The 56,915-nt window shown below is 72.7% G+C and carries 48 protein-coding genes and 3 tRNA genes (1 of these 51 running past the window's edge); 27 read left to right on the forward strand and 24 right to left on the reverse strand.

What is annotated here, in order from left to right:
• Positions 1-48 precede the first annotated feature (48 nt).
• The 4 genes from ACFVHI_RS19240 to ACFVHI_RS19255 are packed head-to-tail and all read right to left on the reverse strand — an operon-like array spanning position 49 to position 3,223.
• A complete protein-coding gene (locus ACFVHI_RS19240) occupies positions 49-459 on the reverse strand; it encodes a Fur family transcriptional regulator (RefSeq protein WP_063347508.1) in 411 nt (136 codons plus the stop codon).
• Positions 460-494: 35 nt separating this feature from the next.
• Entirely contained in the window at positions 495-1,454 is a 960-nt protein-coding gene (locus ACFVHI_RS19245) for a metal ABC transporter permease (protein ID WP_380340927.1), read from the reverse strand.
• Positions 1,451-2,215, reverse strand: a complete 765-nt coding sequence (locus ACFVHI_RS19250) for a metal ABC transporter ATP-binding protein (protein ID WP_063347507.1) — start codon at positions 2,213-2,215, stop codon at positions 1,451-1,453. The genes ACFVHI_RS19245 and ACFVHI_RS19250 overlap by 4 nt, the downstream gene beginning before the upstream one ends.
• A gap of 15 nt (positions 2,216-2,230) precedes the next feature.
• Positions 2,231-3,223, reverse strand: coding sequence for a metal ABC transporter substrate-binding protein (locus ACFVHI_RS19255; RefSeq protein ID WP_380340931.1), 993 nt, complete (start codon positions 3,221-3,223; stop codon positions 2,231-2,233).
• A gap of 191 nt (positions 3,224-3,414) precedes the next feature.
• On the opposite strand from ACFVHI_RS19255, the gene ACFVHI_RS19260 reads away from it, so the two are divergent.
• A complete protein-coding gene (locus ACFVHI_RS19260; RefSeq protein WP_063347506.1) occupies positions 3,415-4,797 on the forward strand; it encodes a glycine--tRNA ligase in 1,383 nt (460 codons plus the stop codon).
• An 82-nt stretch (positions 4,798-4,879) separates the two neighbouring features.
• Here ACFVHI_RS19260 and ACFVHI_RS19265 read toward each other — a convergent pair whose 3' ends face one another.
• From ACFVHI_RS19265 to ACFVHI_RS19290, 6 genes are all read right to left on the reverse strand, one after another.
• Complete coding sequence (locus ACFVHI_RS19265; RefSeq protein WP_380340933.1) at positions 4,880-5,977, reverse strand: hypothetical protein; 1,098 nt, start codon at positions 5,975-5,977, stop codon at positions 4,880-4,882.
• A 68-nt stretch (positions 5,978-6,045) separates the two neighbouring features.
• Positions 6,046-7,155 carry a hypothetical protein gene (locus ACFVHI_RS19270; RefSeq protein WP_380340935.1) on the reverse strand — a complete coding sequence of 370 codons (1,110 nt, stop codon included), beginning with the start codon at positions 7,153-7,155 and terminating at the stop codon, positions 6,046-6,048.
• Entirely contained in the window at positions 7,152-7,730 is a 579-nt protein-coding gene (locus tag ACFVHI_RS19275) for an NADAR family protein (RefSeq protein WP_380340937.1), read from the reverse strand. The genes ACFVHI_RS19270 and ACFVHI_RS19275 overlap by 4 nt, the downstream gene beginning before the upstream one ends.
• 59 nt (positions 7,731-7,789) lie before the next feature.
• Entirely contained in the window at positions 7,790-8,491 is a 702-nt protein-coding gene (locus ACFVHI_RS19280; protein WP_380340939.1) for a hypothetical protein, read from the reverse strand.
• 107 nt (positions 8,492-8,598) lie between these two features.
• Positions 8,599-9,672, reverse strand: coding sequence for a methyltransferase (locus ACFVHI_RS19285; RefSeq protein ID WP_380340940.1), 1,074 nt, complete (start codon positions 9,670-9,672; stop codon positions 8,599-8,601).
• 121 nt (positions 9,673-9,793) lie between these two features.
• The gene (locus tag ACFVHI_RS19290; protein ID WP_063347501.1) at positions 9,794-10,027 is read right to left on the reverse strand and encodes a hypothetical protein; all 234 of its coding nucleotides are present in this window, start codon (positions 10,025-10,027) and stop codon (positions 9,794-9,796) included.
• Positions 10,028-10,233: 206 nt separating this feature from the next.
• Here ACFVHI_RS19290 and ACFVHI_RS19295 point away from each other — a divergent pair, with 206 nt between their 5' ends.
• Positions 10,234-11,166: a phosphatidylinositol-specific phospholipase C gene (locus ACFVHI_RS19295; RefSeq protein WP_380340943.1), complete on the forward strand. Its 933-nt coding sequence runs from the start codon at positions 10,234-10,236 to the stop codon at positions 11,164-11,166.
• Positions 11,167-11,303: 137 nt separating this feature from the next.
• Here ACFVHI_RS19295 and ACFVHI_RS19300 read toward each other — a convergent pair whose 3' ends face one another.
• Complete coding sequence (locus tag ACFVHI_RS19300) at positions 11,304-12,773, reverse strand: MFS transporter (RefSeq protein WP_079135574.1); 1,470 nt, start codon at positions 12,771-12,773, stop codon at positions 11,304-11,306.
• 102 nt (positions 12,774-12,875) lie between these two features.
• On the opposite strand from ACFVHI_RS19300, the gene ACFVHI_RS19305 reads away from it, so the two are divergent.
• Positions 12,876-13,787, forward strand: coding sequence for a helix-turn-helix transcriptional regulator (locus ACFVHI_RS19305; RefSeq protein WP_380340946.1), 912 nt, complete (start codon positions 12,876-12,878; stop codon positions 13,785-13,787).
• A gap of 15 nt (positions 13,788-13,802) precedes the next feature.
• Here ACFVHI_RS19305 and ACFVHI_RS19310 read toward each other — a convergent pair whose 3' ends face one another.
• On the reverse strand, positions 13,803-14,189 hold the full coding sequence (locus ACFVHI_RS19310; protein WP_380340948.1) for a hypothetical protein: 387 nt from the start codon (positions 14,187-14,189) through the stop codon (positions 13,803-13,805).
• Positions 14,186-14,902: a hypothetical protein gene (locus ACFVHI_RS19315; protein WP_380340950.1), complete on the reverse strand. Its 717-nt coding sequence runs from the start codon at positions 14,900-14,902 to the stop codon at positions 14,186-14,188. Before ACFVHI_RS19315 ends, ACFVHI_RS19310 begins: the two co-directional genes overlap by 4 nt.
• Before the next feature lie 135 nt (positions 14,903-15,037).
• Here ACFVHI_RS19315 and ACFVHI_RS19320 point away from each other — a divergent pair, with 135 nt between their 5' ends.
• From ACFVHI_RS19320 to ACFVHI_RS19345, 6 genes are all read left to right on the forward strand, one after another.
• Positions 15,038-16,264: a sensor histidine kinase gene (locus ACFVHI_RS19320; RefSeq protein ID WP_063347495.1), complete on the forward strand. Its 1,227-nt coding sequence runs from the start codon at positions 15,038-15,040 to the stop codon at positions 16,262-16,264.
• Complete coding sequence (locus ACFVHI_RS19325) at positions 16,252-16,896, forward strand: response regulator transcription factor (protein WP_063347494.1); 645 nt, start codon at positions 16,252-16,254, stop codon at positions 16,894-16,896. The genes ACFVHI_RS19320 and ACFVHI_RS19325 overlap by 13 nt, the downstream gene beginning before the upstream one ends.
• 2 nt (positions 16,897-16,898) lie before the next feature.
• Positions 16,899-17,687 carry a DUF4097 family beta strand repeat-containing protein gene (locus tag ACFVHI_RS19330; protein WP_063347493.1) on the forward strand — a complete coding sequence of 263 codons (789 nt, stop codon included), beginning with the start codon at positions 16,899-16,901 and terminating at the stop codon, positions 17,685-17,687.
• Positions 17,688-17,815: 128 nt separating this feature from the next.
• Positions 17,816-18,985 carry a tRNA dihydrouridine synthase DusB gene (dusB, locus tag ACFVHI_RS19335; RefSeq protein WP_363369980.1) on the forward strand — a complete coding sequence of 390 codons (1,170 nt, stop codon included), beginning with the start codon at positions 17,816-17,818 and terminating at the stop codon, positions 18,983-18,985.
• 564 nt (positions 18,986-19,549) lie between these two features.
• Positions 19,550-22,258 carry a pyruvate, phosphate dikinase gene (gene ppdK, locus ACFVHI_RS19340; protein ID WP_063347491.1) on the forward strand — a complete coding sequence of 903 codons (2,709 nt, stop codon included), beginning with the start codon at positions 19,550-19,552 and terminating at the stop codon, positions 22,256-22,258.
• A 247-nt stretch (positions 22,259-22,505) separates the two neighbouring features.
• Positions 22,506-23,021 carry a ribonuclease gene (locus tag ACFVHI_RS19345; protein WP_380340956.1) on the forward strand — a complete coding sequence of 172 codons (516 nt, stop codon included), beginning with the start codon at positions 22,506-22,508 and terminating at the stop codon, positions 23,019-23,021.
• Between the two features lie 76 nt (positions 23,022-23,097).
• On the opposite strand, the gene ACFVHI_RS19350 is transcribed toward ACFVHI_RS19345, so the two are convergent.
• Both ACFVHI_RS19350 and ACFVHI_RS19355 read right to left on the reverse strand, forming a co-directional pair.
• Positions 23,098-24,093: a hypothetical protein gene (locus ACFVHI_RS19350; protein ID WP_380340959.1), complete on the reverse strand. Its 996-nt coding sequence runs from the start codon at positions 24,091-24,093 to the stop codon at positions 23,098-23,100.
• A gap of 244 nt (positions 24,094-24,337) precedes the next feature.
• The gene (locus tag ACFVHI_RS19355) at positions 24,338-25,066 is read right to left on the reverse strand and encodes a GNAT family N-acetyltransferase (protein WP_380340962.1); all 729 of its coding nucleotides are present in this window, start codon (positions 25,064-25,066) and stop codon (positions 24,338-24,340) included.
• A gap of 645 nt (positions 25,067-25,711) precedes the next feature.
• On the opposite strand from ACFVHI_RS19355, the gene ACFVHI_RS19360 reads away from it, so the two are divergent.
• From ACFVHI_RS19360 to ACFVHI_RS19380, 5 genes are all read left to right on the forward strand, one after another.
• Positions 25,712-26,656 (forward strand): PAC2 family protein, encoded by a 945-nt coding sequence (locus tag ACFVHI_RS19360; RefSeq protein WP_063347486.1) that lies wholly within the window; start codon positions 25,712-25,714, stop codon positions 26,654-26,656.
• Positions 26,657-26,863: 207 nt separating this feature from the next.
• Positions 26,864-27,829: an SGNH/GDSL hydrolase family protein gene (locus tag ACFVHI_RS19365; RefSeq protein ID WP_159398421.1), complete on the forward strand. Its 966-nt coding sequence runs from the start codon at positions 26,864-26,866 to the stop codon at positions 27,827-27,829.
• Positions 27,830-28,004: 175 nt separating this feature from the next.
• A complete protein-coding gene (locus ACFVHI_RS19370; RefSeq protein WP_063347484.1) occupies positions 28,005-29,318 on the forward strand; it encodes a deoxyguanosinetriphosphate triphosphohydrolase in 1,314 nt (437 codons plus the stop codon).
• Between the two features lie 168 nt (positions 29,319-29,486).
• Positions 29,487-31,391, forward strand: coding sequence for a DNA primase (gene dnaG, locus ACFVHI_RS19375; protein ID WP_063347483.1), 1,905 nt, complete (start codon positions 29,487-29,489; stop codon positions 31,389-31,391).
• Positions 31,392-31,528: 137 nt separating this feature from the next.
• On the forward strand, positions 31,529-32,767 hold the full coding sequence (locus ACFVHI_RS19380; protein ID WP_380340966.1) for a sigma-70 family RNA polymerase sigma factor: 1,239 nt from the start codon (positions 31,529-31,531) through the stop codon (positions 32,765-32,767).
• Between the two features lie 38 nt (positions 32,768-32,805).
• Here ACFVHI_RS19380 and ACFVHI_RS19385 read toward each other — a convergent pair whose 3' ends face one another.
• The 4 genes from ACFVHI_RS19385 to ACFVHI_RS19400 form a co-directional block, all read right to left on the reverse strand.
• A complete protein-coding gene (locus ACFVHI_RS19385; RefSeq protein ID WP_380340968.1) occupies positions 32,806-33,906 on the reverse strand; it encodes a DUF2690 domain-containing protein in 1,101 nt (366 codons plus the stop codon).
• A gap of 421 nt (positions 33,907-34,327) precedes the next feature.
• Complete coding sequence (locus tag ACFVHI_RS19390; protein WP_380340971.1) at positions 34,328-35,731, reverse strand: glutamate decarboxylase; 1,404 nt, start codon at positions 35,729-35,731, stop codon at positions 34,328-34,330.
• A gap of 163 nt (positions 35,732-35,894) precedes the next feature.
• The gene (locus ACFVHI_RS19395; RefSeq protein WP_063347479.1) at positions 35,895-37,328 is read right to left on the reverse strand and encodes an FGGY family carbohydrate kinase; all 1,434 of its coding nucleotides are present in this window, start codon (positions 37,326-37,328) and stop codon (positions 35,895-35,897) included.
• 107 nt (positions 37,329-37,435) lie between these two features.
• A complete protein-coding gene (locus tag ACFVHI_RS19400; protein WP_380340974.1) occupies positions 37,436-37,741 on the reverse strand; it encodes a hypothetical protein in 306 nt (101 codons plus the stop codon).
• 245 nt (positions 37,742-37,986) lie between these two features.
• Between ACFVHI_RS19400 and ACFVHI_RS19405 the strand changes: the two genes are divergently transcribed.
• Positions 37,987-38,059 (forward strand) — tRNA-Asn (locus ACFVHI_RS19405).
• A 61-nt stretch (positions 38,060-38,120) separates the two neighbouring features.
• A tRNA-Asn gene (locus tag ACFVHI_RS19410) sits at positions 38,121-38,193 on the forward strand.
• Between the two features lie 178 nt (positions 38,194-38,371).
• Here the strand turns inward: ACFVHI_RS19410 and ACFVHI_RS19415 are convergent.
• Together ACFVHI_RS19415 and ACFVHI_RS19420 are read right to left on the reverse strand one after the other, a co-directional pair.
• Positions 38,372-39,124, reverse strand: a complete 753-nt coding sequence (locus ACFVHI_RS19415) for a serine protease (protein ID WP_063347478.1) — start codon at positions 39,122-39,124, stop codon at positions 38,372-38,374.
• A gap of 107 nt (positions 39,125-39,231) precedes the next feature.
• Positions 39,232-40,122 (reverse strand): trypsin-like serine peptidase, encoded by an 891-nt coding sequence (locus ACFVHI_RS19420; RefSeq protein WP_380340977.1) that lies wholly within the window; start codon positions 40,120-40,122, stop codon positions 39,232-39,234.
• Positions 40,123-40,311: 189 nt separating this feature from the next.
• On the opposite strand from ACFVHI_RS19420, the gene ACFVHI_RS19425 reads away from it, so the two are divergent.
• Positions 40,312-40,385 (forward strand) — tRNA-Ile (locus tag ACFVHI_RS19425).
• A gap of 908 nt (positions 40,386-41,293) precedes the next feature.
• Entirely contained in the window at positions 41,294-41,995 is a 702-nt protein-coding gene (locus ACFVHI_RS19430) for a BTAD domain-containing putative transcriptional regulator (RefSeq protein WP_380340980.1), read from the forward strand.
• A gap of 17 nt (positions 41,996-42,012) precedes the next feature.
• Here ACFVHI_RS19430 and ACFVHI_RS19435 read toward each other — a convergent pair whose 3' ends face one another.
• Entirely contained in the window at positions 42,013-43,899 is a 1,887-nt protein-coding gene (locus ACFVHI_RS19435; RefSeq protein WP_079135571.1) for a phosphatidylglycerol lysyltransferase domain-containing protein, read from the reverse strand.
• A gap of 334 nt (positions 43,900-44,233) precedes the next feature.
• On the opposite strand from ACFVHI_RS19435, the gene ACFVHI_RS19440 reads away from it, so the two are divergent.
• The 4 genes from ACFVHI_RS19440 to ACFVHI_RS19455 all read left to right on the forward strand — a co-directional run bounded on the left by ACFVHI_RS19440 (position 44,234) and on the right by ACFVHI_RS19455 (position 51,141).
• The gene (locus tag ACFVHI_RS19440) at positions 44,234-48,115 is read left to right on the forward strand and encodes an amino acid adenylation domain-containing protein (protein WP_380340983.1); all 3,882 of its coding nucleotides are present in this window, start codon (positions 44,234-44,236) and stop codon (positions 48,113-48,115) included.
• Between the two features lie 72 nt (positions 48,116-48,187).
• A complete protein-coding gene (locus tag ACFVHI_RS19445) occupies positions 48,188-49,165 on the forward strand; it encodes a TauD/TfdA dioxygenase family protein (protein ID WP_380340986.1) in 978 nt (325 codons plus the stop codon).
• 60 nt (positions 49,166-49,225) lie between these two features.
• Positions 49,226-50,038, forward strand: a complete 813-nt coding sequence (locus tag ACFVHI_RS19450) for a phytanoyl-CoA dioxygenase family protein (RefSeq protein ID WP_380340989.1) — start codon at positions 49,226-49,228, stop codon at positions 50,036-50,038.
• Positions 50,038-51,141 carry a zinc-binding dehydrogenase gene (locus ACFVHI_RS19455; protein WP_063347474.1) on the forward strand — a complete coding sequence of 368 codons (1,104 nt, stop codon included), beginning with the start codon at positions 50,038-50,040 and terminating at the stop codon, positions 51,139-51,141. The genes ACFVHI_RS19450 and ACFVHI_RS19455 overlap by 1 nt, the downstream gene beginning before the upstream one ends.
• 245 nt (positions 51,142-51,386) lie before the next feature.
• Here the strand turns inward: ACFVHI_RS19455 and ACFVHI_RS19460 are convergent, their stop codons facing one another.
• Positions 51,387-52,892, reverse strand: a complete 1,506-nt coding sequence (locus tag ACFVHI_RS19460) for an MFS transporter (RefSeq protein ID WP_380340992.1) — start codon at positions 52,890-52,892, stop codon at positions 51,387-51,389.
• A 43-nt stretch (positions 52,893-52,935) separates the two neighbouring features.
• Complete coding sequence (locus ACFVHI_RS19465) at positions 52,936-53,562, reverse strand: TetR/AcrR family transcriptional regulator (protein ID WP_159398419.1); 627 nt, start codon at positions 53,560-53,562, stop codon at positions 52,936-52,938.
• A gap of 200 nt (positions 53,563-53,762) precedes the next feature.
• On the opposite strand from ACFVHI_RS19465, the gene ACFVHI_RS19470 reads away from it, so the two are divergent.
• The 5 genes from ACFVHI_RS19470 to ACFVHI_RS19490 all read left to right on the forward strand — a co-directional run.
• Positions 53,763-54,716: an SPFH domain-containing protein gene (locus ACFVHI_RS19470; protein ID WP_380340995.1), complete on the forward strand. Its 954-nt coding sequence runs from the start codon at positions 53,763-53,765 to the stop codon at positions 54,714-54,716.
• A gap of 9 nt (positions 54,717-54,725) precedes the next feature.
• Positions 54,726-54,953, forward strand: coding sequence for a hypothetical protein (locus ACFVHI_RS19475; protein ID WP_380340998.1), 228 nt, complete (start codon positions 54,726-54,728; stop codon positions 54,951-54,953).
• 37 nt (positions 54,954-54,990) lie between these two features.
• Positions 54,991-55,635 (forward strand): GPP34 family phosphoprotein, encoded by a 645-nt coding sequence (locus ACFVHI_RS19480; protein WP_380341001.1) that lies wholly within the window; start codon positions 54,991-54,993, stop codon positions 55,633-55,635.
• 233 nt (positions 55,636-55,868) lie between these two features.
• Positions 55,869-56,771 (forward strand): ABC transporter ATP-binding protein, encoded by a 903-nt coding sequence (locus ACFVHI_RS19485; protein ID WP_380341003.1) that lies wholly within the window; start codon positions 55,869-55,871, stop codon positions 56,769-56,771.
• A 45-nt stretch (positions 56,772-56,816) separates the two neighbouring features.
• Positions 56,817-56,915, forward strand: the start of a protein-coding gene (locus ACFVHI_RS19490) for an ABC transporter permease (RefSeq protein ID WP_380341006.1). It continues 663 nt past the right edge of the window; 99 of the gene's 762 nt are visible here — the first part of the coding sequence; the start codon lies at positions 56,817-56,819; its stop codon lies beyond the right edge, outside the window.

A 56,915-nucleotide genomic window follows, 5' to 3' on the forward strand; every position in this document is an offset into this window, starting at 1 on the left:
CGTGGGAATCGCTCCCACGGGCCCTTCGCCGTACCGGTGCTCCGCTGGTCAGACCTTCTTGGCGCACTCCGCGCAGGTGCCGAAGATCTCCAGGGTGTGCGCGATGTCGCTGAACCCGTGCTCCGCGGCGACCGCGTTGGCCCAGCGCTCCACCGCCGGGCCCTCCACCTCGACGGTGGCGCCGCAGTGCCGGCACACCAGGTGGTGGTGGTGTCCGCTGCTGCACCGGCGGTAGACGGCCTCGCCGTCGGCGGTGCGCAGCACGTCCACCTCGCCGGCGTCGGCGAGCGACTGGAGGGTGCGGTAGACCGTGGTCAGACCGACGGAGTCCCCGCGGTGCTTGAGCATGTCGTGGAGCTCCTGCGCGCTGCGGAAGTCCTCGATCTCGTCCAGGGCCGCCGAGACGGCGGCACGTTGCCGGGTCGAGCGGGCGCGCGGCGACGGGCCTGCGGTGGTCACCGTGGGTCCTCCTGGGGTGGTGGGCGTCTCGCACCTCATTGTGCCAGCCCCGCACCCCGCTCCGGAGTGATCGCGTCGGAGGAACCGCGGCCCGGGAGTTGCCCCGGGATCTGTCCCGGGACGGGTTCCGGCAGGGCGACGTCGCAGACCTTCGGTCCGGGGTCCGCGACGCCCCTGCGGTGGCGCCGCCGGGCGAGCGGCGCGGCGAGCAGGCTGAACACCGCGAAGACCGCGATGGCGAGCAGCACGATGGCCGGGCCGGAGGGCACGTTGAGGTGGTAGGAGCCGGTGACGCCGGCCAGAGAGACCACCACGCCGAGCGCGATCGAGGCCGCCTGGGTGGCGGCGAACGACCGGGTGAGCTGCTGGGCGGCGACCACCGGGACCACCATCAGGGCGCTGACCAGCAGCAGCCCGACCACCCGCATCGCGACGGTGACGGTGACGGCGGCCATCACCGCGAGCAGCAGGTTGAGCGTGCGCACCGGCAGGCCGGTGACCCGGGCGAAGTCCTCGTCCTGGCAGATCGCGAAGAGCTGCCGGCGCAGGCCGACGGTGACCGCGACGACCACCGCGCCGAGCACCGCGATGGTGATCAGATCGGCCGGGGCGACGGTGAGGATGGAGCCCCACAGGTAGCTCTCCAGCGAGCCGGCGCCGGCCTGGGCGGAGAGCGAGACGAGCAGCTTGCCGCAGGCCATGCCGCCGTAGAAGAGCATCGCCAGCGCGATGTCGCCGCGCTGGTTGCCGCGCGAGCGGACCAGTTCCATCGTGACGGCGCCGAGCACGCAGACCAGCACGGCCATCCAGACCGGGCTGGTCTGGAAGATGAAGCCGAGGCCGACGCCGGTCATCGCGACGTGCCCCATGCCGTCGCCCATCAGGGCCTGCCGGCGCTGCACCAGGTAGATGCCGACGGCCGGGGCGGTGATCCCGACCAGGACGGCGGCGAGCAGGGCGCGCTGCATGAAGTCGTAGGAGAGCATCTCGGTCATGCCAGCAGCCTCGGCGGGGTGTGGTCGGCGTGCGGGTGGACGTGGTCGTGGCCGGGCAGCGCGTGCAGTCCGGTGTTGGGCACGGGCGGGCCGTCGTGTGCGACGCAGCCGTCCCGCAGCACCACGGCGCGGTCGATCAGCGGCTCCAGCGGCCCGAGTTCGTGCAGCACGAGGAGGACGGCGGCGCCGCGGGAGACCTCGGCGCGCAGGGTGTCGGCGAGCACCTGCTGACTGGCGGCGTCCACGCCGGCCATCGGCTCGTCCATGATCAGCAGGTCGGGGGTGCCGACCAGGGCGCGGGCGATCAGCACCCGCTGCTGCTGGCCGCCGGACAGGTCGGCGACGCCGTCCCCGGCCCGTTCCAGCATGCCGACGGCGGCGAGCGCGCGGTCCACCGCCGCGCGGTCCCGGCGGCGGAACGGCAGCAGCCGGTGCTGCGGCAGCCGCCCGGTGGAGACCACTTCGCGCACGGTGGCCGGCACGCCGGAGGCGGCGGTGGTGCGCTGCGGGACGTACCCGATCCGGTGCCAGGCGCGGAAGCCGGCGTACGGGATGCCGAACAGCTCCAGCGTGCCCTGCCCCAGCGGGACGGAGCCGATGACGGCCTTGACGGTGGTGGACTTGCCGGAGCCGTTGGCGCCGAGCAGGGCGACCACCTCGCCGGGCTGGACGGTGAGGTCGACGCCGCGCAGCACCGGCCGACCGCCGCGGGAGGCGACGGCGTCGCGGAGGCGGACGGCCGGGGGTATCGGGTGGGTCATGGTGCTGTCGTCCCGTCAGCTGGTGGGGGTGCCGGTCGCGGTGGGAGTGGTGCCGGTCGCGGCGGGGGTGGCGCCGAGGGCGGTCTGGAGGTTGGCCAGGTTCTGCTTCATGACCGAGAGGTAGTCATCCTTGCCCGGGTCCTTGACGCCCTCCAGCGGGTCCAGCACGGCGGTCTTGAGGCCGAGGTCCTTGGCGACGGTGTCGGCGAGCTTGGGGCTGACCAGGGTCTCGAAGAAGATCGTGGTGACGCCGTTGTCCTTGGCGGCCTTCTGCACGTCGGCGAGGCGGGCCGGGGTGGGCTCGGACTCGGGGTCGACGCCGTTGATGGCGACCTGGGTGAGGCCGTAGTGGTCGGCGAGGTAGCCGAAGGCGGCGTGGCTGGTGACGAAGGTCCTGGACTTGGCGTCCTTCAGGCCGTCCCGGAACTCCTGGTCCAGCGTGGTCAGCCGGCCGACCAGGTCGTCGGTGTTCTTGCGGTAGTCGTCGGCGTGGGCCGGGTCGGCCTTGGCGAACCCGTCGCCGACGCTCTTGGCGATCGCCGCGTAGCGGGTCGGGTCGAGCCAGATGTGCGGGTCGCCGGCCGGGCCGTCGTGCTGGTGGCCGTCGGCCTCGGTGCCCTCGTCTAGGTGGTGGTCGACCAGCGGGCTGGCGGCGGTGGCGTCGATCTTGTACTTGGCCGAGGACTGGCCGACGGCCTGGTCGACGGTGGGCTGCAGGCCCTTGAGGTAGATGATCGCGTCGGACTTCTGGACGGTGGCGACCTGCTTGGCGGTGAGCTCCAGGTCGTGCGGCTCGACGCCGGCCGCGGTGAGGTCGGTGACCGCGACGTGGTCCTTGCCGATCTGCTGGGCCAGGTACTCCATCGGGTAGAAGGAGGCGACGACCTTCAGCTTGCCGTCGGCGCTCTGGGCGCTGCTGCTGCCACCGCAGGCGGTCAGGACGAGGGAGGCGGTGAGGGCGGTGGCGGCGATGGCTATCGAGCTGCGGGTACGTCGTCCGATCATCATGACAATCATTCTCATCTTATCTGGAAATGATTGTCAACTCACTCGGACGGGTGAACGGCAGGTGGCCGTGACTGCGACGGGCCGGACGATACCGATTTGAACCCCGTACCCGTATGGCCGGTAACCTGAGGTATTCGGGTACGCGCAACCAGCCGTGCCCTGACCGTGCCGTACGTACTGAAGAGAGCACTGTGGCCGCCGACAAGATCGACACGATCGTCAGCCTGAGCAAGCGCCGTGGCTTCGTCTACCCCTGCAGCGAGATCTACGGCGGCACGCGTGCCGCCTGGGACTACGGGCCGCTGGGCGTCGAACTCAAGGAGAACATCAAGCGCCAGTGGTGGCGCGCGATGGTCCAGGCCCGTGAGGACGTCGTGGGACTCGACTCGTCGGTGATCCTCGCGCGCGAGGTGTGGGAGGCCTCCGGCCACGTCGCCACCTTCAACGACCCGCTGACCGAGTGCCTCTCCTGCCACAAGCGCCACCGGGCCGACCACCTGGAGGAGAAGTACGAGGCCAAGCACGGCTTCCCGCCGCCGAACGGCCTCAAGGACGTCAACTGCCCCGACTGCGGCACCAAGGGCCAGTTCACCGAGCCCAAGGACTTCTCGGGCATGCTGAAGACCCACCTCGGCGTCACCGAGGAGGCCAGCGGCCTGGCCTTCCTGCGGCCCGAGACCGCCCAGGGCATCTTCACCAACTTCAAGGCCGTCCAGACCACGTCGCGCAAGAAGCCGCCGTTCGGCATCGCCCAGACCGGCAAGAGCTTCCGCAACGAGATCACCCCCGGCAACTTCATCTTCCGCACCCGCGAGTTCGAGCAGATGGAGATGGAGTTCTTCGTCAAGCCGGGCGAGGACGAGCAGTGGCACGAGTACTGGCTCCAGCAGCGCTGGGACTGGTACGTCGACCTCGGCCTGCGCACCGAGAACATGCGCTTCTTCGAGCACCCGAAGGAGAAGCTCTCCCACTACGCCAAGCGCACGGTGGACATCGAGTACCGCTTCAACTTCGGCGGCAGCGAGTACTCCGAGCTGGAGGGCGTCGCCAACCGCACCGACTACGACCTGCGGGTGCACAGCGAGGCGTCCGGCCAGGACCTCAAGTACTTCGACCAGGAGAGCGGCGAGCGGTACTTCCCGTACGTCATCGAGCCGGCGGCCGGCCTCAACCGCGCCATGCTGGCCTTCCTGATCGACGCCTACTTCGAGGACGAGGCGCCCAACGCCAAGGGCGTCATGGAGAAGCGCGTCGGCATGCGGCTCGACCCGCGCCTGGCCCCGGTCAAGGTCGCCGTCCTGCCGCTGTCGCGCAACGCCGACCTCTCCCCGAAGGCCCGCGGCCTCGCCGCCGACCTGCGCACCGCGTGGAACGTCGAGTTCGACGACGCCGGCGCCATCGGCAAGCGCTACCGCCGCCAGGACGAGATCGGCACGCCGTTCTGCGTCACCGTCGACTTCGACACCCTTGAGGACAACGCGGTGACCGTCCGCGACCGCGACACCATGTCGCAGGAGCGCGTCTCGCTCGACCAGGTCAAGGCGTACCTGGGTGCGCGACTGATCGGCTGCTGAGCCCGCTCAGCCCGTCTGGAGCCCCCGTTCGCCCCGGTCCGTCCGGGGCGGGCGGGGGCTCCTGCGTGTTCCCGCCCTCTGCTTACCGTCTGCCCCAGCGGGAACGGGGGGCCGCAGCCGGTTCGGTCGGCAGGCCGGCGCTGCGCAGGGCGGCCAGCGTCGTCCGGTGCCGGGCGCCGTCGGCGAGCAGCGCGGCGAGTAGCCGCCCGTACAGCTCCGGGCTGGTGTCCAGCGCGGCCGCCAGCTTGACCAGCTCCACCGGCGGGCGCAGCGCCGCCAGCTCGTACAGCAGGACGGTCGCGAGCTCGGCCGGCAGCTCCGTCGCCAGCGCGGCCAGCTCCGCCGTCGGCCGGCCGGCCGCCTGGCGCAGCAGCGTCCGCACGTCGGCGTGCCGGCCCGTACGGCGGAGGCCGGTCGCCAGCGCCGTCAACTCCGGCGTCGGCGCCGAACCCCACTCCCACAGCAGCGTCGCGCCGTCCGCGCCCTGCCCGGCCCGCTCCAGCGCGGCCAGCAGGGCGGGCAGCGCCGACGCCGGATAGCCCCAGAACGCGTGGAACAGCTCGGCCGCCTCCTCCGCCAGCCCCAGCTCGCGCAACTCCGCCAGCATCGCCACCGCCTGCTCGGGGGCGCACTGCGCGGCGCTCCTGGCCAGGTGCAAGGACGCGCCCGTCGGACCGCGCCGGGAGAGCATGCCGACCAGCAGCGCGGCGTCCGCCGGATCGAGGCCGGTGGCCGCCCGGGACAGCAGCTCCGTCGCCTCGGCGAAGGCGCCGGCACGGTGCAGGGCCGCCACCCGCTCGGCGAGGGCGCCGATGTCGGGGCGGGCGGGCCGGTCGGATCGCTCGGGTCGGTCCTGGGGCGGCGGGGCCTGGGCCGGTTGCGGCTCCGGCTGCCGGCTCCTCAGCCGGTTCTCCAACGCCTCCAGCCGATCGCTCAGTTGGAGGCAGCGGGCGCCCAGGCCCTCGCGCAGGGTGCGCGCCTGGGCCAGCTGCCGCAGCAGGTCCCCGTCCGGCCGCTGGCGGCCCGGCGACGCCCGGATCGCCTCGTTCAACCGCCGCTCCCGCTGGCTCGCGTAGCGGCTCGCGCGGAGTAACTCGTCCAGTTCCGCCCGGAGTTCGTACGCCTGCTGCTCGCCCTCCGGGTCCTGGCCCGCGGATTGTGCCGTCGGCCGCATGCGCATGATCGCCCCACCCCGTCCATCTCTCCCCTGACTGCGGGACATCCTGGCGTCGCTATATGGCGGGGGAGTTAAGGGAGCACGTCCAGTCGTGCGCGACTGGTGTCAAGGAGCGCGCAGACGGCGGTCGTTGCAAGAAGTGCGCCGGTCGCGCTCCGCAGCAGCGTCGCCTCGTAGTACGAGCCGGGTGCGACCACGGCGACGGCGCAGCCGACGGCCGCCCCGACCAGGGCGGCGGGGATCAGACGGACCGTCCGCACCGCCGGCAGGAGCACCACGAGCCCCGCGACGGCCGCCAGTTCGGGGGTTCCGAAGGAGACGCCGTAGCGGACGGCCAGCGCGGGGACGAAGAACAGGACGAGGGCCCGCCCGAGCGTGCCGGTCAACGCGGTGGTGTGCGGGCCGGCCGGACCGCCGCTCCACGGCACGAACCGGGTGGCGGCCAGGACCGCCAACGCGGCCAGCGCGCCGGCGAGATGGTCGCCGAGTCGGGCCAGGTTGTACAGCAGCGCGGTGTCGTACAGCGTCAGCATCAGCGTGCCGAACGCCCACAGGTCGAGCGTGAACAGCACCGGGCCGCGGGGTGGCCGGGCCCGTTCGCGGGAGGCCAGCCAGACGAGCAGCGGCGGTGTGACGAGCGCGGACACCGTCCGCAGCACGATGTCGTCCACCGTGTACGGATTCCGCAGGTCCCACTCCACCGCGCAGAACGCCACCGTATACGAGGCGGCCGCGAGCCCGGTCAGCGGCGAGCGCATCGCCTGGACGTAGAGGCCGTGGTCCAGGCGTCGCAGCACGGCGGCGAACGCCAGGAGCACCAGCGGGAGTTCGAGGAACGCCTGGACGCGGAGCACGGTGGGCGCGAGCAGCTCGGGCGCGGGGAAGTGCGCCGCCAGCCAGTCGATCGCCGGGTTGCCGCGCGGCACGTCGAACCACCCGGGCGGCAGGTAGCGGGCGACGAACGCCGTACTCCCGCCCCGCACCCGCTGCACGTACACGGCGAACAGCACCTGGTTCAGATAGACGAGTGCCACGACCAGCGCCAGTGCCACCTCCGGGCCGAAGCGCCCCCCGCGCCCCGGCCGGACCTCGCGCCGCCGCCACGCCCTGGGCGCCAGGGCCAGCGCGGCGGCGGCCGACACCACCACCGTGCCGTCCAGCACCGGGCCGACCGCCCTCATGCGGCGAGCCGTGCCCGCGCCTCCATCAGGGCGAAGCCGAGCAGGTTCAACCCCCGCCACTCGTCGGGCCGTTCCGCGCGGATGTCGTCGGCAGCGAGCCCGATGCCCCAGATCCGGTCCACCGGGCTGGCCTCGACCAGGACGCGGTCGCCGGTGCCCAGCAGGTAGGCGCGCAGCGCCTCGTCCTGCCCGAACTTCGCGACGTTCCCCTCGACGACCAGCTCGAACCGGCTGGCCGTCCAGGCCCCGTCGTCGAAACCCCTGACCAGCCGCCCCAGCTTCTTCGCCTCGGCCGGCGTGTGGGCCGCCAGCACCCGCTGCTCTATGGCCTCGTCCCCGAACATCCGGGCCTTGCCCGCCATCATCCAGTGCTCGGCGGACGCGTACGTCACCCCGTCGACGGTGAACTGCCCGGGCCACCACTGGCTCAGGCACTCCCGCCGCGTCCCCCCGCCCTTCCGCTCGGTGTGCCCCCAGAACATCAGCCATTTCGGCCGCACCCCGGCGGCCGTCAGCGCCGCCAGCTCCACCCGGCTACGGACATCGGCAGGGCTCCCCACGCGCATCTCGCTCATATCGTCATTCTGACGCAAAGGGAGCCGTCGGGCCAGCGGGTTTTCGGTGGCAGGTCGGGTCAGTTGGCGGGCAGTGCGTTCGCCATGTCCCGGAAGCGGGGCGACACCCGCATCATGCCGTCCGAGCCGACGTTGAGGTTCTCGATCCAGCCGTCCCGGTACCAGAAGAGCGACGGGGTCAGCGGGGCCGGGTCGCCGGCCGCGAGCTCCTTCGACAGGTCGATCAGGAAGCGGATGGCGTTCAGCGACAGGCTGGTGCGGATCGGCACCGCGCAGAGTGTGTTGTTCGTCGGCAGGGCGACCAGGGCGCCGTTGGGCAGCTCGATGCCGCCTCCCAGGGCGTTCTCCAGGCGCAGCGCGTGGGCGGCTCCGGGCCAGGCTCCCATGCCGTTGACGGTGTGGATGGTGTCGCCGTTGGACGCGTCGAAGACCTGCCGGTTGAGCTGCTCGGTGGCCAGGTTCGCGAAGGCCCGCTCCCACAGCTCGGCCCGGCTGATGCTCCACTGGTCGGCGGCGTGTTCGGCTATCGACAGGGCCTCGGTCTTGCCGGCCCGCTTGCCGGCGTCCACGCAGAGGACGACCGACAGCTCGTCGTCGATCTGCCGCGCCATCGGATCGGGCCCCAGGCCGCGGCTCCTGGTGATCAGGAGCCGCAGTCGGTCCCGGACCTCGAAGACCGAGATCCTCGCCAGCGCCTGGCACGGGCCGTGCTCGTCGCACAGCGGCCTCGGAAGGTTCTTGCGGCTGCCGAACAGCGGCATGGGTGACTCCCCGGGTGGTTGCGATGGTCGGACTGGGCCACAGCATTCCATCGGTCGGCCTCGCCGTCCCGAGATCACCCCATTCCCGGAGGTGTTCTGTCGATCTGTCAGATGGCGGCGTGCTCCCAGCGGAGGGCGGGGTGGCCGTCGATCCAGTAGTGGGTCGCCCGGTCGGTGATCCGCAGGCGGACGGCGGTGAGGTCGGGGCGTCCGGCCTCCTGCCAGGCGGTGAGGATGCGCTCGACCTCGTCCCAGAGCGGGACCGGGCCGCTCTGGTGGACCGTCCAGCCGTAGGTGTCGTCGGCGACCTCGGCGGCGGATCCGGGGGTGGCCAGGTAGTGGATCGACTCCAGGTCCTCCCCGATCGATACGGTGAACTTGGCGCTGGGAAAGGCGAGTTGGGCGAGGATGGCCGGCGTCGGTTCGTTGAGGAGGGTGGGGGAGACGTGCGCCAGCCGCCTCGGTGCGGCCGCCTCCGCCCGGGCCGCGAGGCCCCCGGCCCGGGCCGCCAGGGGCTCGGGGCGGACGGGAGGGAGGGTGGAACGGTCGATGAACCGGCCGTCGGCGGTGCCGTCGGCGGCGACGGTGACCCTGGCCAGGCCGGCGCCCTCGGGCCAGGTGCCGACCGTGGCCAGGATCGTGCCGCCGGGCTTGGTCCGCTGCACCCAGGCGTAGGGGATGCGGCGCACCGCGTGGGTGGCGATCACCCGGTCGTACGTGACTTTCGGGTCGGCCTCGACGGTGCCGACGTTGCGCTCGCCGAGGAGGTGGCGGAGCAGGGCCGTCGAGTAGCCCGTGCCGGTGCCGATCTCCAACACGGTGTGCCCGTCTTCGGCGCCCAGGGCGTCGATCATGCGGACGGTGGCGGCCGGGGCGGTGGTGGAGGCGGTGGGGAAGCCCCGGACGGGCGCGGAGGCCTGGTCGGCGGTCAGATGGCCGTTGAGCTGGGTGACCAACGACCGGTTGCTGTAAGCGAGTTCGACCCACTCCGTCGGATCGGCGCCGCGCTCGGTCACCGGCCGCCAGCGGCGCCTGCCGGTGGACACGAACACCCCGGGGCGCAGGAACGGCTCCCGGGGAACGGCCTCCACGGCCGCCCGCAGCGCCGGGCTGCTCAGGGCGCCGCCCGCCTCAAGCCGGTCGGCGAGCGTACGGCGGGCTGCTGCGGTGTCCGGGGTCATGGTTCTCCTTCCTGGGGCGGGTGTGTGCGTCTGTGCTGGATCGCCTTGCTGAGTGCGGAGTTGACCAGCACGGTGACAATGCAGAGTACGAGGAGGAAGGAGGGGTTCGCCAAGGGAGCCCCTAGGAGTAGTGCTTGTGCAGGTCGTCGGTGATCAGCCCGGTGCCGTGGTGGACGGCCAGGCTGGAGTAGGTCCCGCGCAGTTGGGCGGCGTGCGCGGTTCGCTGGTGTTCGATCAGCAGCCCTTCGGTGTCGTCCGAGTGGCCGCTGCGGGCGCGCTCTCGGCGACTCAGGAAGACGGTCGTGCCGATGATGGTGGCCACGAGTGCGACCAGGAACGCGATGACGAAGGTCATGAGGTCTCACCTTTCCCCCGGGCCTGGATCGTCCCATGACGAACCATCTCCACGGAAGGGTCAATTCCACCCGACCCGCCGCACGAAAAGTCGACCAGGCCGACTTCCTGTGCCGCGTGTCACGGGTTTCGGGGCCCGTCCCATCGAGCAGATCCGGGAGGGGGCATGACAATTCCCCCTCCCAGAGGTCGATGTGAGGAGCCCGCATGAGCCCCACCCGTCGTGACGTCCTGCGCTGGGGAGCCGGTGCCGGTGGCGCCCTCCTGGCCGCCGCCGCGTTCAGCCCGGACGCAGCGGCAGCCGCAGCCGTCAGCCCGTCCGCCTGGATGAGCGCCCTGGACGACGCCACGCCGCTGACCGCCCTGACGATCCCCGGCACCCACGACTCCTGCTGCACCGACCCGCTGCACGGCACCGAGTGGTCCCACACCCAGAACTGGGGCCTGCCCGAGCAGCTCCAGCGCGGCATCCGCTTCCTCGACATCCGCTGCAACGGGCTCGCGGGGACGGCCGACGAACTCGGCATCTACCACAGCGACAACTACCAGTACGTCCGCCTCCAGGACGTCCTCGACCAGTGCCGCGCCTTCCTCGCCGCCAACCCGGGCGAGGGCCTCGTCATGCGCGTCAGGAACGAGTACGCGGGCGGGAACCGGCTCGACGACACCGAGTTCCAGCGCCGGATCAACCACTACCTGGACGGCCTCGGCTACCGGGGCCTGTTCTGGACGAACCCCTGGTGGCCCACCCTCGGCCAGGCCCGCGGCCGCGTCGTCCTCGCCGCCGACTTCGCCAACCCCTGGTCCGTCATCCAGTGGTCGAGCGCCACCAACACCTGGTTCGCCACCCAGGACACCTTCCAGGGCATCAGCCTCGCCGCCAAGTCCAAGGCCGTCACCGACTGGTTCGACCGCGCCTTCCTCGACCAGGGCTCCCCGCGGATGTACGTGAACTTCACCAGCTACGCCAACGGCGGCTGGCCCAAGGTCAACGCGGCCGCCATCGTGCCTCCCGTCCGCGACTACCTGAACGCCCGCCGCCAGCAGCCCGCCCACTTCGGCATCGTCCCGATGGACTTCCCCGACTTCCACACCGACGTCCTGCAACTGCTCATCGACAAGAACTTCATCGGCCGCTGACCGGCCCGCTGACCGGTCCCCGGACCGGCCCGCCGACTCGCCGTTGCTCACGCTCCGCGACGTGCCGGCGGCCCCGCGATCGGGTTTCGATCGCGGGGCCGTTGCCGTTGCCCGTGGCCCGGGGCCGGGGGGGGGGCTCAGCCGATGGAGCGGGGGAGGCGGGTGGTCAGGTACAGGATGACGAAGGAGCCGATGAGCTGAAGGCCCAGGCAGAGGGCGAGGGCGCGGTCCATGCCGAGGCTGGGGGAGAGCGACAGGTAGAGGGTGCCGAGGGTGGCGACGCCGAGGGCGAGGCTGGACTGCTGGCCGGTGGCCAGGACGCCGCTGCCGACGCCGGCCCGGGCGGCGGGCACCTTGGCGAGGACGACGCGGAACAGCGGGGTGCCGATCAGGCCTTGTCCGATGCCGGCGAGGGCGACGCCGGGCGCCATCCGCAGCGGGGAGAAGTGCGACCAGTCGGCGAGGACGGTGACGGCGAGGGTGGCCAGGCCGGCGGCCTGGATGACGGCGCCCGCGCTCAGTACCCGGCTGCCGTAGCGGCCGATCAGGCGGGGGCCGGAGAGCGAGGCGGTGAAGTAGCCGACGGCCATCGGGACGAGCGCCCAGCCGGCCGCGACCGGGCCGAGGTGCAGGCCCTGCTGGAGGGCGACGGCGATGACGAACATGAAGCCGCCGAAGCCGGCGAAGTAGGGCAGGGCGATGCCGAGGCCGCGCCGCATCTCGGGGATGCGCAGCAGGGACGGCGGCACCAGCGGGGTGGCGCCGCGCTGCTCCGCCCGGCGTTCGACCAGGACGAAGGCGGCGGCGAGGACGGGGAACAGCGCGAGCAGCACCCAGGACCAGAGCGGCCAGCCGGCGGCGCGGCCCTCCATCAGCGGGACGAGCAGGGCGAGCAGCGAGGCGGTGAGCAGGACGGTGCCGGGCACGTCGACGCGGGCGGCCTGGGTGGCCCGGCTCTCCGGGACGTAGCGGACGGCGAGGACCAGGGCGAGCAGCGCGAACGGCACGTTGAGCAGGAAGACGGAGCGCCAGCCGGTGCCGAACAGGTCGGCGGCGACGAGCATGCCGCCGAGCACCTGCCCGATGACCACGGAGATGCCGCCGACGGCGCCGTAGATGCTGAGGGCGCGGCCGCGCCGGGCGCCGTCGGTGGCGGCGGTGATGGTGCCGAGGACCTGCGGGATCAGCAGCGCGGCCGAGGCGCCCTGGGCGGCGCGGGCGGCGACCAGGGTCCAGGCGCCGGGGGCGAGGCCGCAGGCGAGCGAGGTGAGGGCGAAGGTGGCGGCGCCGACGACGAAGAGCCGGCGGCGGCCGAAGATGTCGCCGAGGCGCCCGCCGAGGACGAGCAGGACGGCGAAGGCGATGCCGTAGCCGGCGGCGACGAGTTCGAGGACGGCGGGCCCGGCGGCCAGGTCGTGGTCGATGGTGGGCAGGGCGACGTTCACGATGAAGAAGTCGAGCATCGGCAGGAAGGCCCCGAGCAGGACGGTGACCAGCCCGGCGGTGCCGAGGGAGGGGACGGCGGTGCGGGCGGCGGCCGCGGTCGCGGTGCCGGGGGTGGTGGCGGCGCGGACCGGGTCGGGGGCGACGGCGAGTTGTTGGGTCACGGGTCCTACGATCCGCCTGGCCGTACCCTGGTACCAGAGTGTGGTTATCCAGGTATAAGAAGTACCTGGCAACAGGCTCCGGGCTGGCGCATGCTAGGAACCATGAGCCTCACCACCCCGGCCGCGCAAGCCCGGTCCGCCTCGGTCGCGCAAGCCCGGACCACGCCGGCGACGCAAGCCCGGACCGCCCCCGACGACGCCCGCCGGCACGACCTGGCGGCCTTCCTGCGAAGCCGCCGCGAACGGATCGCACCCGACCAGGTGGGCCTGCCCCCGACCGGCCGCCGCCGCACGCCGGGGCTGCGCCGCGAGGAGGTCGCGCAGCTCGCCGCCGTCGGGGTGACCTGGTACACGTGGTTGGAGCAGGGGCGTGACATCCAGGTGTCCACCCAGGTGCTGGACGCGGTCTCCCGCGCCCTGCTGCTGGACCCGAGCGAGCGCGCGCACCTGTTCACCCTGGCCGGCGCGGAGGATCCGGCGCCGGTGAAGGAGTGCCCCTCGGTCACCCCGAGCGTGCGGCTGGTGCTGGAGCAGATGGCGCCGTACCCGGCCGTGGCGGTCAACACCCGCTACGACGTGCTCGCGTACAACGCCCAGTACACCGCGATCGTCGGCGATCTCAGCGAACTTCCGCCCGAGGACCGCAACTTGATGTGGCTGGCGTTCGCCCCCTCGCGGTTCCGCGAGGTGCTGATCGACTACCGGACCGAACGCCTCGGCATGGTGGCCCGCTTCCGCGCCGCGATGGCCGACCACAGCGCGGAGCCCGCCTGGAAGGCACTGCTGGCCCGGCTGCTCAAGACCTCGCCGGACTTCGCGGAGGTCTGGCAGCGGCACGAGGTGATGGGGCCGAGCAACGGGATCAAGCGGTTCCAGGTGCCGGGCGTCGGGCTGCTGCGCTGCGAGTACACCAGCTTCTGGCTCGGCCCCCGACTCGGGACGCGGATGATCACGTACACCCCGCTGGACGAGGACACCCGCGCGCTGATGAACGAGCTGCCCGGCAGCTTCTAGCCCGCCCGACGGCTTCTAGCGGGGGGCGAGGACGGCACGCCCGAGCAGCACGCACACCACCGCGAGCGGCAGTTCGACGCCGAGCGCCATCACCAGGGCGGCGAGCACCGCGTGGCCCGGGCCGGCGCAGGCGATGTCGGCCAGTGCGTCCCCCGCGAGCAGCAGGGCCACCGCTCCGCCGGCCCAGCCGGCGGCGGCGTTGCGCCGGCGCAGCAGGGCGTCGAGCGAGAGCAGCGCGGAGAACTCCAGCAGGTCGAGCACGACCCACGGGGTCTCGTGGCAGGCGGCGAGCACCGCGAGCCAGGGCAGCAGAGCGACGGCGGCCATGACGGGCACCCGCTCGAAGCGGGCGGGCAGGACGAGGGCGGCGGCCGGGCGGCCGGCGAGGACGGCGGTGCTCATGCGGCCCCTCCGGCGACCGAGGCCCCTCCGGCGACCGGGGCCTCGCCCGCGATCGCGGCCTCGCCCCGGCGTCGCACCCGCTCCAGCGGCTGCCGCTCGGTGGTGTCCCCGCCGGGGTGCCGGACCAGCACCCCGGTGTACGGGCCCTCGGCCCAGGCGAGCCAGAACCGCCCGGCGACCGCGACCACCTCGGCGCCGACGGCCGGCCGCTCGAACCGGAACGGCCCGGCCGACCAGAGCGACCGCACGGACCAGAGCGACCGCCCGGACCGGAACGACCGTCCGGACCCGAGCGGCCACGCGAACCCGAACGGCCGCACGGACCGGAACGACCGCCCGGACCGGAACGGCCCGGCCAGCCGTCCGGCGGTGAACGCCACCGCGGGCACGCTGCCGTCGGCCGCCAGCCGCCCCCAGGCGAGCACGTGGCGCGCCCGCCCGCCGGCCGGGCTGCGACGAGCACCGCGCAGCAGCTGCGGGGTGAGCCGGGCGGCGACCAGGACATCGGCCAACTCGCCGTCCTGGTACACCTCCAGCGCGGCCCGGCCGCGGCGGCCGACCAGGCTGCGGACCGACCAGGGCCCGGCCCCGACCGGCAGCGTCCCCTCCGGCCCCGCCGTCCGGCGGAGCGCGTCCCCGGGAACACCCCCGTGGCTCCCGGGGACGGGCCGCCGGTGCGGCGGGGTGGCGGAGTGCGATGCGGTGCTCGTCATGCCGTCCAGCTTCCCGTCGATCATGGGTCGCTGTCGGTGGTGCCGTGCTCCGAATCCGGGGTGTACCTAGATACACCCCGACCGTGAGCCCCCCTTCATGGCGGCCGTTGATCATCGCGCCCTACGCTGTCGGTCATGCCCTCCACCACGTTGCGCCGAGCGCTCGTCAGGAGCCTTCGGCGCCCCCCGTGGTCGCCCGAGGCCTGGCGGGACACCCGTTTCATAGCCGCCGGCCTCCCGCTGGCCCTGCCGGTCTGGCTGGCCGTCACCGAGTCCAAGCTGCTCTTCCCGATGACGGCCCTGGTCCTCATCTGCACCCGCCCGCTCACCGCCGCCCAGCGCGGCCGGCTGCGCGCCCTGCGGGGGGTGGAGGTGTCGCCGCCGCGTCCGGGCGAGCCGTGGGCCTGGCTGCCGGGTCGGCTGCTGCTGGGGCTGACCTGGCGCCAGGCCGTCCACCACCTGCTGGCCGGTCCGCTGCTGGCGGCGGGCGCGCTGGTGGTGCTGTACGCCTGGGGCGCCGGCGTGGTGATGGCCAGCGTGTACGGCTGGGTCTGGCTGATGCCCGTCGGCAGCCTGCTGCGCTCGGAGCTGGCCGGGCTGGACGTGGTGATCACGGTCGCCGGGGTGCTGCTGCTGGCCGTGATGCCCTGGCTGGCGGCGCTGGCGGCCTGGCTGGAGGTGCGCACGGCCCAGCTGCTGCTCGGCCCCAACCGGGCGGAGGCGCTGGAGCGGCGGGTCGAGGAGATCGCCGAGAGCCGGGCCGGGCTGGTCGACGTGGTGGACGCCGAGCGCCGCCGGATCGAGCGGGACCTGCACGACGGCGCCCAGCAGCGTCTGACCTCCCTCGCGATGAACCTGGGCCTGGCCCGGCGCACCCTCAAGGACGTCCCGCCCGAGGTCATGCAGGTGATCGTGGACGCGCACGAGGAGGCGCAGGCGGCCATCGACGAGCTGCGCGACCTGGTCCGCGGCCTGCACCCGGCGGTCCTGGAGGACCGCGGCCTGGACGCGGCGCTGTCCGGCATCGCGGCCCGCGCCCCGCTGCCGGTGCGCCTGGACGTGCACCTCGCCGAGCCGGTCGCCCCGACCGTCGAGGCGGTCGCCTACTTCACCGTCTCCGAGGCCCTGACCAACGTGGCCAAGCACGCCCGCGCCCAGCGGGTCGACCTCTCGGTGCGGACGGTCGGCGGCCGGCTGCGCCTGGTCATCAGCGACGACGGCGTGGGCGGCGCGGACGCCTCGCGCGGCACCGGGCTGACCGGCCTGCGCAAGCGCGCCGCCTCCGTCGACGGCACACTGTCCGTTCTCAGCCCCCTCGGGGGCCCCACCACCATCACCGTGGAGTTGCCGTGCGCGCTGTGATCGCCGAGGACTCGGTCCTGCTGAGGGTCGGCCTGGTCAAGGTCCTGGAGGCGGTGGGCTTCGAGGTCGCCGCTGCCGTCGGGGACGCCACCGAGTTGCTGGCGGCCGTCGAGGAGCACCGCCCGAAGGTGGTGGTGGCGGACGTCCGGATGCCTCCGGGCTTCCACGACGAGGGCGTGAAGGCCGCCATGGTGATCCGCCAGCAGTGGCCGGACGTCGCCGTGCTGCTGCTCTCCCAGTTCGTGGAGGAGCGCTACGCCGCCGACCTGCTGGCCACCAACACCAGCGGCGTCGGGTACCTGCTCAAGCAGCGGGTGGCCAACGTGGACGACTTCGTGGAGGCGCTGCAGCGGGTCGCCGCGGGCGGCACCGCGCTGGACCCGGAGGTGGTGGCCCAGCTGCTGCTGCGCCGCCACCGGGACCCGCTGGAGAAGCTGACCCCGCGCGAGCGGGACGTGCTCGGCCTGATGGCGGAGGGCCGCTCCAACGCCGCGATCGCGGCCGCCCTGGTGGTCAGCGACAGCGCGGTGGCCAAGCACATCAACTCGATCTTCACCAAGCTCGACCTGCCGCCGGCCGACGACAGCCACCGCCGGGTGCTGGCGGTGCTGCGGTTCCTGGAGGTCGGGTAGCCGTGGGCGGACCGACGAAGGCGTGGGGGCGGAAGGCCTGGCGCACCACCGGGACGCTCGCGATCGCGGTCGTCATGATCGGCGCCGGGATGCAGACCTGGGCGATGGTGGTGCAGCAGCAGACGACCTCGATGCAGCCGTACAACGTTGTCATCCACAAGCTCCGGCTGGACACCGGCAGCGCCTCGGTGCGGATCAGGGCGGGCCGGGACGGCCGGGTGGTGGTCCGGCAGAACCTGGACTGGACGGTGCGCAAGCCGTCGGTGTCGACCACCTTCGACGGTGACGTGCTCACGGTCGGCATGGAGTGCCGGAAGGTCCTGCCGTTCGCCGACTTCGGCTGCGGTGCCCAGATCGAGCTGGAGGTGCCGGCCGGTACCGACGTGTCGGGGCAGGTGAGCTCGGGCAGCGTCGAGGTGGACGGCCTGAGCGGCGGCGTCCGGATGGACCTCACCTCGGGCGAGCTGAAACTGATCGGCACGTCCGGGCAGGTGTACGCGCACGCCACCTCCGGGATGGTGCAGGGCACCGACCTGAGCTCGGAGCAGGTGTACGCGGAGACCACCTCGGGGGCGGTCGACCTGGCCTTCTCCAAGGCGCCGCGGTCGGTGGACACCAAGAGCACGTCCGGCTCGGTGAAGCTGACCCTGCCGCAGGACTCCCACTACGCCTTCAGCGGCGAGGTCGGCAGCGGCAGCCGCCACATCGACCCGAGCCTGGCGGACCCGGCCAGCCCGAACCGGATCCACGGCTCGGTCGCCTCGGGCTCGATCACGATCGACCCGGCCTAGAGAAGGCCTGGAGGGGCCTGGGGCGGCCTGGAGCGGTCCGGGGAGGCCCGGAGCGGCCCGGAAACAGGGGCTGACCCGGGTGGGGGACAATGGAGAGTCCCGTTCCCCTGCCCCGAGGTCAGCCGCGCATGACAGCCACGCCCGCACCCACCGCGCCCGACGCCGAGTTCGCGCCGCTGGACATCGGCCCGATCCGGGTGTGGCCGCCCGTCGTGCTGGCGCCGATGGCCGGCATCACCAACGCGCCGTTCCGCACCCTCTGCCGCGAGCAGAGCGGCGGAAAAGGTCTGTACGTCTCCGAGATGATCACCACCCGGGCCCTGGTCGAGCGCAACGCCAAGACCATGCAGCTGATCAAGTTCGACGCCAGCGAGAAGCCGCGCTCGATCCAGCTGTACGGCGTGGACCCGGTGACGGTCGGCAAGGCCGCCCGGATGATCGCGGACGAGGGCCTGGCCGACCACATCGACCTCAACTTCGGCTGCCCCGTCCCCAAGGTGACCCGCAAGGGCGGCGGCTCGGCGCTGCCGTACAAGCGCAACCTGCTGCGCGAGATCCTGCGCGAGGCCGTGGCCAACGCGGGCGACCTGCCGGTCACCATGAAGATGCGCAAGGGCATCGACGACGACCACCTCACCTACCTGGACGCCGGCCGGATCGGCGCCGAGGAGGGCGTGGCCGCGATCGCCCTGCACGGGCGCACCGCCGCCCAGCACTACGGCGGGACGGCCGACTGGTCGGCGATCGCCCGGCTGCGCGAGTCCGTTCCGGCGCACGTCCCGGTGCTGGGCAACGGGGACATCTGGTCGGCGGACGACGCGCTGCGGATGATGCGGGAGACGGGTTGCGACGGTGTCGTGGTGGGCCGCGGCTGCCTGGGCCGGCCGTGGCTGTTCCGGGACCTGGTCTCGATCTTCGAGGGCGAGGTCGACTACGCCCGTCCGGACTTCGGCTACGTGGCGCGGGCGATGGTGCGGCACGCGCAGCTGCTCGGCGAGTGGATCGGGGACGAGGCGCGCGGCGTGATCGACTTCCGCAAGCACGTCGCCTGGTACACCAAGGGCTTCTCGGTCGGCTCGGAGCTGCGGGTGAAGCTCGCCAACTCCTCCTCCCTGGCCGAACTGGCCGAAACCCTCGCCCTGGTGGAGCAGTCCCAGGCCTGGCCGGCCGGTGCGGACGGCCCGCGCGGGCGTACCGCCGGCAACAACCGGGTGGTGCTGCCCGAGGGCTGGTTGGACGATCCGTACGACTGCGCCCGACCGGGCGCGGACGCCGAATCGGACACCTCTGGCGGATGATATGTCCGTAGTGGCGAAATCAGCCCTCCGGGGCCCACTGCCACTCGGTCCCAGCCCTCTTGTCCAATCTGGACAGGAGGGCTCCTTTTCGGCGGTCCGATGTCACGGAACGGGCACGTTTCTGGACGGAGTGCGACGATCGGCGGAGGTGGACTACGTTCGACCGGTGAGATGCGCTGGTGACGCTTGCCACATGCGGTGGCGCCTGACGGCGGGTCAGTGGACGAAATGGACAGGTCGACTGTGAATCGCTTCCCGAAGCCGGTGGGCCGGTGATCGGCCGATCCGAGTGCAGGAAATCAAGCCGGGGCAACGCGGGCGACCCGCGACCGCTACCCAGCGTCCGAATCGTGCGATCTTCATGTTTCTCTTCGTTCAAGACTTGAAGGCGGGCTAGCGTCATCCGGACGATTTCACCAACAGAGGTGAACGCCTTTATGTGCATTCGATCTATCGGGTTACCCCCGGGTACCGGCCTCGTACGGCCTATTCGGGGCAGAGAAGAACCTTCGAAATGGGTATGTTCTCCGGCGTCAGGGCAACCGCGTACGAGGAGACCGACCCGTGCCGTCCCAGCAGAAGTTTGTTTACTCCTTCACTGAAGGAAACAAGGACCTCAAGGACCTTCTCGGCGGCAAGGGCGCGAACCTGGCCGAGATGACCAACCTTGGCCTCCCCGTCCCTCCGGGGTTCACCATCACCACCGAGGCCTGCAAGGTCTTCCTGGAGACCGGCAGCGAGCCCTCCTCGCTCCACCAGGAGATCAGCGCCCACCTGGACGCGCTCGAGCAGGAGATGGGCAAGAAGCTCGGCCAGCCCGACAACCCGCTGCTGGTGTCGGTGCGCTCGGGCGCGAAGTTCTCCATGCCCGGCATGATGGACACCGTCCTGAACATCGGCCTCTCGGACGCCTCGGTGGTCGGTCTCGTCGCCCAGTCCGGCAACGAGCGCTTCGCCTGGGACTCCTACCGCCGCCTGGTCCAGATGTTCGGCAAGACCGTGCTGGGCGTCGACGGCGAGCTGTTCGAGGAGGCCCTCGACGAGGCCAAGCACGCCAAGGGCACCGTCAACGACCTGGACCTGGACGCTGCCGACCTCCGGGAACTCGTCGAGGTGTTCAAGGGCATCGTCGAGCGCGAGACCGGCCGGGCCTTCCCGCAGGACCCGCGCGAGCAGATGGACCTCGCCATCCACGCCGTCTTCCACTCCTGGAACGGCGACCGCGCCCGCCTGTACCGCCGGCAGGAGCGCATCCCGAACGACCTCGGCACCGCGGTCAACGTCTGCAGCATGGTCTTCGGCAACCTCGGCGAGGACTCCGGCACCGGTGTCGCCTTCACCCGCGACCCCTCCACCGGTGCCCAGGGCGTCTACGGCGACTACCTGTCCAACGCCCAGGGCGAGGACGTCGTCGCCGGCATCCGCAACACCCTGCCGCTGGCCGAGCTGGAGAAGCTCGACAAGAAGTCGTACGACGAGCTGATGACGATCATGCAGACGCTCGAGAACCACTACCGCGACCTCTGCGACATCGAGTTCACCATCGAGCGCGGCAAGCTCTGGATGCTGCAGACCCGCGTCGGCAAGCGCACCGCCGCCGCGGCCTTCCGGATCGCCGTCCAGCTGGTCGACCAGGGCCTGATCGACCTGGACGAGGCCCTCATGCGGGTCACCGGCGGCCAGCTCTCGCAGCTGATGTTCCCGCGCTTCGCCCCGAACGCCGAGTCCCAGCAGATCGCCTGGGGCCTCGCCGCCTCGCCCGGCGCCGCCATCGGCAAGATCGTGTTCGACTCCTACACCGCCGTCAAGTGGTCCCGTTCCGGCGAGAAGGTCATCCTGGTCCGCCGCGAGACCAACCCGGACGACCTGGACGGCATGATCGCCGCCGAGGGCATCCTCACCTCGCGCGGCGGCAAGACCTCGCACGCCGCCGTCGTCGCCCGCGGCATGGGCAAGACCTGTGTCTGCGGCGCCGAGGAGCTGGAGGTCGACACCAAGCGCCGCCGGATGACCACCGCCGCCGGCCTGGTGCTGGAGGAGGGCGACGTCGTCTCCATCGACGGCGCCACCGGCAAGGTCTACCTCGGCGAGGTCCCCGTCCTGCCGTCCCCCGTCGTCGAGTACTTCGAGGGCACCCTGCACGCCGGCGCCGACGTCCAGGGCGGACTCGTCCAGGCCGTCCACCGGCTGATGGCGCACGCCGACGTCCGCCGCCGGCTCGCCGTGCGCGCCAACGCCGACAACGCCGAGGACGGCGGGCGCGCCCGCCGCTACGGCGCCCAGGGCATCGGCCTGTGCCGCACCGAGCACATGTTCCTCGGCGAGGAGCGCCGCAAGGAGGTCGAGCACCTGATCCTGGCGGACAACGACAAGGACCGCGAGCTCGCCCTCTCCACCCTGCTGCCGCTGCAGAAGGGCGACTTCCTGGAGCTCTTCCAGGCCATGGACGGCCTGCCGGTCACCGTCCGCCTGCTCGACCCGCCGCTGCACGAGTTCCTGCCGGACATCACCGAGCTGTCGGTGCGCGTCGCCCTCGCCGAGGCCCGAAAGGACCCGAACGAGAACGACCTGCGCCTGCTCCAGGCGGTGCACAAGCTGCACGAGCAGAACCCGATGCTGGGCCTGCGCGGCGTCCGCCTCGGCCTGGTCATCCCCGGCCTGTTCGGCATGCAGGTCCGCGCCATCGCCGAGGCCGCCGCCGAGCGCCGGCTGGCCGGCGCGGACCCGCGCCCCGAGGTGATGATCCCGCTGGTCGGCACCGTCCAGGAGCTGGAGCTGGTCCGCGACGAGTGCGAGCGCGTGCTCGCCGAGGTCGCCCAGTCCACCGGCGTGCAGCTGGACATCAAGCTCGGCACCATGATCGAGCTGCCGCGCGCCGCCGTCACCGCCGGTCAGATCGCCGAGGCCGCCGAGTTCTTCTCCTTCGGCACCAACGACCTCACCCAGACCGTGTGGGGCTTCTCCCGGGACGACGTGGAGGCCTCGTTCTTCACCGCCTACCTGGAGAAGGGCATCTTCGGGGTCTCCCCGTTCGAGACCATCGACCGCGACGGCGTCGGCGCGCTCGTCAAGCACGCCGTCGAGGCCGGCCGGGCCACCCGCCCCGACCTCAAGCTCGGCGTCTGCGGCGAGCACGGCGGCGACCCGGACTCGGTCCACTTCTTCCACGAGGTGGGGCTGGACTACGTCTCCTGCTCCCCCTTCCGGATCCCGGTGGCGCGCCTGGAGGCAGGCCGCGCCGCCATCGAGACGGCGGGCAGCGACCCGCGCTGAGAGAGGGTAGGCATCCCCTCCTCGGCCGCGGGCCGGACTGACCGCTTCCCTCCCCACCGGGAGGGCGTACACCGGAGCTCGGCGCAGGAGAACCGGCGTACGTAACAACGGCCGGGCGGTCCTTCCCCGGCCGTCCGCCTGTGCCCGGCCGCGCTTCCCAGCCGGCCTTCCCCGTCCGGCCGGATGTGGCGGCGGCCACGTGTGTAGCTGGCCGGGCGGCGCCCGCGCGCCTGCCAAGCTGGGGCGCATGACCAGACGTAAAAGCCCGCTCGTCGTCGTGGCCGTCCTGATCCTGGCCCTCGTCGCCGGGATCGGGTACCTGCTCGCCAGCAAGGGCGGCAGCAGCCACCCCAAGGCCGCCGCGAGCTCCACCGCCACCTCGGCGGGCGCCTCGGCCCCCAAGTCCTCGGCCCCCAAGCCGTCCCCGCCCGCCGGCGGCACCCCCGCCCCGAGCGGCACCTGGGTGCCCGCCGACCCGGCGCTCGCCGACGTCTGCCGCAGCAAGCTCCCCAGCCAGGCCCAGGACACCCTCGGCCTGATCGCCAAGAACGGCCCGTACCCGTACAACCGCGACGGCATCGTCTTCGAGAACCGCGAGAGCCGCCTGCCGAAGAAGTCCGGCGGCTACTACCACGAGTTCACCGTGGTCACCCCGGGCTCCAACGACCGCGGCACCCGCCGCGTGGTCACCGGCGGCTCCGGCGAGCAGTACTGGTCGCCGGACCACTACGCGACCTTCCAGGAGATCGACCCGCGCTGCTGACACCCCGCACCGTGTGATGCCCCGCACCGCGCCCGCGGCCCGCACCGAGCACCCGACCGCACCGCGCCCGCGGCCCTCACCGGGCCCGGCGCCAGCTGACCCGGCGGTGGGGGCCGTGCGGGCCGGTGGTGAGGAGGGCGGTCAGCTCGTGGAACACCGGGACGGGGTCGCGCCGGAGCTGGACCGGGGTGGTGCGGACCACGGGGAGCCCGACGGCGGTCAGCCGGTTGGCACGGGCCAGGCCGCGTTCGTGGTCGGCGGGGCGCAGGTGCCAGGCGCGGGAGTCGATCTCCAACGCCACGCAGGCGTGCGGCCAGTAGGCGTCCGGGACGGCGAGGAAGCGGCCGTCCAGGAAGAGCACCGGGTTCCACAACGGCTCGGGCAGGCCCGCGTGCGCCAGGAGTTCGCGGGCCTCGCCCTCCACCACCGACCGCACTCCGACAGTGAGGTCCTCCACCACCCGGGCCACCTGCGGCAGCCCGAGCGCGCCCGGCCGGGCCAGCAAGTGGTCCAGCAGCTCGCCGAGTTCGCAGTGCCGCCGCTGGACGGCCTCCGCGCACAGCGCCCGGAACCGGCGCTGCCCGGTCTCGCCCGGCGCGAGGTCGGCCAGCGCCCGGGCGACGGTGGTGCTCCACAGCCCGTCGTCCCGCTCGAAGCCGCCCGGCAGCGGCCCGGCCGACCGGTGGATCCGGACGAACTCGCGGTCGACGACACGGCGTTGGGCGGGGATCAGGACGTCGATCCGGGCCAGGTCCGCCGGGTGCCCGGCGCTCGGCAGCCCCGCGTCGGCCAGCACCGCGTCCCCGGTCAGCAGTACCTCCCCGGCCTGCGGCGCCCGCCCCTTGGGGCTCGCGTACGCCAGCGCGGCGCGCAGCCGCTGGTGCGCTGTCAATCGGCCGGACTGCAGGCAGATCACCCGGGGCAGCACCTGCTGCCACGGCCCGTCGGGGCGCAGCCGGTGGGCGATGGTGCCGGACGGCACGCCGAGCCGGCGCAGTTGCGCCCGGGTGACGATGTGCTGCTGGTCGGCGCCGAGCAGCACGACGGGGTCGAGCGGGTTCACGCGGGTCATGCCCGGGGTGCTGCCCACCAGGGTCGGATGTATGCGAAACATCGCTCGTCGGGGGAGCCTGTGAGAATGAGGTTGACGGAGCACCGGCCGAACCGCTGAGCTGGGGACCATATGACGACTCCACCCACCGGCCCACCCACCGGCCCCGCGCCGAGCCGCCCCGGAGAGCGAGGTCCTCGGCTTGGCCGCCGGGGGCTACGGGTGGCGGCCGTAGCCCCCTTCGGGCCGTGAGCAGGCGTCCGGGTCAGGCGGTGATCAGATGCCCGGGGCCGCCGCCGTGTCTAAGGCACTCCTGGTTGATCGCCGGATCCGGGGCGCTGGGCGAGGTGGCGGCGGCGATCCGCAGCTCGATGATGTCCCGCACCGCGGGCCACTCGTCGTCGAGGATCGAGTAGAACGCGGTCGAGCGCACCACCCCGTCGAGCCCGCGCGAGTGGGCCCGGCGGACGCCCTCGGAGGTGGCGCCGAGCCGCTCGATGGCGGTGCGCGAGCGCTGGTTGCGGGCGTCGGCGCGCAGCGAGATCCGCTGCACCCCCCAGGTCTCGAAGGCGTGGCGCAGCATCAGCAGCTTGGCCTCGGCGTTGATGCCGGTGCCCTGGGCACGCGGCGAGAGCCAGGTGTTGCCGATCTCGGCGGCGTCCGGGACGGCCGTGGCCGGGTCGCCGAACGGGACCCCGGGCACCGGCGGCCAGACCATCGGCCCCTGCCAGTAGTCGAGTTCCAGGAATCGGGTGGAGCCGACGACCCGGCCGGTTGCCACGTTCACCGTCGCGAACGGCAGCGACCGGCCCGCGGCCTGGTCGGCGAGGGCGCGCGCGATGTAGTCGCGGGCCGCTTCGAGGCCGTGCGGGACGGGCGTGAAGGCGTAGGTCGTACGGTCTTCGGCGCCGGCCTCGGCGATGGCCGAGGCGTGGTGCGCGGCGAGGGGCTCCAGCCGCACGGTGCGGCCGGTGAGGATGACAGGTACGGGCACGGAACCTTCGGTCCTTCATCGGTCGGAGGGTGCCTACCGTGCCGGGGTACGGCTCGGGAGGCAGGGACAGTCGCCCCGGCCCCGGAGCACGCCCGCCGGTACCCGCGCACGCCGGAGAGCCGGTCGGGCGGGGCGGGGGCGGCGGCCCGGAGGCGGGCAGCGCGGTGCCGGAACGGACTCGGGTCCACGGACCGGTCCGGCGGGGATGAGCGAGGGGACAGTGTGCGTCCGCGAGATGGCCGATGAGGAAACGGGAGCGCGAAGGAAACAGGCGGCCAGATGAAGGCAAGATGCGTCGTGTGGGCTGGCCGAACACCGGTCCGGGACGTGGCCGACGGCGTTACGGGACGACGTGACGACGACGCGACGATGCGAGGCAGCGAGAGGACGATACCCGTCAGAAGGCGGTGCGTCACTTCGCGGCACGCGAATGGCGGTGCGGGCCGCTGCGACCCGCCCCCGGACGGGCCGTTGAACACCCGTGACCAGGGGCTTTCCACCCGGGTGCGATCATGGTCCGGAGCGGTCCGGGGAGGCCGCCGACCCCGCCGACGGGCGGGTCGGGAATTCCGGCGGCGCCCGGCACGCTGGAGAGGACGAGAAGCCGGTACGTCGTGACGAGTAGAGAACGGGGTTGGGTGCGCGGTGCGTGACTTCCAGGCGTTGTACGAGCTGGATCAGCAGGGCGTGGCCGCGGTGGCCGCGGCCACCGCGGAGCTGCGCGACACCGGTGCGGGCCTCGTGCTGCTCCAGCACTTCGAGGGCTTCATGGACGCCGGCGAGGCCGGCGGCCAGGTGGTGGCCCACCTCCTGGAGACGGGCTCGCCGCAGGTGGTGGCCCGCTTCGACCACGACCGCCTGGTCGACTACCGGGCGCGCCGCCCCGCGATGGTCTTCGACCGGGACCAGTGGGCGTCCTACGAGCCGCCGGAGATCCTGCTCCAGCTCGTCCGCGACGGCGCGGGCGCGCCGTTCCTGCTGCTCACCGGCCCCGAGCCGGACGTCGAGTGGGAGCGTTTCGCCGGTGCCGTCCGCGAGCTGGTGGAGCGCTTCGAGGTCCGGCTGGCGGTGGACTTCCACGGCATCCCGATGGGCGTGCCGCACACCCGCCCGGTCGGCCTGACCCCGCACGGCAACCGGCTCGACCTGGCGGCCGGCTACCCGCAGTGGTTCGAGCAGGCGCAGGTCCCGGGCAGCGCCCAGGCGCTGCTGGAGTACCGCCTGGCCGAGGCCGGGCATGACGTGCTGGGCTTCGCCGTGCACGTCCCGCACTACGTGGCGCGCTCGGAGTACCCGGCGGCCGCCGTGCTGATCCTGGAGGCGGTGCAGTCCGCCACCGGCCTGGTGCTGCCCGGCACCCGGCTGCGCGAGCGGGTCGGCGAGGTGTACGCCGACATCGAGGAGCAGCTGGCGCACGGGGACGGCGAGTTGCGCTCGGCGATCCGCGGCATGGAGGGCCAGTACGACGCGGTGGCGGGGGCGGAGAGCCGGGAGAGCCTGCTGGCCGAACCGGTGGACCTGCCGTCGGCGGACGAGTTGGGGCGGCGCTTCGAGCAGTTCCTGGCCGAGCACGAGCGCGGCGCGGAGTAGGTACGGCGCGGAGTGGGCCCGGGCGGGGAGTAGGACCGGCACGGAATCGGCCCCGCAGGGGCGGGAACCGGCCGGGTCGGCGGCGGCCGGGAGTCACGGGAGTCATTCGCGGGCCCCGTTCGTTGGTGCTGGCGGCGTCGGGGGACGCGCCGCCGTACGGAGCTGCCTGTGACGCCTATCCCCCGGGGGGATGCCATGCCCACGACCATGTCCAGGACCATCCGCCCGGCCGTCGCCCTGACGGCCGGGCTCGCCGCGCTGCTGCTCGCCGGGTGCACCCCCGCGGACGGCGGGACGGACGGTTTCGCGGGCGCGCTGCCCGGCAAGAACGCCAAGTCCACGCCGCCGCCGAACGGCCCGTACGTGGCCCTCGGCGACTCGTACACCGCCGGCCTGAAGATCGCCCCGCAGGTGGGCGAGCCGAAGGGCTGCTCCCGCTCGGGGGTCAACTACCCGTCCCTGGTGGCGAAGGGGCTCGGGCTGCCGGCCGGCCAGTTCCAGGACGTCAGTTGCAGCGGCGCCCGCACCGGGGACCTGACCGGCGCCCAGGAGACCGACCACGGCACCAACCCGCCCCAACTGGACGCGCTGACCCCGGCCACCCGCGTGGTGACGGTCGGCATCGGCGGCAACGACGCGGGCTTCATGGAGGTCGTCAAGGAGTGCGCCAAGGAGAACCTGGTGGACGCGGTGAAGGGCATCGTCGGCGCCACCCGCGCGCCCTCGCCCTGCCGCGAGCACTACGCCTCCGGCGGGACCGACGAGGTGCAGCGCAAGGTCGACGCGGCCGGTGAGCAACTCGGCCGGATCCTGCAGGACATCAAGCACCGCTCCCCGCAGGCCCGGGTGTACGTGATCGGGTACCCGACGCTGCTCCCGTCCGACCCGGCCGGCTGCCGACAGGTGTTGGGCAAGGCGGTCGCGGCCGGGGACCTGGGCTTCCTCTCGGAGAAGGAGCAGCAGCTCAACGGCATGCTCAAGCGGCGGGCGGAGGGCGCCGGCGCGGTGTTCGTGGACGCGGCCGCCCCCTCGGCCGGGCACGACATGTGCGCGGGCGAGGCCACCCGCTGGGTCGAACCGCCGTTCCCGGCCCCGGGCCTGGCGGCGATCCACCCCAACGCCAAGGGGCAGGAGGCGGTGGCCGCCGCCGTCCTCAAGGCCGTCCGCGGCTGAGGCCGGAGGCCGGGGGCCGGGGCCGGACCGCAGGCGGCGAGCCGGGGCGGCCACCGGCGCGCAACCCGGGCCGGGGCGGACACCAGCGCGTACCGCAGGATTCACGCTCCGGCCCACACTCCTTCGTGCGCGGCACACCCTGGCTGTCGGGGGCTCGGCGTACCGTGAGGGGCATATGGATGACACCGCGCACCGCCTCGCCGCCGCCCCGCTCCCGTACGATCACGCCGCCGAGGCCCGCTGGGTCCCCGAACCGGACAAGCGCCCCGGCCGCACGGCGTTCCAGCGCGACCGGGCCCGGGTGCTGCACTCGGCGGCGCTGCGGCGGCTGGCCGGCACCACCCAGGTGGTCGCCCCGATGCGCAGCGACTTCCCCCGCACCCGGCTCACCCACTCCCTCGAATGCGCCCAGGTGGGGCGGGAGTTGGGCGCCGCCCTGGGCTGCGACCCGGACCTCGTGGAGGCCGGCTGCCTGGCCCACGACATCGGCCACCCGCCGTTCGGCCACACCGGCGAGGAGGCGCTCGACCAGGCCGCCGAGGCCTGCGGCGGCTTCGAGGGCAACGCGCAGTCGCTGCGCATCCTCACCCGGCTCGAACCCAAGCGCTTCGCCCCGGATGGCGAGCACCCCGCCGCCCGGCTCGCCCCCTGGCCCGGCCGCAGCGTCGGCCTCAACCTGACCCGCGCCGCCCTCGACGCCGCCACCAAGTACCCGTGGACGCGCGGCGCCCACCCCACCGACCCGGCCTCGCCCAAGTACGGCGTCTACGCCGACGACCTGCCGGTGTTCCGCTGGCTGCGGGCCGGCTCCCCGGCCGGGCGCAAGTGCTTCGAGGCCACCGTCATGGACTGGTCCGACGACGTCGCGTACTCGACCCACGACGTCGAGGACGGCCTCCAGGCCGGACACATCGACCCGGCCGCGCTGCGCGCGCCGAGCGAGCGGGCCGAACTCTTCAAGGTCGCCGAGCGCTACGCCCCGGACGCCGAGCCGGAGGAGCTGGCCGCCGCCCTCGACCGGTTGCTCGGCCAGGACCGGTGGCCCCAGGAGTACGACGGCACGGCCCGCGCCCGGGCCGGGCTGAAGGACCTCACCAGCCAGCTGATCGGCCGCTTCTGCCTGGCCGCCGAGCAGGCCACCCGGGCCCGCTACGGCCCCGGCCGGCTCACCCGGTACACGGCCGAGCTGGTGGTGCCGCGGGGCGTCCGGCTGGAGGTCGCGGTGCTCAAGGCGGTCGCCGTCCGCTTCGTGATGCAGCGCGACGAGCAGGCCCAGCTGCGGGCCCGCCAGCGGATCGTGATCGCCGAGCTGGCGTACGTGCTCACCCAGCGCGCCCCCGAGGGCCTGGACCCGGTGTTCGGCGCGCTCTACCGCGAGGCCGAGGACGACCGGGCCGCCCTGCGCGCGGTCATCGACCAGATCGCCACCCTCACCGACGCCTCCGCCCTCGCCCTGCACGCCAGGCTCGTCGGCGCCGCCTGGGCCTGACCGCCCGCGGGCCCCGGCGCCCGGTGTCCGACTGCTCGGGCGCAACCGCCCGGCGCCCGGCGTCCGACCGCTCAAGCGCAACCGCCCGGCGCCCGACCGCGCGCAGTGCAACCGGCCCGGCACGACCGGCCCGCCGGGAAACCCCGGCCACCCCAGTAGACTTCCGGGGTGGCCGGGCGGATCAGGGACGAAGACGTACAAGCGGTGCGCAGCGCACTGCCGATCGACGCCGTGGTCGGCGACTACGTTCAGCTCACCAACGGTGGCGGCGGCGAGTACAAGGGCGTCTGCCCCTTCCACGACGAGAAGTCCGCCTCGTTCTACGTGAACCCCGCCAAGGGCGTCTTCCACTGCTTCGGCTGCCAGGAGAACGGCGACACCATCGCCTTCCTGATGAAGATCGAGCACTTCACCTTCGCCGAGGCCGTCGAGCGGATGGCCGCCCAGGCCGGCATCACCCTGCGTTACGAGGAGGGCGGCTACAGCCCCCGCCACCAGCAGGGCGAGCGGACCCGCCTGGTCGAGGCGCACAAGGTGGCCGCCGCCTACTACCGGGAGCAGCTGGCCTCGGCGGAGGCGGAGATCGGCCGCCGCTTCCTGGCCGAGCGCGGCTTCGACGAGGAGGCCGCGAAGACCTTCGGCGTCGGCTACGCCCCGGTGGGCTGGGAGCACCTGGTCCGCTACCTGCGCGGCAAGGGCTTCACCGACAAGGAGATCCTGCTCGGCGGCCTGGCCTCGCAGGGCCAGCGCGGCGGCCTGATCGACCGCTTCCGGGGCCGGCTGGTCTGGCCGATCCGGGACATCGCGGGCGAGGTGGTCGGCTTCGGCGCCCGCCGCCTGCGCGAGGACGACAACGGCCCGAAGTACCTGAACACCCCCGAGACGCCGATCTACAAGAAGTCGCACGTGCTGTACGGCATCGACCTGGCGAAGAAGGAGATCGCCAAGTCGGGCCGCGCGGTCGTGGTCGAGGGCTACACCGATGTGATGGCCTGCCACCTGGCGGGGGTCACCTCGGCGGTGGCCACCTGCGGTACGGCCTTCGCCGAGGACCACATCAAGATCATCCGCCGGCTGCTGATGGACACCTCGCAGTACCGCGGCGAGACGGTCTTCACCTTCGACGGCGACGCGGCCGGCCAGAAGGCCGCCCTGCGGGCCTTCGAGGACGACCAGAAGTTCGCCGCCAAGACCTCCATCGCGGTCAGCCCGGGCGGCATGGACCCGTGCGAACTGCGCCTGGCCCAGGGCGACGAAGCGGTCAAGCAGCTGATCGACAACCCCGTCCCGCTGTTCGAGTTCGCGCTGGTCTCGGCGGTGTCCAAGCACCGGGTGGAGACGCCGGAGGGGCGGTCGGCGGCCCTGGAGGAGGCGGCCCCGATCGTCGCCAAGATCAAGGACCGCTCGATCCAGCACGAGTACGCCGTCCGCCTGGCCGGCATGCTCGGCATCCTGGACGAGCCCTTCGTCGTCCGCCGGGTCTCCCAGCTGGCCCGCTGGGACCGCGAGCGCCAGCAGAACCCCCGGGGCGCCGACCGCGGCCGCCGCGCCGAGCCCGCGCCGGTGCGCCCGGCGCAGCCCGCCTTCCGGCTCAACCCGCGCGACCCGGCCCAGTTCGTCGAGCGGGAGCTGCTCAAGCTGGCGCTCCAGCACCCGGACCTGGTCAGCCCGGCCTTCGACCACTACGGCGAGGACGAGTTCCCCACCCTGCCGTACACGGCCGTCCGGCAGGCCATCGCCAAGGCCGGCGGTGCCGCGTACGGGGCGACGCTGCCCGACTTCACCAGCGTGGTGCGCGAGGCGGCCCCGGACGACCAGGTGCGCTCGCTCGTCACCGAGCTGACCGTCGAGCCGGTGCGCTCCCGCCGGAAGGTGGACGCGGTCTACGCCGGGGAGTTCCTGGTGAAGCTGCGCCTGCTGGCGGTGGACCGGCGGATCGCCGAGGTCCGCGGCTACCTGCAGCGGCTCGGCCACCGGGCCGATGCCGAGCAGCAGCACGCGGTGCAGACCGAGCTGTGGCAGCTCCAGCAGTACGGCCAGCAGCTCCGCAGCCAGGGCGCGGCGGCGCTGTAGGAGCGCGGCGGGGCCGTGGGAGCGGCCCAGAAAAGTCGACGCACGAGTCTCGGCCACGGAGTGTGGCGTACCGCACACTGGAGGGCGTCCCACCTCCGTTCAGCGCGGGTCCGCCAGAGTCGCGCCCGCCCCGAGGGATGCCCGTGGACCGAGGCTTTGCCGCGACCTCCAGCCCGACTTCCAGCCCGACCGCCGCACCGACCGCCGCACCGACCGGCGCGCTGACCGCCGCACCGCCCGGCGCCGGCACCGGACCGCACCCCGCCGGCCCGGCCGGGGACCGGGAGACGGACCACGGCCGGGCCGGGGCCGCGCCCCCGGACGGCGCCCGCGGCGTGCCGCAGGGCCACCCCGAGGCCCCGGAGACGGACCCCGACGCCGAGGACCCGGAGCCTGACGCCGAGAACCCGGAGCCCGGCGACGGGGACGAGGAGGAGCCCCGCCCGCAGGCCGAGGGCGACGCCGGCCCGGCGCCGGACCTGCTCCGCCAGTACCTGCGCGAGATCGGCCGGGTCCGCCTGCTCACCGCCGCCGAGGAGGTGGAGCTGGCCCGCCGGGTCGAGGCCGGCCTGTTCGCCGAGGAGCGGCTGAACGGCGACCCCCCGCCGTCCGACCCGCCGGCCCGCGAACTGGACACCCTGGTGGTGCGCGGCCGGATCGCCAAACGCCGGCTGATCGAGGCGAACCTGCGGCTCGTGGTGTCCGTCGCCAAACGCTACGTCGGCCGCGGACTGACCCTGCTGGACCTGATCCAGGAGGGCAACCTGGGCCTGATCCGGGCGGTGGAGAAGTTCGACTACGCCCGCGGCTACAAGTTCTCCACGTACGCGACCTGGTGGATCCGGCAGGCGATGAGCCGGGCGCTGGCCGACCAGGCCCGGACGATCCGGGTGCCGGTGCACGTGGTCGAGCTGATCAACCGGGTGATCCGGGTGCAGCGCGCCCTGCTGCAGGAGCGCGGGCTGGAACCGACCCCGGCCGGGATCGCCGCCGCCCTGGAGCTGACCGAGGAGCGGGTGCGCGAACTGCTCCGGCTGGCCCAGGAGCCGATCTCGCTGCACACCCCGGTCGGCGAGGAGGACGACGTCGCGCTCGGCGACCTGATCGAGGACGCCGACGCCGCCTCACCTGCGGAGTCCGCCACCTTCCTGCTGCTGCGCCAGCACCTGGACGCCGTCCTGGCCACCCTGGGCGAGCGGGAGCGCCAGGTCGTCCAGCTCCGCTACGGGCTGGACGACGGCCGCCCGCGCACGCTGGAGGAGATCGGCACGGTGTTCGGCGTGACCCGGGAGCGGATCCGCCAGATCGAGTCGAAGACGCTGATCAAGCTCCGCGACCACGCCTTCGCGGCGCAGCTGCGCGGGTATCTCGACTGAGCGGCCCGCCGGTCCCCGGCCGGGACCAGCTGGGGACCCTAGGACCGGCCTGGGGAGGGCTGCGCGGTGGCGGGCTGTGTGTCGGTCGGCTGTGCCGGGGAGGGCGGGTCGGTGGCCGCCGCGTCCGGGCCGGTGCCCGGGGGCGGCGAGGCGGGGCCGATCGGGATCGGGGTGGAGGCCACCACGGCGGCCAGGCCGGAGACGGGCGAGGTGCAGACGTGCCCGGCCGGCTGGTACCCGCAGACCTGGAAGGTGACGGCCGGGTCGGCCGCGTCCAGCATCGACGAGTAGTTGTCGTAGCCCCAGTGGATGAGCGCCGTCTCGCTCTGGCCGGAGTCGTCGGTGATGGTCGCGTAGTCGTTCGGCTCGCCCTCGGTGATCGCCGCCCAGGCCGCCTGGCAGGTCTGGCTGTACCGGAGGTAGACGACGACCTTGCCGATGACGTCGGTCTGCAGGGTCCGGGCGTCCTTGCCGCAGCCGGTGGCCTTGGGGTCCTTGTGCGCGCAGCCGACGGCCTGGCAGACGGGAGCGCCCGGGACGGGCTTGGCCGCGGTGGCGGTCGGGACGGGCTCGGCGACGGTCTGGGGCTGCTCCTGGTGCCGGGTGGCCCGCAGGCCGACCAGCACCAGCAGGGACACCAGCAGGGCGGCGCCGGTCAGCAGCGTCGCCGGGCGCCGCCACCACGTCACGGGTGCCGTCACGGCGCCGCCGGGCTCGCTGGGTGCGACGGTCACATCGGTCACATCGGGTACGTCGGAGGCAGCGGGTGTGGCGGGCGCGCCGGTCCGGTCCGTCGGGGGCTGCGCCGCCCGGGGCTGCTCGGGGGCCGCCTGCGCGGCGGGTTCCTCCGGGGCGCCGGGCCCGCCGTCCTCCTCGGGCCCCGCCACGGCCTGCTCCCGCAGCGCCCGCAGGGCCGGCCCGTCGCAGTCCACCGCCCTGGTCAGCGCCTCCAGTGCCTGCCCGGTGATGACCCGCTTGCCGTTCAGCCAGCGCTCCCAGGAGGCCCGGCTGTAGTGCGTCCGGGCGGCGAGCTCGGACAGCGAGAGTCCGGCGGCGTCCTTGATGGCCCGGAGCTCCTCGGCCAGGAGCCGGGCGGGTCCGGACAGCTCTTCGGGCAGGTTCTTCCAGGCGGAACCCATGGGGCCTTCCAACGATGCGAGACGGGAACGGGGGGACGGGGAGAGCGGAACGGGCTCCGGCCCGGGCCGTTCGGGTGTCTCCGCTTCTCCAAACTCACCGGTCCGGCGTCCCAAACCCCAGGTCATGGCGCTGAGACGGACGGAAGTGTCTCACAACCCCCGGGAACGCTCGCATGTGCACGTGTCCGTCGTGCACAGTTCTCTGGTCGGCGCGGTTCGCCGCCCGACGGCGTCGTTCGGACGCGGACCGGTCACCGGTCCCCGCTCCGGCAGCACGTCCCGATTCCCCCACCGGCCGGGGCAGCCTCGCGGGGGGAGGCTGCCCCGGTTCGTCCGGGACGCACGGTGGGGAGGGCGCTTCGCAGCGCTCTCCCCACCGTGATCACGCCCCGCCGTGTTCACGCCCCGGCGGCCCCAGGCCCTAGTGGTGGAAGCCCGACCGGGTCGGCACCCCGAGTTCCTTGAGCGGGCCGGGCTGGCGCCGCAGCTCCGGCAGCAGCCGGGAGAGGTCGGCCAGCAGCAGGTCGGCGAGGTCCAGCGAGAAGCCGTTGCGGCAGACCACCCGGAGCACCGACAGGTCCGTCCGGTTCTCGGGGAACGTGTACGCGGGCACCTGCCAGCCGCGCTCGCGCAGCCGCCGCGAGACGTCGAACACGTCGAACGGCTCGTCGTCGGCGGTGGTGAAGGCGAAGACCGGCAACTGGTCGCCGCGGGTCAGCAGCCGGAAGCCGCCCATGTGCTCGATCGCCCCGGACAGGTGGGTGGCGACCTCGCGGCAGGCGCCCTGGACGGCCCGGAGGCCGTCCCGGCCGAGCCGCAGGAAGATGTAGTACTGCGCGACGACCTCGGCGCCGGGGCGGGAGAAGTTGAGCGCGAAGGTCGGCATCTCGCCGCCGAGGTAGTTGACCCGGAAGACCAGTTCCTCCGGCAGCGCCTCCTGGTCGCGCCACAGGGCCCAGCCGACGCCGGGGTAGACCAGGCCGTACTTGTGCCCGGAGCTGTTGATCGAGGCGACCCGGGGGAGCCGGAAGTCCCAGACCACCTCGGGGTCGAGGAAGGGCGCCACCATGCCGCCGGAGGCGCCGTCCACGTGCACCGGGACGTCGAGGCCGGTGCGCTGCTGGAGGTCGTCCAGGGCCGCGCAGATCTCCGCGATCGGCTCGTAGGAGCCGTCGAAGGTGGAACCGAGGATGCCGACCACGCCGATGGTGTCCTCGTCGCACAGCGCGACCGCGTGCTCGGCGTCGAGGTGGAAGCGCCCGCCCTCCATGGGCGCGGTGCGGGCCTCGACCTCCCAGAAGGTGCAGAACTTCTCCCAGCACACCTGCACGTTGACGCCCATCACCAGGTTGGGCCGGGCCCCGGCCGCGTAGCGCTCGGCGTTGCGGTGCATCCAGCGGCGCTTGAGCGCCATGCCGGCCAGCATGCAGGCCTCGCTGGAGCCGGTGGTGGAGCAGCCGACCGTGGCGTCCGGGTCGGGGGCGTGCCAGAGGTCGGCGAGGATCGCCACGCAGCGCCGCTCCAGTTCGGCGGTCTGCGGGTACTCGTCCTTGTCGATCATGTTCTTGTCCAGGCACTCGGTCATCAGCCGGGCGGCCTGCGCCTCCATCGAGGTGGTGACGAAGGTCGCCAGGTTGAGCCGGGCGTTGCCGTCCAGCATCAGCTCGTCGTGGATCAGCTGGTACGCGGTGTCGGCCGTGACGGGCCCCTCGCCGAGCCGGTGCAGCGGCGGTGCCAGCTTCATCGAGCCCAGCGGGTCGGCGGCGCCCACGAGCGGCCCGATGCTCAGCCGGCGGTCGTTGCGGGCCCCCTTGTGCAGCGCCATGGAGTCCTGCCGCCCTTCATGTCGGTGGCCGTGTCCCGTCCCACGCTGCCACCGGCCGCCGGGTGACGCATCTTCACCGGCCGGGGTCGGGGTCGGGGTCGGGCGCTGCCGTCCCCGGCCGGTGAGGCCGCCGCGGGCCGCCTCCAGGCCGCCGCAGCCGGGTTCAGGCCGCCGTCTCCGGGTGGATCTGTTCGCGGGCGGCGCGGTACTGCTGGCGCACTGCCGAGCCGATCGCCAGGTCCTGCTCCCCGTCCGGCTCGACGGTCTCGGCGTCCGGCAGCTCCCACTCCGGCGGCTCCGGGGTGCCGGCCAGCGCCCAGGCGGCCTGCCGGGCGGCCCCGCGGGCGGCGTGGGCGCCCGGCGGCGGCACCACGACCGGGACGCCGAACAGCGGCGGGGCGATGTGCCGGACGGCGGGCAGCCGCCCGGCCGCGCCGAGCAGGAACACCCGCCGCACCGCGACGCCCTGGGCGCGCAGCACGTCGAGGGCGTCCGCGATGTTGCACAGCATGCCCTCGACGGCGGCCCGGGCCAGGTGCTGCGGCGTCATCGACTCGGCCCGCAGGCCGGTCAGGGTGCCGGCCGCGTGCGGGAGGGCCGGCGTCCGCTCGCCGTCCAGGTAGGGGAGGAGCACCAGCCCGTACGCGCCGGGGGAGGAGTGCAGGGCGAGGTCGCTCAGGCCGTCCAGGTCCCGGCCGAGCATGGCGGCGGTGGCGCGGAGCACCTGGGCGGCGTTGAGGGTGGCGACCATCGGGAGGTGGCGGCCGGCGGCGTCGGCGAAGGAGGAGATCAGCCCGGTGGCGTCCACCACGGCCTGGTCGTGCACGGCGAAGATCGTTCCGGCGCTGCCGAGTGAGACCACCGCGTCGCCGGGGCGCAGCCCGAGGCCGAGCGCGGCGGCCATGTTGTCGCCGGTGCCGGCCGAGATCAGCAGGCCTTCGGGGGTGTGCCCGGCGGGTTCGGCGGGGCCGAGCACCTCGGGCAGCCGCAGCTCGTGGCCGAGTGCCAGCTCGACCAGGTCCTGCCGGTACTCGCCGGTGATCGGGGACCAGTAGCCGGTGCCGGAGGCGTCGCCCCGGTCGGTGGTGCGGCGCCTGGGGTGGCCGAGGAGCTGCCAGACCAGCCAGTCGTGCGGCAGCAGGACCTCGGCCACCCGGCGGGCGTTGGCCGGCTCGAACTCGGCCAGCCAGCGCAGCTTGGCGATGGTGTAGGTCGGGCTGGGGACGGCGCCGATCGCGGCGGTCCAGGCGGCCGGGCCGCCGAGCGCGTCCAGCAGCTTGGCGGCGGCGCCGCTGGAGCGCGGGTCGTTCCAGAGGATCGCCGGCCGGACCAGCACGCCGCCCGCGTCCAGGCCGATCATGCCGTGCTGCTGTGCGCTGACGCCGATGGCCCGGACGCCCTCCAGCAGGCCGCCGGCGGCGGCGTCGCCGAGCGAGTGCAGCCAGAGCTGCGGGTCGGCCTCGCCGGGGCGGGTGTCCGGGTCCTCGGGGACGGGGTGCGGTGCCTTGCCGGAGCGCAGGACGGCGCCGGTGTCGGCGTCGCACGCGACGATCCGGGTGCGGTTGGTCGAGCTGTCTATCCCCGCGACGATGGCCATGTCGAGATCATGCCTCAGCCCGGCCCGGGACGCGTCCGGGCCGGGTGAGGTGTTGCCCGTTCGGGACCGGACGCAGGGCCCTGGTACACCCTGGCGTCACCGTCCCGTCACGGGCGGAAGGTACCCCAGCCGTCGTCCTCGGCCCGGGAACGGTTGAAGTACGGCACCCGGTCGGTGACGGCGTTCGGCAGCCGGTCGCCGACCTTGTCCGCGACGGCGCCGGCGGCCTTCCCGGCGACCGCGCCGGCCTGCTGCCGGGCTCGGTCGGCCGCGCCCTGCACCGTGGGGTTCTGGGCGATCTTCCGGGTGACCTTCGTGATCTGGTCGTAGCGCCGGCGCCCGGCCCGGGAGCCCAGGACGTAGCCGGCCGCGAACCCCGCGGCCAACGACAGCTTCCACATGATCGGATCCACCCTCTCCTGGCGGCCTTCTGCCGCATTGCCCTACCCGTCCGTCGGGACGGCGAACCGTCCGTGCCCCCCAGCATCCCCGGGGGCCGTGCCGGGCGCGCGCCGGGCACGCCGGGCGGGAGCCCGGGGGCGGTCCGGGGAGCGGTCCGGCGAAAGCGATTGGCGGACCACCCCCCCGAGTGCGCTAATGTATGTCCCGCAGCGAGCGCCGAGGAGCCCGGGGAACCGGGGGCCGAGGCGGAAGCCGATCCCCCATAGCTCAATTGGCAGAGCAGCCGACTGTTAATCGGCAGGTTATTGGTTCGAGTCCAATTGGGGGAGCTCGGGAGAGGTCTTGCAAGAGGCCTCCTCCCGTCCGTGGTACGGAAGTTCGGTACCGCGATCCCGCATAGCTCAATTGGCAGAGCAGCCGGCTGTTAACCGGCAGGTTTTTGGTTCGAGTCCAAATGCGGGAGCTTCATCGGGTCCGCCCGGTGACTGCTCAGAGCGAAGGCCCCTCGGATGACCGGGGGGCCTTCGTGTTGCCTTCGTCACGTCGCGCCGTTCGTCACCTCGCGACGGCCGGGCGGCTCGGGTGGTCGCCTCTGGGGCTCAGACGGTCGCCGCCCGGGTTCGGGTGGTCGCCTCCCGGGCTCAGGCGGTCGCTTCCCGGTAGAGCGCGGAGACCCGCTGGTCGAAGGTGACGCTGTAGGAGGTGCCGGCCGTCTCGCCGCCCTCCTGGTAGCCGCCGATCACGCCGACGACCGTGCCGCTGTCCGTCACCCACGGGCTGCCGCTGGTGCCGTCGGTGTAGCCGTCGCAGTCGAAGCGCTCCTGGGTCGGGCTCTGCGAGCGGGTCCTGGCCGCGCAGGTGATCGGCTCGTCGCGCTCGTTCGGGTAGCCGGTCACCGAGACGGCCAGCCCGAAGCCCTGGCCGGTGGCGATCGGGTTGCCGCCGACGGAGTCCTCGACCTGCTTCCCGCCGACCGTGCCCACGGTGACGAAGGCCACGTCGTACTCGGGGTCGTCGTCGTCCGCCCAGCGCGGGTCGACGGTGATCGACTTCACCGGCCAACTGCCGTACGGGATGAAGCCGTTGCGGTAGCCGGGGGTGAACACCAGGCCGTCCAGCAGGCCGATCCGGCGGTTCTGCACGCAGTGCGCCGCGGTGACCAGCAGGTTGTGCCTGGGGCTGCGGACGACGCTCGCCGTGCAGGCCCGGGGGCCCTGCGCCGTCCGGACCGAGAGGGTGCCGATCCGGTCGCGGGTGCTGCTCTGCTGCGCGACCTCGGCGGCGGGCGCCTGGTCCTGCTCGCCGCCGTCGCACGCGGTTCCGGCGGCGAGCAGCAGGGCCGCCAGCGCGACCGTCCGTGCGGCGCGCGGGGGCCGTGCCGGGCGGGGGGCCATCGGGGCTCCGTCTCGTTCCTCGGGGCGGGCACCGGGTTCGTGCGTTCCGCCGTTCGAGAGGAAGATCTATCAGGCCGTGCCCGGCGGCGCCACTGCCGCCCCTCCGGTCAGCCGGTGGCCCGGTCGTAGAGCGCCTGGACGCGGTCGCCGAAGTAGCTGCTGTACGAGGTGTCCGGGCTGTCGCCGCCCTGCTGGTAGCCGCCGATCACGCCGACCACGGTGCCGGTCCTGGTGCTCGGGTCGAAGTCGGTCACCCAGGGGCTGCCGCTGGTGCCGCCGGTGTAGTCGGGGCAGTCGATCCGCAGCTGGGTGGAGCTCTGCTCGGTGGTGTTGTTGGCGCAGGTGATCGGGACGTCGCTGGTGCCGGGGTAGCCGGTGATCCGCACGGGCAGCTGGTAGCCGAGGCCGACGCCCAGCTTGTTGGCGCCGAGCACCTGCTGCACCTGCTGCCCGTTCTGGGCCTGGACGACCGCGAAGGCGACGTCCACGTCCGGGTCGGCGTGGTCCTTCCAGCCGTCGTCGACGGTGACGGCGATCAGCGGCCAGACGCCGCTGGGGGTGTCGCCGTTGCGGTAGCCGGGGACGAAGACGAGGTCGCTGCGCTGGCCGAGTTGGGGGTCCCAGACGCAGTGCGCGGCGGTGACGATGAGGTTGAGCCCGGCGCTGTCGACGACGCTGGCGGTGCAGAAGTGGTCGCCGTCCGCGTTGCGGGTGAAGACGGCGCCGACCAGGCCGTTGAGCACGGTGGGCCTGGCGGTGCGGGTGACCCCGGTGTGCCTGGCGACGGCTCCCCTGAGCCGCTGCCGGCTCCAGCCGTGGCCGCCGCCGGAGGCTGAGGCGGATCCGGAGGGGCGGGTGGAGGGGCGGGTGGAGGGGGTGGCCGGAGCCGAGCTGACCGTCGGCGCGCCCCCGCCGGGCCCGGCCGAGGTGGTGCAGCCCGCCGCGGCCAGCAGCACCGCGAGCGCCCCGGCGGCGGCTCCCGTCCCACGTGTCGTCATCCGTCCAGGCTGCCCGTGGGGCCGTCCGGGCGCCACCCGAACTGCGCAACCAGGACAGGCGCACGCCTGTGCGCACCCGTGCGCGCCCCCGGCGCGCACCACGGGTGATCGACCGGCTATGCTGCCCGGGACGTCCTTTCGGGGCCGTCTGCTGCTGCCGTGGTCGACGACCGGCGCACGCGGCGAACCGGGGCGGTAGCTCAGCCGGTTAGAGCAGGGGACTCATAATCCCTTGGTCGTGGGTTCGAGTCCCACCCGCCCCACCTCAGCCACTGATCGATCGTTGGATCGATCATCAGACAAAACAGTGGCTTGATCTGGCAGAACGGCTCCAGTTCCGGTCGGAACTGTAGAGCATCGGCCAGCCGCTCAGGGCTCGGCGCGCCGGGATTCACCCGCCAGTGGACACGGCTAGGGGTTCGCCCCCGGGCTGTCGGCAGCGTCCCGGCCGAGTGGTGCCGTCCGTCCACCGGGCGCAGCCAAGCCGCGCCGTTGCCCGCCTGTGGAGGGGGCTGTGATGGATGGGCGCGATCAGGACCGTCTTGAGTTTCCGTCGGGGGAGCCGGCCGGCTCCAGGTCCGGGCGTGGACTCTCAGGTGAACCTCGAATCCATGGAATTCCTTTATTTATGAGCGCCATCCTGAAATCTGGCAGTATGTCTGATTCTTCGATCCGAGAGGGCTTCCGACCAGTGGGTCTTAGCCGGGCGAGGGTGGTTCGACTATTGCCCGAAAATCGCCCGGCGGTCATAGATTCAAGCGGAATCTTTGCATCCGAACCGGTGGTCCGGAGTTCCTCCCGCAGGGGCGGGGGTTGCCCATCCGGCGCGTGATAGGGTCCTGAATTCGTGACCCGGCGCATACCAGGCCGGGCCGGCTTGGGGGGAATCCAGGTGGCCCGGTGTCGTCGGGTCGCCATCGCAATTCGGGCGCGCCGGCGAGGGACGCATGCGTGAAGGTGTGCAGTCGCCAACCCGTGCCAGGGGCTGTCGGCGCGACTTGTGCTTTCTTCACACACCATGCCCGGACTCACCGGACCATCGGTTCTGAGGATTCCGGGTCTTCTGACCGGGGGGATGAGAAGAACCGTGTACTTTCGCGTTCTCGGAGCACTTGCAGTGGAGACGGACGGTGGGACGCCGCGCACCCCGCGGGCGTTGAAGCTCCGGGCCTTGCTGGCGCTGTTGTGCCTGAACGACGGCCGCCCACTGTCCGCGCCGCAGCTCATCGACGCCCTATGGTCGGGGACGCCGCCGCGCACCGCGTCCACCGCCCTGCAGGTGTACGTCTCCCGGCTCCGCAAGCATCTGGTGGGTGCGGGCTTCGACGTGTCCGGGCTGCTGACCAGGCCGCCCGGCTACATGATGGAACTCGCCCCGCTCACCCTGGACCTGCACAGCTTCGAATCGCTGTGCCTGCGTGCCGGGGAGCTGCGGGCGGCGGGCCGGCTGGAGGAGGCCTCGCTGCTGCTCTCCCAGGCGCTCGGGCTGTGGACCGGCCCGGCGCTGGCGGACCTGTCCACGGTTCCGGCACTGCAGAGCCTGGGTCACCAGCTGGACGAGAAGCGGTCGGCCGCGCTGGAGGAGCGGGCCGAGACGGAACTGCTCCTGGGACGGCACAAGCCGCTGGTCGGCGAGCTCTACGGGTTGATCGACGAACAGCCGATGCGGGAGACCTTCCACGGTCTTCTCATGCTTGCGCTGTACCGCAGTGGCCGACCGGCCGAAGCCCTCATGATCTACAACCGCATCCGGCGCGTCCTCATCGACGAGATCGGCATCGAACCGGGCCCCAGGCTGAGGCAGTTGCAGCAGTCGGTCTTGGCGCGGGACGCCGGCCTCGAAGAGCACACACTCGCCCATCTCGCCTGCTGAACGGGCTAGCCGCATCCCTATGACTCGTCCGGCCCCGCGACGCGCTCCGCTCGGGGGGCCGGGCGAGTCGTGCCGGCTTCCGCCCCCGCGATCCCCTGCCGCAGCGGCTTGCGGCCCCACCGGGGCCGGCCGAGGGTGATGAAGGCCTCCGCCTGCATCGCCGCGAGACCGATCCGCGGCAGATCGCGGGTGTGCGGGAAGACCAGGAAGCGCGGCACCCACTCCGGCTGGAACTTCGCGTTGAACTTGTACAGCGACTCGATCTGGAACCAGCGCGAGAGCAGTACGAGCAGCCCTCGCCAGGCCCGCAACACCGGTCCCGCGCCGAGCCGTTCTCCCCGGGCCAGGGCTGAGCGGAACATTGCGAAGTTGAGCGAGACCCGGCGTATCCCGAGTGCAGGCGCCGCCTGCAGAACGGCGACGATCAGCAGCTCGTTGAGGCCGGGGTCGGCGGCGCGGTCCCGGCGCATCAATTCCAGCGAGATTCCGTCGGGGCCCCAGGGCACGAAGTGCAGTACGGCTGCGAGGTCGTCGGCATCCGGCTTCCCGCCCGCCTCGCCCGATTCGGCGTCCGGGGACTGGTGTGCGGTGACCACCACGCAGCCGGTGTCCTCCGCGTCGCCGAAGCGGCCGAGGGCGGTGGAGAAACCTCGCTCGATGTCGGTGCCGCGCCAGCGGGCCGCTGCGGCCGCGATCCGCGCCCGCTCCGCGTCGTCGAGATCGCAGACCCGGCGGACCTTGCAGGAGTAGCCGTTGCGCTCGACGCGTTTGACCATCTGGCGCACATTGCGCATGACCCGCCCGCTCAGTGAGAAGTCGGCCGTGTGCACAACTGCTTCATCACCCAACTCCAGAGCGTCCAGTCCCGCTTCGCGCGTCCACACCTCGCCGCCGGTTTCGCCGCAGCCGATCACGGCGGGCACCCAGGCGTGCCGCCTGGCCTCGTCCATGAACGCTTTGATCGCTCCGGGCCAGGCCTCGACGTCGCCGATGGGGTCGCCGGAGGCGAGCATCACACCGGACTCGACGCGGTAGGCGATGGCGGCCTTGCCGGTCGGCGAGAGCAGGACGCTCTTGTCACGCCGCAGCGCGAAGTACCCCAGCGAGTCGCGCGCCCCGTGCCGTTCGAGCAGCTCACGTACCCGGGCCTCGTCGTCCGCGGAGAGCTCCGCCAGCGGTTTCTCGGGCCGCAGGAACAGGTAGGAAGTGGTCAGCAGGGTGATCAGACCGAGCGCGCCGAGTGAGTAGCCGACCAGGTCCGCGACCCGGTCCGAGGTGTAACGCACCGGCCCCTCGACTCCGACGAGCCCGTACGCGGTGTGCTGCAGCCGCTCCTCCAGTGAGGGCGAGCCGGCCTCGTAATCCGGGTGCACATTGGTGATCAGCAGCCCCAGTGCGAGGGAGACGCCGCCCACCGTGATGAAGCTCAGCAGCGCTCGCCAACGGGTGCGCGGGTCGGACAGCGCGTAGAACTCCCGCCGGTACAGCAGCATCACCAGGAGCAGCGCGAACGACACCACACCGGTGGCGGTGGTGTGCCACCGCAGGAGGTGCAGCAGCCCACCCACCGGGAGCAGCACGACCACCGCCCGCCAGGCCCGCCGCTTGCGGCGGCGCAGCGCGTGCGCCAGCAGTACGAGCAGCACGCCGACCATCAGCGAGCCGACCGCGGTCACCGTGGTGGTGCCACCGGGCAGTTGACCGGCCAGCAGGCGCACCCGGCTGTGGCGGAAGCCGGGGAAGACGGCGGCCGCGAGGTCGATCAGCCCGATCAACAGGCAGGCGTACGCGGCGAGGGCGGGGACACGCGGCCGGGACGCTGGGGTGGCCAGGTTGCGAAGGGTGTGCGCTGCCGGGCGACGACTCGTGGCCGGACCCGGGCGGGGAGGTGCTGGATTGTTCATAGAGCGCGAATCTAAAGCCGGATCAGAGGATTTCAGTCATCCTGAAGAATGAGATCCGGCGGGATTAAGGGGCGCTTTAGTGGAGTGAAATGCAAGTGGCGTGCATGTGGAGGTTTAGCGCCCGCGTCTAGCATTCTTCTCGCAGTGGAGTCAGGCGGAGCCGGTTTGTCCGGTCGGGATCGCGATGATGCGATTTGCTTCCCGTTGCTTCCCGGCTTTTCCGTGTGTCCTCCACATTCCGTCCTTGTGTTCGGCGGGAATCCGCCGGCCGGTGCGCACCATGAGGAGTGTGAGAGAAGTGTCAGGGTCCGGATCCGGCGATATGCGCCTTCCCGTGTCAACGGCCCAGCGTGAGATGTGGCTGGCCGAACAGGTCGATCCGACCGCTCCACAACAACGCGTCGGTGAGTACCTGGAACTCCACGGGGCCATCGACCGGCGGGTCTTCGAAACGGCGATGCGGCAGGCCGTCGCGGAGGCCGTCCCGATGCACGCCCTGTTCGTCGAGGAGGACGGTGAGCCCCGGCAGTGCGTGACCCCCTTCTCCGACTGGGAGTTCCCGGTCCTCGACGTCTGTGGCGAACCGGACCCCGAGGCCGCCGCGCTGGCCTGGATGCGGGCCGACCTGTCCCGCCGGATGGACCTTTCCCGAGGGCCGCTCTTCTCCTACGCGCTGCTCAGCCTGGGGCCGGATCGCAGCTTCTGGTACCTCAGCGCCCACCACGCGGTCGCGGACGGGCACACGGGAGCCCTGATCGCCCAACGGGTGTCCGAGCTCTACGCCGCCATGACCGCAGGACTCCCCCAGCCGGCCAGCCGGTTCGGGGCCATCCGGGAGATGCTGGCGGACGACGCGGACTACCAGGCCTCCGACCGGGGCGCGGTGGACCGGGCGTACTGGACGACCCGGTTCGCGGACGGACCGGAAGTCGCCACCCTCGCCTCCCAACCGCCGGGCGGGCCCGCCGCGCAGGGGCAGACCAGTCACACCGGCAGCCTCTCCGTAGCCGAGACCGAGCAGCTCAAGGCCGCCGCCCGCTCGGCCCGCACCCACTGGTCCGTGCTGGTGATCGCCGCCGCGGCCGCCCAGGTCCACCGGCTCGCCGGCGCACAGGACGTCATCCTGAGCCTGCCGATGGCCGCCCGCACCGATGCCGCGGCGCGCACCACTCCGGGGATGTACTCCAACGCCCTGCCCCTGCGCGTCACGGTCCGCCCGGACCTCACGCTGCACGAGCTCATCCGTGAAGTCGCCGGTGGATTCCGGGAGATGATCCGACATCAGCGTCACCGGGGTGAGCGCCTGGGGCGCGACCTCGGCCTGCCGGACACGGGGCGCTACCGGACCGGTCCCATGGTCAACATCATGGCCTTCGACTACGACCTGCACTTCGCCGGTCGGCCCGCCATTGCCCACCACCTGACCCAGGGGATCGTCGAGGACCTGTCGTTCACGGCCTTCGACCGCTCGGACGGCCTGGGGCTGCGCATCGATCTGGTCGCCAACTCGGCCCGCTACGAAGCCGACGAGCTGGCCGCACACCACGCGCGCTTCCTGCGTTTCCTACGTGCCTTCAGCACGGACCGGGACATGCGGGTCGGCTCCGTCGATCTGCTCACCGAGGGTGAGCGGATCCGGTTGCTCACCGAGCTCGGCGGCCCCGAGCACGAGTACCCGGAAGCCGGCCTCACGGAGCTGTTCGCCCGGCAGGCCGAGGACACCCCGTACCTGCCGGCCGTAGTCTCGGCGGAGACCACGCTGACCTACCGGGAGCTGGATACCGCCTCGAACCGGCTCGCCCGGCTCCTCATCTCGCGGGGTGTCGGGCCCGAGCGGATCGTCGCCGTCGCGTTGCCCCGTTCGGCCCTTCTCGCCGTTGCCGTCCTCGCCGTCCTCAAAGCGGGCGGCTGCTATCTCCCCGTTGATCCCGAATATCCTGCCGAGAGGCTGTCGTTCATGCTGAGCGACACCGTGCCCGCCGTCGTGCTGACCACTGTGGACACGGCCCGGCGGCTGCCGCACACGGACGCCCCCCGGCTGATCCTCGACGACTCCGGCACCCTGGGCGAGCTGGATCAGTTGGCCGGCACGGAGATCGACGACGAGCAGCGGCTGGGCCGGCTCGACCCGGCGCATCCCGTGTACGTCATCTACACCTCTGGCACCACCGGCCGGCCCAAGGGCGTGGTGATGCCCGGGCGGGCGATGGTCAACCTCCTGTCGTGGCACGACGAGGCCTTCCCCTCGGCCGCCGGGGCCAGGGTCGCCCAGTTCACCGCGCTCAGTTTCGACGTGTCCGTGCAGGAGATCCTGTCCGCGGTGCTGTTCAGCAAGACCCTGGTGGTGCCGGCCGACGAGGTCCGGCGCGACCCCAAGCTGCTCGCCGCCTGGCTTGACGCGGAGCGCGTGAACGAGCTCTTCGCCCCCAACCTCGTCTTGGAGGCCCTGTGCGAGGCGGCCCTCGACCAGGGGTGGACCATCCCGTCGCTGCGGGTCCTGGCGCAGGGCGGTGAGGCGCTCACCCCGAGCCGCCAGGTACGCGAGTTCGTGCGGAGCCGCGCCGGGCGTCGGCTGCACAATCACTACGGCCCGAGCGAGACCCACCTGGTGACGGCCCACACCCTGGCGGCGGACGTCGACGCGTGGCCGCCCGCCGCCCCGATCGGTCGGCCGATCCCCAACATCAGGGCGTACGTCCTGGACGCCGGCCTGCGCCTGACTCCGGAGGGGGTGCGCGGAGAGCTGTACCTCGCCGGGGCCGGGGTGGCCCGGGGCTACCTGAACCGCCCCGGACTCACCGCCGTACGGTTCGTCGCCGACCCGTACGGGCCGCCGGGAAGCCGGATGTACCGGACCGGGGACGTGGCCCGCTGGCTGCCCGACGGGCAGCTGGAGTACCACGGTCGGTCCGACGACCAGATCAAGATCCGTGGATTCCGGATCGAGCCCGGAGAGATCAGGTCGGCCCTCGCCGCCTGCCCCGGTATCGTCCACGCCGAGGTGGTGGCCCACGAGGTCAGGCCCGGGGACCGGCGGCTCGTCGGATACGTCGTACCGCAGACGCAGGGGTGCGACACGGCCGCGGTGCGCGAGTTCGTCCGGGCGAGGTTGCCGGCCCACCTGGTGCCCTCGGCCGTCGTCGAGCTGGCGGAGCTTCCGCTCACGCCGAACGGAAAGCTGGACCGCCGGGCGCTGCCCGAGCCCCGGCTCACCGGCGGCGCACCGGCCCGCGAACCGGCCACCGAGCAGGAGCGGGTCCTGTGCGGCCTCTTCGCCCAGGTACTGGAGTTGCCCGCGGTCGGTGTCGACGAGAACTTCTTCGACCTCGGCGGGCACTCCCTCCTTGCCGCCCGCCTCGTCGCGCGGATCAGGGCCGCGCTCGGCACGCCGCTGGAGGTGCACGCCCTGTTCGAGTCCCCGAGCCCGGCCGGGCTCGCACGGCGGATCGCCGACCCGTCGTCCGGGGCTGCGCCGCAGTCCTTGTTGCCGTTGCGCGCGGAGGGCTCCCGGCCTCCGCTGTTCTGCGTCCATCCGGCTGCCGGAATGGGCTGGCCGTACGCGGGGCTCCTGCCGCACCTCGGCCCCGACCAGCCGGTGTACGCACTCCAGGCACGGCGCCGGTCCGGGGAAACGCCGGGCTTCCCGGCCACCGTCGAGGACATGGCCGCCGACTACGTGGCACAGATCCGTGCGGTGCGCCCCGAGGGCCCCTACCGGATACTCGGCTGGTCCTTCGGCGGTCTGGTGGCCCACGCCATGGCCACCCTCCTGGAGCGCGAGGGCGAGGTGGTCGACCTGCTCGTGATGGTGGACTCCTATCCCGTGGACGACCGGCTCCGGGCCGACATGCCCAGTTTCAGCGAGGACGAGTTCGACCGCACCCTGCTCCAGTCGGTCGGCGACGACGATTCCCTCCTCGGGGACGACCGGGCCCGGGCCGCGCTCCGCGACGTCTACCGCAACGACCTCGACCTGATGGCCGGGTTCAGGCCCGGCAGATTCGACGGCGGATTGCTGTTCTTCCGAGCTGCGGAGTCCGACCCCGGCGACCCGTACGAACCGGGCCGCAGCACCGCGGCGGCCTGGGCGGGCCACATCGGCGGCTCGGTCGAATCCCACGACGTGCCGGCCACCCACCACCGCATGATGAGGCCGTCGGCCCTGGCGGAGATCGGGCCGGTCCTCGCCGCGCGGCTGCGGCCCGCGGACGCGTAACGGCCCCGCCCCGAGGCGACGGCCCCACCAACCCCGGCGCACCCGCGCCCCGAGGACCAGGAGGTCCACCGCATGACAACCACCCCGACCCACCCCGAGCACCCGGGCGTCGACGCTGCGCTGGCAGACGTACGGTCGCTGGCCCGCCGCGGCATCGAGGGCCGGACGGACTATCACGGCCCCCGGCTCCTGCGCAGGCTCGTGGAGGGCAGGCAGGGCGGCCCGTACGAGTACTTCGAGGTACGTCCGTCGGGACCGCTGATCGGCGCCGAGATCCACGGCATCGACCTGCGCACCCCGGTGAGCGACGAGGTGTTCGGCGAGCTGGACCGGGCCCTGCTCGAATGGAAGGTGCTGTTCTTCCGCGATCAGGACCTCACCGCTGAGCAGCAGCGAGCCTTCGCGTCCCGATGGGGCGCGATCGAGGGGCACCCGTTCCTGCCGGCGGGTACCGGCGAGGACGTCGTGCGACTGGAGAAGGGCAAGCAGAACCCCGGCTTCGAGAACGTCTGGCACTACGACTTCCCGTGGATCGAGCGCCCCCCGCTCGGCGCCGTCCTGCGCATGGTGGAACTGCCTGAAGGCGGCGGCGGCGACACCCTGTTCACGGATGCGGCCGCCGCGTACGACAACCTCCCGGACGAGGTGAAGGCGCGCATCGACGGGCTGAAGACGGTCAACGACTTCACCCCGTCGGCCAACTACCGCGAGTTGATGACCGACGAGCAGCGGGCGCACTTCCAGGGGGTCTACCCGCCGGTGGAACACCCGCTGGTGCGCACCCACCCGAAGACCGGGCGCAAGACACTGTTCCTGACGTCGATCTTCACCACCCACATCGCGGGCCTGCCGGCCGACGAGAGCGAGGAGCTGCTGGCCTACCTCTTCCGCCAGCTGGAGTACCCCGAATACCAGGTGCGCTTCCGCTGGGAGGCGAAGTCCATCGCCTTCTGGGACAACCGGGCCGTGCAGCACTACGCCACCTCGGACTACCACCCGAACCGCCGGGTTGTGGACCGGACCGCGATCGCCGGCGACCGGCCGTTCTGACCTGAGCACTCGGCCTGGCACGCCCCGCACCCGCCACTCACGTCATACGGAGGAACATCCATGCATCTCAGCGAAGAACAGATCACCCGGTACCACGAGGACGGATTCCTCCTCGTCGAGTCCGTGCTGGACGACCGGGAGGTGGAACGGCTTCGGGCCGCGTTCCAGCGCGACTGCCGTGTCCACGGTCCGCAGGTGATCAGGGAGGAGTCCCGGGACGAGGTGCGCGCGGTGTACGCGTCGCACCACCGGCAGCCCGAGTACGCCGGGCTGATCCGGGACCCCCGGATGCTCGCGCCGGTGCGGCAACTGCTCACGGACGACGTGTACGTGTACCAGCTCAAGATCAACGCCAAGCCGGCGTTCGGCGGCGAGAAGTGGTCCTGGCACCAGGACTACGTCGCCTGGCGCCTCGCCGACCGGTTGCCCGCCCCGCTTCAGGTCAACGTCGGTGTCTTCCTCGACGCCGTCGACGAGTTCAACGGCCCCATGATCTTCGTGTCCGGGTCGCACCGCCACGGCCCGATGCGCGGCAGCCGCACGGCCGAGGCCAAGTCCGCCCAGCACCTGGACCCGGAGGACATCGCGCTGACTCCTGACCAGCTCTCCACCCTGGTCGCCGAGCGTGGCATGGTCAGCCCCAAGGGCCCGGCCGGTTCCATCGTCTTCTTCTCGCCCGAGATCGTGCACGGCTCCGCACCCAACATGTCGCCCTTCCCACGCCGACTGCTCATCGCCACCTACAACGACACCGCCAACCTGCCGAGCTGGACCGGTGAGCCGCGCCCCGACTACGTCGTGTGCCGGGACACCGGGCCCCTGCGCATCCTCGACGCCCCTTTCCTCGACGTCCTCGAAGGGGTGTCGGCGTGATGCGCGGGAAAGCCGTCGTCCTGGAGGAGTTCGGCCGGCCGCTCGCGCTGCGGGAGTACGAGGTCCCGTCGGCCCCGGCCGGGGGGATGCTCGTGGCCTGCCGCCACGGCGGTATCTGCGGCACCGACCTCCACCTCCAGCAGGGCCATCTGCCGATCCCCACCCCGTTGGTCCTCGGCCACGAAGGCCTCGGCACCGTCCACGAGCTCGGTCCAGGCGCCCCCGAACACGATGCCACGGGAACCGCACTGCAAACCGGCGACACCGTGATGTGGGCCTCCTCGATCGCCTGCGGCTCCTGCGTCCCGTGTCGGCTGCACCGTGAGCCGACCCTGTGCGAGAACCGCCGCACCTACGGGGTCAACCGCTCCACCACCGACGGCCCCGAGCTCTCGGGCGCCTGGGCCGAGTTCATCGTGCTGCAGGCCGGCACCACCGTCGTGAAGCTGGACGACGGCATCGACCCGCTCGCCGCCATGTCCCTGGCCTGCGCGGGGCCGACCGTCGTGCACGCCCTCCACGAGCGCAGGCCGGTGCGCCTCGGCGAGACGGTCGTGGTCCAGGGCAGCGGCCCGGTGGGCCTCGCGGCCGCCGCGTTCGCCCGGCTTGCCGGGGCTGCCAAGGTCATTCTGGTGGGCGGTCCGGACAGCCGACTGGCCCTCGCGGCCGCCGCAGGCATCGGCGACGTGCACCTCGACATCACCGCGCCCGGCGACGCCGAGGCCGTCCTGGACCGGGTCCGAGCGGAAACCGGAGGAACCGGGGCCGACCTCGTGATCGAGTGTGCGGGCGTGCCCGCGGCGGTCGCGCAGGGCCTCACCCTCGCCCGCCGGGGCGGCTCCTACCTGGTCATCGGCCAGTACACGGACGCAGGTGACACCCTGCTCAACCCGCACCAGATCGTGTACCGGCAGCTCGATGTCGTCGGATCCTGGGCGTTCACCGGCGCGCACCTCGTCGAGTACGTACGCCTGCTGCCCGCCCTCACGGCCCGCTTCGACCTGGGCAGCCTGGTGTCGTCCTACCCGCTGCACGACCACGGGGCCGCGCTCGCGGCCGTGGCGGACGGTTCGGTGATGAAGGCGGTCCTCACGAACCGGTAGGCGTGTGCGAGGTGGTACGCGTGCGGAGCCGCCGGACGGGGTCCGGCGGCTCCGCACGCATTCCGGCGACCGGACACGTCCTAGGGCGTGTCTGACAATTCCCGCCGGGCGCGCGACGCCGGGCATCCCGCCTGGACGCACCGGCGAAACGCCCAAGTACGACCCAGTACGAGGACGCTTCGCCGGCACGCCCAGCCGGGCGCCCAACGCCGCACGCTGGTCCGACGCGAATTGTCAGACACGCCCTAGTGGGGGGTCGCCGCCGGGACGGCGTCGGCCTTCCCGGCCCCGGTGCCACCGGATCCCGCACCGCCGTTCTGCTGCCTGGCGTTGATGAGGAGGAAGGCGACGGTCGCGGCCACGGCGAGGATGCCGACAGCCCACCAGATCGCGGTGGCGTAGCCGTGTACGGCCGCCGCGTTGGCCAGCTTGGCCGGGTCGGCGCCGGAACGGGCCTTCTCGGCGAGCCAGTTGGTGGTGGCACCGGCCGCGATGGTGTTCAGCAGGGCGGTACCGATGGAGCCGCCGACCTGCTGGGAGGTGCTGACCATGGCGGAGGCCACGCCGGCGTCCTGCGGCTGCACGCTGCGGGTGGCCAGGCTCATGGCGGGCATGAACGCCGTGCCCATTCCGAGGCCGAGGAGCACCTGCGCGGGCAGAATCAGACCGACGTACGAACTGTCGACCTTGATCTGGGTGAGCAGCGCGATGCCGAGGGCCGAGGTCAGGAAGCCCGGACCCATCAGGAGCCGAGGCGGCAGACGGGTCATCAGCCGGGTGCCGATCTGCGTCGACCCGGTCACCATGCCGACGATCATGGGCAGGAAGGCGAATCCGGTGCGGACCGGCGTGTAGCCCTTCACGACCTGCAGATAGTAGGTCAGGAACAGGAAGAGCCCGAACATGCCGATGACGGCCAGCCCCAGGGAGAGGTAGATGCCGCCCCGGTTGCGTTCGGTCACCACCCGCAGCGGCAGCAGGGGGGCCGGGGCCTTGCTCTCGACCAGGACGAACGCGCCGAGCAGGACCACCGAGGTGATGAAGAGCGCGACGGTGACGGGGGCGGTCCAGCCGTCGGACTCGGCGCGGGTGAACCCGTACACCAGCGACAGCAGGCCGGTGGTGGCGAGAACGACACCGGGGAGGTCCAGCCGGGCGCCGTTGCGGGCGCCCGCCGGCTCGCGCACCACGGTGACGGCGCCGAACACGGCCGCGACGGCGAACGGGATGTTGACGAACAGCGCCCAGCGCCAGTTCAGGTACTCGGTCAGCGCACCGCCCATGATCAGGCCGACGGCCCCGCCGGCACCGGAGATCGCGCCGTAGATCCCGAATGCCTTTGCCCGCTCCTTGGGTTCGGTGAAGGTGACCGCGAGCAGCGAGAGCGCGGCCGGTGCGAGCAGTGCGCCGAACACGCCCTGCAGGGCGCGGGAGGCGAGCAGCATCCCGGGGTTGACCGCGAGGCCGCCCAACGCGGATGCGCCCGCGAAGCCGAGCAGGCCGACGATGAACGCGCGTCTGCGGCCGGTGAGGTCGGCGATGCGGCCGCCGAAGAGCAGCAGGCTGCCGAACGCCAGCGAGTAGGCGGTGATCACCCATTGCCGGTTGCCGTCGGAGATGCCGAGGTCGTGCTGGGCCGAGGGCAGGGCGATGTTCACGATGGTCGTGTCGAGCACGACCATCAACTGGGCGATGCCGATGAATAACAGCGCTTTCCAGCGCTGTGGGTCCGGCTGGGCGGTTGCGGGCATGACGCCTCTCAGTTGACCGGGCGGCAGGGGTGGGCGGAGCTGCTCAGGGTGCCTGTTCCAGCGAGGGCAGCAGGGTGGGTAGCAGTTCGGCGACTACGTCGACTGCGGCGCGCCACGCTTCATCGCTGCCGGGTCCGCCCGCGGCGGTCCGGGCGAGGATGCCCTCGCGGGAGGCGAGCAGGAACATGGCGAGGTTCTGCGCGTCGACGCTCGTGCCGTTGCGCTCCAGTAGGCGGGCGAGGGCCCCGGTGACGGCCTTGTCGTGTTCGTGGAGCTGTGCGCTGAGCTCCGGGCTGCGGGCCGCGTCGAGCCGGAACTCCAGGAAGAGCAGAATCCAGCCCCGTTCGTCGGGGTCGACCGCCAGGAGCAGTTCCCCGATCCGTCGGGCCGCCCCCGGAGCCGGTTGGTTCAGCAGGCCCTCCAACTGGTCGAGCCGGTGCGCGGAGTGGCGGTCGAACAGCGCGAGGACGAGGCCCTGCTTGCTCTCGAAATTGGAGTAGAAGGCCCCCCGGGTGTACCCGGCCGCCGCGCACACGTCCTCGATGGTGGTCTTCGCGTACCCCCGCGCGACCAGCACCTGCCCGGCGGCGTCGAGCAGCCGGGCGCGGGTGTGAGCACGTCGGCGAGGCGGCCGGCCGGAATCGGTGGAAGCAGTCTTCGATGGAGCCACGCGGGAACGATACATCATGTATTTAATACGCCGTGTATCGAACTGCCATATCGTCGGCCGGAGTTGGCGGTGGGGTCGTCTCCGGGTCGTCTCCGGGTCGTCTCCCTGGCGGATGCGGCCAAGCCCCTGGCGTGGTGCATGGAAAAAGTGATATCACTTTGACAGCTGGATCGGAAAAACTCGCTGGAGGAGCTGGTCTCATGGCCACACCGCGTTCTGCCGTCGACGTCGAAGACGGCCTCGTCCTCGACCTTCCGGCACCCAAGATCACCGAGCGGGTCATCACCGGTGCCGCGGGGCTGCCGGTGCTCGGAGGGACGCTGCTCGGCCTGCTCGCGGGGATCGGGGCGACCATCGTCGGCGGCATCCAACTGGCCGGCGGGTCCAAGGCGTTGGGGATCACCCTGCTGACCGCCGGGCCGCTGGCCGTCCTGGGCGCACTGCTGCTGCTGTGCGGGCTGACCGTGGTCTCGCCCGGCCAGGCGCGGGTGGTCCAGCTGCTCGGCCGCTACCGCGGCACCATCCGTGCCGAGGGCCTGACCTGGCTGAACCCGTTCACCAGCCGCCGCCGGATATCCACCCGGATCCGCAACCACGAGACCGAGACCAACAAGGTCAACGACGCGGACGGCAACCCGATCGAGATGGCCGCCGTGGTGGTCTGGCAGGTCGAGGACACCGCCAAGGCCGTGTTCGAGGTGGACGACTACAGCGACTTCGTCGCCATCCAGACCGAGACCGCCGTCCGGCACATCGCCAGCAGCTACCCGTACGACGCCCACCGCGAGGGCCAGTTGTCGCTGCGCGACGGCGCGGAGGAGATCAGCCGGATGCTCTCCGCCGAGATCGCGGCCCGGGTCGTCTCGGCCGGGGTGCGGGTCGTCGAGTCCCGGATCACGCGGCTCGCCTACGCGCCCGAGGTCGCCCAGGTGATGCTCCAGCGTCAGCAGGCCGGGGCCGTGGTCGCGGCACGGCGGCTGATCGTCGAGGGCGCCGTCGGTATGGTCGAGGAGGCGCTGGACCGGCTCGCCGAGCGCGACGTCGTCGAACTGGACGAGGAGCGCAAGGCCGCCATGGTGAGCAACCTCCTGGTGGTGCTCTGCGGCGACCGGGGCGCCCAGCCCGTCGTGAACACGGGCTCCCTCTACCAGTAAGGCGCGGCGTTGGCGACGGAGCGGAAGAAGATCCTGCTGCGACTGGACCCGGCGGTCCACGACGCACTGGCCCGGTGGGCCGCGGACGAGCTGCGCAGTGCCAACGCGCAGATCGAGTTCCTCCTTCGCCGTGCCCTCAGCGACGCGGGCCGGATGCCCGGCGACGCGGCCCGTCTTCCCCGGCGCGGCCGACCGCCCAAGGAGAACCCGCAGACCGGCGGTTCCGACGCCGGATGAACGGGCCCATCCACCGTCCATCTGCTTGGAGTCCATCGTGGACCTGCCCATCACCCTGCCGGAGAAGCTCTACCTGCTCGCCTACCACCCCGAGCGCGAGCGGCTCACCGCCACCGCCAGGCTCGACCTGGTGCTGCGGGCCGCCGCGCTCGCCGAACTCCTACGGCGCGCGCTGATCCGCGACGACGGCCGGCACCCGGCCGCCGTCGACGGCGCGTCGGCCGACGGCCTCGACCCGCTCTCCGCCGCGATGCTGGAGCAGATCCGGCAGGGCCGGCGGCGCAGCTGGCAGAGCTGGGTCGGCCGCCGCCAGGGCCCGGCGGCCCGCGCCGCGCGGGTGGTCCGGGACGGGCTGGCGGCGTCCGGGCGGATCCGCCTCGAACAGCGCCGCGCGCTCGGACTGTTCCCCTGTACCCGGGTCGTCCTGCCGGAGCAGCGGCTGCGCAAGTCGCTCGTGGCATCGGTGGGTTCGGCGCTGAAGGCGCCGCTCAGCCGGGTCGACCCGGCGGACGCCGCGCTGGTCGCGCTGGTCGACGCCGCCCGGCTCGGCGCCGTCCTGACGTGGCGCCAGAGCCGCGAGTTCCGCACCCGGATCGACAAGCTGGCCCCCGCCGCGGGCCCCGTCCCGCGCGCCCTGCGCCGGGCCATCAGCACCCGCAACTCCGACGTCGCATTGGTCTGACCCACCCGGTGTGATCCGCAAGACAGGCCCGGTCGCCGACACGGCGGCCGGGCTTCCCGCGTTCCGGGCCCGCGCCCGCGCCCCATCCACCGATCGGTTGATCCACCGTCCACCGCGCCCGCCCGCAGCTCTGACCGTCCGGTCGATCCGCGGCCGGGGCCCCGCGCGGGAAGCTCGTTGCAGGCCGGAGGAGCCGGCCGGACCAGCGGGGACGAGCGGGAGGGAGCGGCGCGATGGCCGTGATCGAGGTGGCGGGGCTGCGCAAGGCCTACGGGCGGCACCAGGTGCTGGAGGAGGTCTCCTTCGGCGTGGAGCGCGGCGAGGTGTTCGGCCTGCTGGGGCCGAACGGCGCGGGCAAGACGACCGCCGTGGAGTGCTGCGAGGGCCTGCGCCGGGCCGACGCGGGGACGGTCCGGGTCCTCGGCCTGGACCCGGTGAAGGACGCCCACCGGCTGCGGCCGAGGATCGGCATCCAGCTCCAGCAGGCCCAGTTGCAGGGCGCGCTGCGGGTCGGCGAGGCGCTGGAACTGTACGCCGCGCTCTACCCGAACCCCCGGGACTGGCGCGAGCTGCTGGACGAGTGGGGGCTCGCCGACCAGCGCCGGACCCCGTTCGACAAGCTCTCCGGCGGCCAGCGCCAGCGGCTGTTCATCGCCCTCGCCCTGATCGGCAACCCCGAGGTGGCCTTCCTGGACGAGCTGACCACCGCGCTCGACCCGCAGGGCCGCCGCGACACCTGGGAGCTGATCCGGCGGATCCGCGACGAGGGCGTGACGGTGGTCCTGGTCTCGCACTTCATGGACGAGGTCGAGGCGCTCTGCGACCGGGCCGCCGTCCTCGACGGCGGACGGATCGTCGCCACCGGCACCCCCGCGGAGCTGATCGCCCGCTCCGGCACCGGCGGCACGCTCGGCTTCCGCCCCACCGGGCCGCTGGACACCGCCCGGCTGGCGGCCCTGCCGGGGGTCACCGGGGTCGAGGAGCGGGACGGCCGGGTCGAGGTCTCCGGTGTCGGGGACTTCGCCGACGAGGTCACCGGCCTGCTCGCCCGCGAGGGGATCGTCGTCACCGGGCTGCGGATCCGCGAGCACAGCCTGGACGACGCCTACCTCGCCCTGACCCGCCACGACGCCTGATCCGCCATCACCGCGCCCATCACCACGCCCGAGGGGACCACCACCGTGAACCGCACCGCCCACCACACCGCCTACGCCGTCCGCCGCCTGGCCGTCGCCGAGGCCCGCCTGTTCCTCCGCGACCCGCTGACCGCCTTCTTCGGC

The organism is Kitasatospora sp. NPDC127121 (genome assembly GCF_042677305.1).
Classification (GTDB): Bacteria; Actinomycetota; Actinomycetes; order Streptomycetales; family Streptomycetaceae; genus Kitasatospora.

Bases quoted from the DNA above. Each gene is read 5' to 3' on its own strand.
- ACFVHI_RS19245 (WP_380340927.1), bottom strand. From the start codon at position 1,454: ATGACCGAGATGCTCTCCTACGACTTCATGCAGCGCGCCCTGCTCGCC.
- ACFVHI_RS19250 (WP_063347507.1), bottom strand. From the start codon at position 2,215: ATGACCCACCCGATACCCCCGGCCGTCCGCCTCCGCGACGCCGTCGCC.
- ACFVHI_RS19255 (WP_380340931.1), bottom strand. From the start codon at position 3,223: ATGATGATCGGACGACGTACCCGCAGCTCGATAGCCATCGCCGCCACC.
- ACFVHI_RS19265 (WP_380340933.1), bottom strand. From the start codon at position 5,977: ATGCGCATGCGGCCGACGGCACAATCCGCGGGCCAGGACCCGGAGGGC.
- ACFVHI_RS19270 (WP_380340935.1), bottom strand. From the start codon at position 7,155: ATGAGGGCGGTCGGCCCGGTGCTGGACGGCACGGTGGTGGTGTCGGCC.
- ACFVHI_RS19275 (WP_380340937.1), bottom strand. From the start codon at position 7,730: ATGAGCGAGATGCGCGTGGGGAGCCCTGCCGATGTCCGTAGCCGGGTG.
- ACFVHI_RS19280 (WP_380340939.1), bottom strand. From the start codon at position 8,491: ATGCCGCTGTTCGGCAGCCGCAAGAACCTTCCGAGGCCGCTGTGCGAC.
- ACFVHI_RS19285 (WP_380340940.1), bottom strand. From the start codon at position 9,672: ATGACCCCGGACACCGCAGCAGCCCGCCGTACGCTCGCCGACCGGCTT.
- ACFVHI_RS19290 (WP_063347501.1), bottom strand. From the start codon at position 10,027: ATGACCTTCGTCATCGCGTTCCTGGTCGCACTCGTGGCCACCATCATC.
- ACFVHI_RS19295 (WP_380340943.1), top strand. From the start codon at position 10,234: ATGAGCCCCACCCGTCGTGACGTCCTGCGCTGGGGAGCCGGTGCCGGT.
- ACFVHI_RS19305 (WP_380340946.1), top strand. From the start codon at position 12,876: ATGAGCCTCACCACCCCGGCCGCGCAAGCCCGGTCCGCCTCGGTCGCG.
- ACFVHI_RS19310 (WP_380340948.1), bottom strand. From the start codon at position 14,189: ATGAGCACCGCCGTCCTCGCCGGCCGCCCGGCCGCCGCCCTCGTCCTG.
- ACFVHI_RS19315 (WP_380340950.1), bottom strand. From the start codon at position 14,902: ATGACGAGCACCGCATCGCACTCCGCCACCCCGCCGCACCGGCGGCCC.
- ACFVHI_RS19320 (WP_063347495.1), top strand. From the start codon at position 15,038: ATGCCCTCCACCACGTTGCGCCGAGCGCTCGTCAGGAGCCTTCGGCGC.
- dusB (WP_363369980.1), top strand. From the start codon at position 17,816: ATGACAGCCACGCCCGCACCCACCGCGCCCGACGCCGAGTTCGCGCCG.
- ACFVHI_RS19345 (WP_380340956.1), top strand. From the start codon at position 22,506: ATGACCAGACGTAAAAGCCCGCTCGTCGTCGTGGCCGTCCTGATCCTG.
- ACFVHI_RS19350 (WP_380340959.1), bottom strand. From the start codon at position 24,093: ATGACCCGCGTGAACCCGCTCGACCCCGTCGTGCTGCTCGGCGCCGAC.
- ACFVHI_RS19365 (WP_159398421.1), top strand. From the start codon at position 26,864: ATGTCCAGGACCATCCGCCCGGCCGTCGCCCTGACGGCCGGGCTCGCC.
- ACFVHI_RS19370 (WP_063347484.1), top strand. From the start codon at position 28,005: ATGGATGACACCGCGCACCGCCTCGCCGCCGCCCCGCTCCCGTACGAT.
- ACFVHI_RS19380 (WP_380340966.1), top strand. From the start codon at position 31,529: ATGCCCGTGGACCGAGGCTTTGCCGCGACCTCCAGCCCGACTTCCAGC.
- ACFVHI_RS19385 (WP_380340968.1), bottom strand. From the start codon at position 33,906: ATGGGTTCCGCCTGGAAGAACCTGCCCGAAGAGCTGTCCGGACCCGCC.
- ACFVHI_RS19390 (WP_380340971.1), bottom strand. From the start codon at position 35,731: ATGGCGCTGCACAAGGGGGCCCGCAACGACCGCCGGCTGAGCATCGGG.
- ACFVHI_RS19395 (WP_063347479.1), bottom strand. From the start codon at position 37,328: ATGGCCATCGTCGCGGGGATAGACAGCTCGACCAACCGCACCCGGATC.
- ACFVHI_RS19415 (WP_063347478.1), bottom strand. From the start codon at position 39,124: ATGGCCCCCCGCCCGGCACGGCCCCCGCGCGCCGCACGGACGGTCGCG.
- ACFVHI_RS19420 (WP_380340977.1), bottom strand. From the start codon at position 40,122: ATGACGACACGTGGGACGGGAGCCGCCGCCGGGGCGCTCGCGGTGCTG.
- ACFVHI_RS19435 (WP_079135571.1), bottom strand. From the start codon at position 43,899: ATGAACAATCCAGCACCTCCCCGCCCGGGTCCGGCCACGAGTCGTCGC.
- ACFVHI_RS19445 (WP_380340986.1), top strand. From the start codon at position 48,188: ATGACAACCACCCCGACCCACCCCGAGCACCCGGGCGTCGACGCTGCG.
- ACFVHI_RS19450 (WP_380340989.1), top strand. From the start codon at position 49,226: ATGCATCTCAGCGAAGAACAGATCACCCGGTACCACGAGGACGGATTC.
- ACFVHI_RS19455 (WP_063347474.1), top strand. From the start codon at position 50,038: ATGCGCGGGAAAGCCGTCGTCCTGGAGGAGTTCGGCCGGCCGCTCGCG.
- ACFVHI_RS19460 (WP_380340992.1), bottom strand. From the start codon at position 52,892: ATGCCCGCAACCGCCCAGCCGGACCCACAGCGCTGGAAAGCGCTGTTA.
- ACFVHI_RS19470 (WP_380340995.1), top strand. From the start codon at position 53,763: ATGGCCACACCGCGTTCTGCCGTCGACGTCGAAGACGGCCTCGTCCTC.
- ACFVHI_RS19485 (WP_380341003.1), top strand. From the start codon at position 55,869: ATGGCCGTGATCGAGGTGGCGGGGCTGCGCAAGGCCTACGGGCGGCAC.